General features: G+C 58.7%; 54 protein-coding genes (1 of these 54 only partly in view). 33 read left to right on the forward strand and 21 right to left on the reverse strand.

The window, feature by feature from the left end; translation table 11 throughout:
* Window positions 1-367: 367 nt before the first annotated feature.
* The 15 genes from HMPREF2681_RS06030 (at window position 368) to holA (ending at window position 18,346) form a co-directional block, all read left to right on the forward strand.
* A complete protein-coding gene (locus HMPREF2681_RS06030) occupies window positions 368-4,465 on the forward strand; it encodes a translation initiation factor IF-2 N-terminal domain-containing protein (RefSeq protein ID WP_070546415.1) in 4,098 nt (1,365 codons plus the stop codon).
* A gap of 383 nt (window positions 4,466-4,848) precedes the next feature.
* Complete coding sequence (rplU, locus tag HMPREF2681_RS06035; RefSeq protein ID WP_038628111.1) at window positions 4,849-5,157, forward strand: 50S ribosomal protein L21; 309 nt, start codon at window positions 4,849-4,851, stop codon at window positions 5,155-5,157.
* A gap of 40 nt (window positions 5,158-5,197) precedes the next feature.
* Window positions 5,198-5,455: a 50S ribosomal protein L27 gene (rpmA, locus tag HMPREF2681_RS06040; RefSeq protein ID WP_016422312.1), complete on the forward strand. Its 258-nt coding sequence runs from the start codon at window positions 5,198-5,200 to the stop codon at window positions 5,453-5,455.
* Between the two features lie 257 nt (window positions 5,456-5,712).
* Window positions 5,713-7,227, forward strand: coding sequence for a GTPase ObgE (gene obgE / locus HMPREF2681_RS06045; RefSeq protein WP_070546416.1), 1,515 nt, complete (start codon window positions 5,713-5,715; stop codon window positions 7,225-7,227).
* Between the two features lie 98 nt (window positions 7,228-7,325).
* The gene (gene proB / locus HMPREF2681_RS06050; protein WP_049171008.1) at window positions 7,326-8,672 is read left to right on the forward strand and encodes a glutamate 5-kinase; all 1,347 of its coding nucleotides are present in this window, start codon (window positions 7,326-7,328) and stop codon (window positions 8,670-8,672) included.
* 174 nt (window positions 8,673-8,846) lie between these two features.
* Window positions 8,847-9,560 (forward strand): class E sortase, encoded by a 714-nt coding sequence (locus HMPREF2681_RS06055; protein ID WP_016422315.1) that lies wholly within the window; start codon window positions 8,847-8,849, stop codon window positions 9,558-9,560.
* Entirely contained in the window at window positions 9,561-9,713 is a 153-nt protein-coding gene (locus HMPREF2681_RS11125; protein WP_049190848.1) for a hypothetical protein, read from the forward strand.
* Window positions 9,714-9,727: 14 nt separating this feature from the next.
* Window positions 9,728-11,071: a glutamate-5-semialdehyde dehydrogenase gene (locus HMPREF2681_RS06060; protein ID WP_224783791.1), complete on the forward strand. Its 1,344-nt coding sequence runs from the start codon at window positions 9,728-9,730 to the stop codon at window positions 11,069-11,071.
* A gap of 21 nt (window positions 11,072-11,092) precedes the next feature.
* Window positions 11,093-11,848: a nicotinate-nucleotide adenylyltransferase gene (gene nadD / locus HMPREF2681_RS06065; RefSeq protein ID WP_070546418.1), complete on the forward strand. Its 756-nt coding sequence runs from the start codon at window positions 11,093-11,095 to the stop codon at window positions 11,846-11,848.
* Window positions 11,849-11,935: 87 nt separating this feature from the next.
* Window positions 11,936-12,394, forward strand: a complete 459-nt coding sequence (gene rsfS / locus HMPREF2681_RS06070) for a ribosome silencing factor (RefSeq protein ID WP_005511538.1) — start codon at window positions 11,936-11,938, stop codon at window positions 12,392-12,394.
* Between the two features lie 2 nt (window positions 12,395-12,396).
* The gene (locus HMPREF2681_RS06075; RefSeq protein ID WP_069359622.1) at window positions 12,397-13,104 is read left to right on the forward strand and encodes a histidine phosphatase family protein; all 708 of its coding nucleotides are present in this window, start codon (window positions 12,397-12,399) and stop codon (window positions 13,102-13,104) included.
* Window positions 13,094-14,434: a DegV family protein gene (locus tag HMPREF2681_RS06080; protein WP_070546419.1), complete on the forward strand. Its 1,341-nt coding sequence runs from the start codon at window positions 13,094-13,096 to the stop codon at window positions 14,432-14,434. The genes HMPREF2681_RS06075 and HMPREF2681_RS06080 overlap by 11 nt, the downstream gene beginning before the upstream one ends.
* Before the next feature lie 126 nt (window positions 14,435-14,560).
* Window positions 14,561-15,331, forward strand: coding sequence for a ComEA family DNA-binding protein (locus HMPREF2681_RS06085; RefSeq protein WP_242451371.1), 771 nt, complete (start codon window positions 14,561-14,563; stop codon window positions 15,329-15,331).
* A complete protein-coding gene (locus HMPREF2681_RS06090; protein WP_070546423.1) occupies window positions 15,315-17,291 on the forward strand; it encodes a ComEC/Rec2 family competence protein in 1,977 nt (658 codons plus the stop codon). The genes HMPREF2681_RS06085 and HMPREF2681_RS06090 overlap by 17 nt, the downstream gene beginning before the upstream one ends.
* Window positions 17,288-18,346, forward strand: a complete 1,059-nt coding sequence (gene holA / locus HMPREF2681_RS06095) for a DNA polymerase III subunit delta (protein WP_005511539.1) — start codon at window positions 17,288-17,290, stop codon at window positions 18,344-18,346. The genes HMPREF2681_RS06090 and holA overlap by 4 nt, the downstream gene beginning before the upstream one ends.
* 257 nt (window positions 18,347-18,603) lie before the next feature.
* Here holA and rpsT read toward each other — a convergent pair whose 3' ends face one another.
* Together rpsT and HMPREF2681_RS06105 are read right to left on the reverse strand one after the other, a co-directional pair.
* Window positions 18,604-18,870: a 30S ribosomal protein S20 gene (gene rpsT, locus HMPREF2681_RS06100; RefSeq protein ID WP_016422323.1), complete on the reverse strand. Its 267-nt coding sequence runs from the start codon at window positions 18,868-18,870 to the stop codon at window positions 18,604-18,606.
* Between the two features lie 271 nt (window positions 18,871-19,141).
* Window positions 19,142-19,756 (reverse strand): type II toxin-antitoxin system PemK/MazF family toxin, encoded by a 615-nt coding sequence (locus HMPREF2681_RS06105; protein WP_070546425.1) that lies wholly within the window; start codon window positions 19,754-19,756, stop codon window positions 19,142-19,144.
* A 162-nt stretch (window positions 19,757-19,918) separates the two neighbouring features.
* Here HMPREF2681_RS06105 and lepA point away from each other — a divergent pair, with 162 nt between their 5' ends.
* The 4 genes from lepA (at window position 19,919) to HMPREF2681_RS06125 (ending at window position 25,120) form a co-directional block, all read left to right on the forward strand.
* Window positions 19,919-21,766: a translation elongation factor 4 gene (lepA, locus tag HMPREF2681_RS06110; RefSeq protein ID WP_070546426.1), complete on the forward strand. Its 1,848-nt coding sequence runs from the start codon at window positions 19,919-19,921 to the stop codon at window positions 21,764-21,766.
* A 12-nt stretch (window positions 21,767-21,778) separates the two neighbouring features.
* A complete protein-coding gene (locus HMPREF2681_RS06115; RefSeq protein ID WP_070546428.1) occupies window positions 21,779-22,795 on the forward strand; it encodes an ankyrin repeat domain-containing protein in 1,017 nt (338 codons plus the stop codon).
* A gap of 91 nt (window positions 22,796-22,886) precedes the next feature.
* Entirely contained in the window at window positions 22,887-24,470 is a 1,584-nt protein-coding gene (locus HMPREF2681_RS06120) for a cation:proton antiporter family protein (RefSeq protein ID WP_049189287.1), read from the forward strand.
* 77 nt (window positions 24,471-24,547) lie between these two features.
* Complete coding sequence (locus HMPREF2681_RS06125) at window positions 24,548-25,120, forward strand: histidine phosphatase family protein (RefSeq protein ID WP_049189288.1); 573 nt, start codon at window positions 24,548-24,550, stop codon at window positions 25,118-25,120.
* A gap of 279 nt (window positions 25,121-25,399) precedes the next feature.
* On the opposite strand, the gene HMPREF2681_RS06130 is transcribed toward HMPREF2681_RS06125, so the two are convergent.
* A complete protein-coding gene (locus HMPREF2681_RS06130) occupies window positions 25,400-26,485 on the reverse strand; it encodes a lipoate--protein ligase family protein (RefSeq protein ID WP_049172633.1) in 1,086 nt (361 codons plus the stop codon).
* A 32-nt stretch (window positions 26,486-26,517) separates the two neighbouring features.
* Between HMPREF2681_RS06130 and HMPREF2681_RS06135 the strand changes: the two genes are divergently transcribed.
* Entirely contained in the window at window positions 26,518-27,138 is a 621-nt protein-coding gene (locus HMPREF2681_RS06135; RefSeq protein ID WP_049172738.1) for a cation efflux transmembrane domain-containing protein, read from the forward strand.
* Window positions 27,139-27,196: 58 nt separating this feature from the next.
* On the opposite strand, the gene nagB is transcribed toward HMPREF2681_RS06135, so the two are convergent.
* The 5 genes from nagB to HMPREF2681_RS06160 form a co-directional block, all read right to left on the reverse strand.
* Window positions 27,197-27,982, reverse strand: a complete 786-nt coding sequence (gene nagB / locus HMPREF2681_RS06140; protein WP_049172635.1) for a glucosamine-6-phosphate deaminase — start codon at window positions 27,980-27,982, stop codon at window positions 27,197-27,199.
* A gap of 161 nt (window positions 27,983-28,143) precedes the next feature.
* Window positions 28,144-28,455, reverse strand: a complete 312-nt coding sequence (locus tag HMPREF2681_RS06145; RefSeq protein ID WP_049172637.1) for a hypothetical protein — start codon at window positions 28,453-28,455, stop codon at window positions 28,144-28,146.
* Window positions 28,456-28,536: 81 nt separating this feature from the next.
* Window positions 28,537-28,851 carry a cupin domain-containing protein gene (locus HMPREF2681_RS06150; protein WP_049193606.1) on the reverse strand — a complete coding sequence of 105 codons (315 nt, stop codon included), beginning with the start codon at window positions 28,849-28,851 and terminating at the stop codon, window positions 28,537-28,539.
* A 65-nt stretch (window positions 28,852-28,916) separates the two neighbouring features.
* Complete coding sequence (locus HMPREF2681_RS06155; protein ID WP_049172640.1) at window positions 28,917-29,705, reverse strand: MerR family transcriptional regulator; 789 nt, start codon at window positions 29,703-29,705, stop codon at window positions 28,917-28,919.
* 115 nt (window positions 29,706-29,820) lie between these two features.
* Window positions 29,821-31,560 carry an ABC-ATPase domain-containing protein gene (locus HMPREF2681_RS06160; RefSeq protein ID WP_070546430.1) on the reverse strand — a complete coding sequence of 580 codons (1,740 nt, stop codon included), beginning with the start codon at window positions 31,558-31,560 and terminating at the stop codon, window positions 29,821-29,823.
* Between the two features lie 141 nt (window positions 31,561-31,701).
* On the opposite strand from HMPREF2681_RS06160, the gene HMPREF2681_RS06165 reads away from it, so the two are divergent.
* Window positions 31,702-33,027 carry an MFS transporter gene (locus HMPREF2681_RS06165; RefSeq protein ID WP_222865698.1) on the forward strand — a complete coding sequence of 442 codons (1,326 nt, stop codon included), beginning with the start codon at window positions 31,702-31,704 and terminating at the stop codon, window positions 33,025-33,027.
* A gap of 29 nt (window positions 33,028-33,056) precedes the next feature.
* Here HMPREF2681_RS06165 and HMPREF2681_RS06170 read toward each other — a convergent pair whose 3' ends face one another.
* The 3 genes from HMPREF2681_RS06170 to HMPREF2681_RS06180 form a co-directional block, all read right to left on the reverse strand.
* A complete protein-coding gene (locus HMPREF2681_RS06170; RefSeq protein WP_016422337.1) occupies window positions 33,057-33,656 on the reverse strand; it encodes an LURP-one-related/scramblase family protein in 600 nt (199 codons plus the stop codon).
* Between the two features lie 29 nt (window positions 33,657-33,685).
* Window positions 33,686-34,720, reverse strand: coding sequence for an NADP-dependent oxidoreductase (locus HMPREF2681_RS06175; protein WP_016422338.1), 1,035 nt, complete (start codon window positions 34,718-34,720; stop codon window positions 33,686-33,688).
* A gap of 170 nt (window positions 34,721-34,890) precedes the next feature.
* Window positions 34,891-35,487 (reverse strand): HD domain-containing protein, encoded by a 597-nt coding sequence (locus HMPREF2681_RS06180; protein WP_070546432.1) that lies wholly within the window; start codon window positions 35,485-35,487, stop codon window positions 34,891-34,893.
* Window positions 35,488-35,544: 57 nt separating this feature from the next.
* Between HMPREF2681_RS06180 and HMPREF2681_RS06185 the strand changes: the two genes are divergently transcribed.
* From HMPREF2681_RS06185 to HMPREF2681_RS06195, 3 genes are all read left to right on the forward strand, one after another.
* The gene (locus tag HMPREF2681_RS06185; RefSeq protein ID WP_016422340.1) at window positions 35,545-36,639 is read left to right on the forward strand and encodes a trimeric intracellular cation channel family protein; all 1,095 of its coding nucleotides are present in this window, start codon (window positions 35,545-35,547) and stop codon (window positions 36,637-36,639) included.
* Between the two features lie 15 nt (window positions 36,640-36,654).
* On the forward strand, window positions 36,655-37,950 hold the full coding sequence (locus HMPREF2681_RS06190) for an alpha/beta fold hydrolase (protein ID WP_049193610.1): 1,296 nt from the start codon (window positions 36,655-36,657) through the stop codon (window positions 37,948-37,950).
* Window positions 37,951-38,054: 104 nt separating this feature from the next.
* A complete protein-coding gene (locus HMPREF2681_RS06195; RefSeq protein ID WP_070546433.1) occupies window positions 38,055-38,699 on the forward strand; it encodes a class I SAM-dependent methyltransferase in 645 nt (214 codons plus the stop codon).
* A gap of 7 nt (window positions 38,700-38,706) precedes the next feature.
* On the opposite strand, the gene HMPREF2681_RS06200 is transcribed toward HMPREF2681_RS06195, so the two are convergent.
* The 8 genes from HMPREF2681_RS06200 to arsC all read right to left on the reverse strand — a co-directional run bounded on the left by HMPREF2681_RS06200 (window position 38,707) and on the right by arsC (window position 47,879).
* The gene (locus tag HMPREF2681_RS06200) at window positions 38,707-40,533 is read right to left on the reverse strand and encodes an amino acid ABC transporter ATP-binding/permease protein (RefSeq protein WP_070429479.1); all 1,827 of its coding nucleotides are present in this window, start codon (window positions 40,531-40,533) and stop codon (window positions 38,707-38,709) included.
* Between the two features lies 1 nt (window position 40,534).
* Window positions 40,535-42,253, reverse strand: a complete 1,719-nt coding sequence (locus tag HMPREF2681_RS06205) for an ATP-binding cassette domain-containing protein (protein WP_246818337.1) — start codon at window positions 42,251-42,253, stop codon at window positions 40,535-40,537.
* 117 nt (window positions 42,254-42,370) lie between these two features.
* Complete coding sequence (locus HMPREF2681_RS06210; protein WP_070439421.1) at window positions 42,371-43,396, reverse strand: ABC transporter substrate-binding protein; 1,026 nt, start codon at window positions 43,394-43,396, stop codon at window positions 42,371-42,373.
* 125 nt (window positions 43,397-43,521) lie between these two features.
* Window positions 43,522-44,382 carry an ABC transporter ATP-binding protein gene (locus HMPREF2681_RS06215; RefSeq protein WP_016422346.1) on the reverse strand — a complete coding sequence of 287 codons (861 nt, stop codon included), beginning with the start codon at window positions 44,380-44,382 and terminating at the stop codon, window positions 43,522-43,524.
* A complete protein-coding gene (locus HMPREF2681_RS06220) occupies window positions 44,379-45,368 on the reverse strand; it encodes a FecCD family ABC transporter permease (protein WP_246815953.1) in 990 nt (329 codons plus the stop codon). Before HMPREF2681_RS06220 ends, HMPREF2681_RS06215 begins: the two co-directional genes overlap by 4 nt.
* 250 nt (window positions 45,369-45,618) lie before the next feature.
* The gene (locus HMPREF2681_RS06225) at window positions 45,619-45,786 is read right to left on the reverse strand and encodes an antitoxin (protein ID WP_016422348.1); all 168 of its coding nucleotides are present in this window, start codon (window positions 45,784-45,786) and stop codon (window positions 45,619-45,621) included.
* 153 nt (window positions 45,787-45,939) lie between these two features.
* Window positions 45,940-47,337, reverse strand: a complete 1,398-nt coding sequence (locus HMPREF2681_RS06230; RefSeq protein ID WP_016422349.1) for an MFS transporter — start codon at window positions 47,335-47,337, stop codon at window positions 45,940-45,942.
* Between the two features lie 197 nt (window positions 47,338-47,534).
* The gene (arsC, locus tag HMPREF2681_RS06235) at window positions 47,535-47,879 is read right to left on the reverse strand and encodes an arsenate reductase (glutaredoxin) (protein ID WP_016422350.1); all 345 of its coding nucleotides are present in this window, start codon (window positions 47,877-47,879) and stop codon (window positions 47,535-47,537) included.
* A gap of 274 nt (window positions 47,880-48,153) precedes the next feature.
* Between arsC and HMPREF2681_RS06240 the strand changes: the two genes are divergently transcribed.
* The 7 genes from HMPREF2681_RS06240 to HMPREF2681_RS06270 are packed head-to-tail and all read left to right on the forward strand — an operon-like array spanning window position 48,154 to window position 53,231.
* The gene (locus HMPREF2681_RS06240; RefSeq protein WP_016422351.1) at window positions 48,154-49,284 is read left to right on the forward strand and encodes a metal ABC transporter substrate-binding protein; all 1,131 of its coding nucleotides are present in this window, start codon (window positions 48,154-48,156) and stop codon (window positions 49,282-49,284) included.
* A gap of 23 nt (window positions 49,285-49,307) precedes the next feature.
* Entirely contained in the window at window positions 49,308-49,976 is a 669-nt protein-coding gene (locus tag HMPREF2681_RS06245) for a metal ABC transporter ATP-binding protein (RefSeq protein WP_042388536.1), read from the forward strand.
* Complete coding sequence (locus tag HMPREF2681_RS06250) at window positions 49,966-50,796, forward strand: metal ABC transporter permease (RefSeq protein ID WP_016422353.1); 831 nt, start codon at window positions 49,966-49,968, stop codon at window positions 50,794-50,796. The genes HMPREF2681_RS06245 and HMPREF2681_RS06250 overlap by 11 nt, the downstream gene beginning before the upstream one ends.
* Window positions 50,789-51,607, forward strand: a complete 819-nt coding sequence (locus HMPREF2681_RS06255) for a metal ABC transporter permease (RefSeq protein ID WP_016422354.1) — start codon at window positions 50,789-50,791, stop codon at window positions 51,605-51,607. The genes HMPREF2681_RS06250 and HMPREF2681_RS06255 overlap by 8 nt, the downstream gene beginning before the upstream one ends.
* Before the next feature lie 3 nt (window positions 51,608-51,610).
* Complete coding sequence (locus tag HMPREF2681_RS06260) at window positions 51,611-52,303, forward strand: metal-dependent transcriptional regulator (protein ID WP_049172669.1); 693 nt, start codon at window positions 51,611-51,613, stop codon at window positions 52,301-52,303.
* Window positions 52,270-52,713, forward strand: a complete 444-nt coding sequence (locus tag HMPREF2681_RS06265; protein ID WP_141746278.1) for a hypothetical protein — start codon at window positions 52,270-52,272, stop codon at window positions 52,711-52,713. Before HMPREF2681_RS06260 ends, HMPREF2681_RS06265 begins: the two co-directional genes overlap by 34 nt.
* Entirely contained in the window at window positions 52,710-53,231 is a 522-nt protein-coding gene (locus HMPREF2681_RS06270; RefSeq protein ID WP_049193626.1) for a hypothetical protein, read from the forward strand. The genes HMPREF2681_RS06265 and HMPREF2681_RS06270 overlap by 4 nt, the downstream gene beginning before the upstream one ends.
* A 13-nt stretch (window positions 53,232-53,244) precedes the next feature.
* Here HMPREF2681_RS06270 and HMPREF2681_RS06275 read toward each other — a convergent pair whose 3' ends face one another.
* Complete coding sequence (locus HMPREF2681_RS06275) at window positions 53,245-54,210, reverse strand: NADP-dependent oxidoreductase (protein ID WP_224784254.1); 966 nt, start codon at window positions 54,208-54,210, stop codon at window positions 53,245-53,247.
* A gap of 30 nt (window positions 54,211-54,240) precedes the next feature.
* Window positions 54,241-54,927 carry a GntR family transcriptional regulator gene (locus HMPREF2681_RS06280; RefSeq protein ID WP_049189356.1) on the reverse strand — a complete coding sequence of 229 codons (687 nt, stop codon included), beginning with the start codon at window positions 54,925-54,927 and terminating at the stop codon, window positions 54,241-54,243.
* Window positions 54,928-55,075: 148 nt separating this feature from the next.
* Here HMPREF2681_RS06280 and HMPREF2681_RS06285 point away from each other — a divergent pair, with 148 nt between their 5' ends.
* Both HMPREF2681_RS06285 and HMPREF2681_RS06290 read left to right on the forward strand, forming a co-directional pair.
* Window positions 55,076-56,287, forward strand: a complete 1,212-nt coding sequence (locus HMPREF2681_RS06285) for an NRAMP family divalent metal transporter (protein ID WP_049193630.1) — start codon at window positions 55,076-55,078, stop codon at window positions 56,285-56,287.
* Between the two features lie 93 nt (window positions 56,288-56,380).
* A protein-coding gene (locus HMPREF2681_RS06290; RefSeq protein WP_049193632.1) for a LamB/YcsF family protein crosses the window boundary here: on the forward strand, window positions 56,381-57,082 show its 5' portion. It continues 72 nt past the right edge of the window; 702 of the gene's 774 nt are visible here — the first part of the coding sequence; the start codon lies at window positions 56,381-56,383; the stop codon falls past the right edge of the window.

Here is a 57,082-nt window from a genome sequence, read left to right on the forward strand (position 1 = left end):
TCATAAACGCAGTCAGTAACTCGGATTGGCCCGCCGCCACCAATGTCGGTGCGCGCCACCTGCTCGATATGTGCGACAATGGACAGCAGCAGTAGTGCCCGGGAGTTCGCTCCGGCGGATGAAATATGCCGCATGTGATCGCTGAATCCCCGAGTCAGCCGGTAGGCCTGCCAATAAGACTTTCATAATTGTTCATCGTTTTCGGCCCTCTATCTGCGCATTTGGCGCAAATGAAGTGGCTGTCGCAACATCGTTGCTCCGCCTGGTTTCCAAGGCCACAACGGATGTAGGCGCACATGGAATGACAAAGAGTGTGCTTCCTGTTGTCGGGTTTTGCGTGGTGGGGTGTCAAGGAGAAACAAATACAGTGGCAAATTTCAGCCAGGATGTTGTCGCTAAGGCACGCGAATTTGATCGTGAGTCAGCGGCTCTGAAAACCCGAGTCCACCACCTGGCCAAGAGCTTGGGGTTGACCTCGAAGGAAACCATCGAAGCACTGGGGCACGCGGGGATCGTCGTAAAGTCCGCTGCGTCCACCATTAATCAAAATCAGCTCGACGCAGTGCTGAATTTCATCGGCGATCATCCAGAGGATGCCTCGCTTGACGACGGATCTGCTGCGACCAAGCCAACCGGCGAAAAGCCGGCCGCGAAGGAAAAACAGTCGGCAGGTAAGCCGAACGCGGCGGATGAGAAGTCGGACGAGCAAACCGCAGCTAAGTCCGAGAAGAAGCCAGCTGCGAAGAAGAGCAGCAAGAAGTCGGCTGCGAAGAAGGCCACAAAGAAGGCTGCGCCGAAGGCAGAAAAGAAGACCGACCAGAAGGCAGCCAAGAGCGAAGCGGAGTCGGACGCAGCGCCTGCCGAGGAAGTGACCGAGAAGAAGGACACCAAGAAGGCCTCGGCTAGAAAATCCTCGGCAAAGCAGAGCGCAGAGAAGCAGGCTGAAGAGAAGCAGAGCGCAGAGAAGAAGAGCACGACTAAGAAGCGGGCAACACGTAAGCGGGCTGTGAAGAAGACCGCTGGCGCTCCGGAAGAAACCGCAGCGAAGGACGAGCCGAAGGACTCGAACTCGGTCGTCGAGGAAGCTGTTGAGGCTGTCGTTCAGTCGTCGTCGAAGAAGGCGTCCGATAAGAAGGCTGCCGACAAAAAGGCTTCCGACACCGTAGCCGAGACCGCTGAGAAAACCTCCGCTGAGGAAGCTTCCGCCGAAGCACCTGCTGCAAAGAGCGCTGCAGTGACCACACGTCGTGGTCGCCGAGTTCGCCGTGCGGTCCGCACGACCAGCGCTCCAGCAGCAGAGGAAATTCAGGAAGCGCAAGAGCCGCAGAAAACGCAAGAGCCGCAGGATACGCAGGCAACTCAGGACGAAGCCCTGCAAGATATCGAGCCGCCGGCAGTTCCGGAGCCGCCGGTTGCGGAAGAGCAGACCGCGTTTGCGCCTATCTTCCTGGCTCCGCAGGCTGTTCCGGCCTCGGCCAAGGATTCGGCCACCGAGGATGCAGCTTCGGCTGACAGCGGTGCCTCCAACCAGGGCACCGATGACAACGCGGGGGAGGGGCAGGACGGCTCGTCGTCAAGCGAAACGGAGCGTCAGCCGCGCCCGCGTCGTCGCCGTCGTGGACGTGGGCGTCGTAATGATGACGCGCAACAAGCGGAGAAGACCACCGAAAACACAGAGCGCGAGGAAGAGGAAACCCGCGAAGAGGTCGAGGAGCCGCAGGCGATTAAGGGATCGACTCGCCTGGAGGCGCAGCGACGTCGCCGTATCGAGCGTCGTGAGGAATCGCGCAAGCGCCACGTAATCTCGGAGGCGGAATTCCTGGCTCGTCGTGAGTCGGTGGAGCGCACGATGGTGGTGCGTGAGCGCAAGCGCCATGACCACGCGGGCATTGTCACTGAGGTGGGTGTGCTGGAAGATGACCTGCTGGTCGAGCACTTCGTTACCTCTGACACGCAGACCACGCAGATCGGCAATATCTACCTCGGTCGCGTGCAGAACGTCCTGCCCAGCATGGAAGCGGCGTTCATCGATATCGGAACCGACCGCAACGGTGTCATTTACGTAGGTGACCTGAACTGGAAGCTGCTGGGCACGAAGTCGCGTTCGCGCAAGATTGAACATGCGCTGAAGGCCGGCGACCAGATTCTCGTCCAGGTGTCCAAGGACCCGATTGGTCACAAGGGTGCGCGTCTGACCACCCACATTTCGATGGCTGGTCGATTCCTGGTGTACGTGCCGGGCGGCCGTAGCGCGGGTATTTCCCGCAAGCTGCCGGAGCCGGAGCGCAAGCGCCTGAAGTCGATTCTGAGCGAGGTTACGCCGGAGGGCTCGGGCACGATTATCCGTACCGCCGCCGAGGGTGTATCCAAGGAGGCCATCGAGGCCGACATTAAGCGCTTGGAGACGCAGTGGCAGGAGATCTGGGAAGCCTCCGAGGCGGCGAAGGCGAAGCGTGGAGCAAAGCCGATTGCGCTGTACGAAGAGCCAGACATGCTGGTCAAGGTCGTCCGCGACGTCTTCAACGAGGACTTCTCGCGTCTCGTGGTGGAGGGCGATCGCCCGTGGAACACAGTGACGGACTACATCGGCGACCTGGCGCCGGAGCTGGAGCCGCGACTGCAGCGCTACTTCGCCAAGGAGCACGGCGGCGCCGATGTCTTCGAGCACTTCCGCATCGATGAGCAGCTGGCCAAGGCACTCGACCGCAAGGTCTGGCTGCCTTCGGGCGGCACGCTGGTCATCGACCGCACCGAGGCCATGACGGTCATCGACGTCAACACTGGTAAGTTCACCGGCGCTGGCGGAAACCTGGAAGAGACGGTCACTCGCAACAACCTGGAGGCCGCTGAGGAAATCGTCCGCCAGATGCGTCTGCGCGATCTGGGCGGCATGATCGTTGTCGACTTCATCGACATGGTGCTGCCGGAAAACCAAGATTTGGTGCTGCGCCGTCTGAAGGAGGCGCTCGGCCGCGACCGCTCGCGTCACGAGGTCTCCGAGGTCACCTCGCTCGGCCTCGTCCAGATGACGCGCAAGCGTCTGGGCACAGGCCTGCTGGAGACCTTCTCCACGCCGTGTAGCTGCTGCAATGGCCGCGGTCTGATTATCCACATCGATCCGGTTGAGCAGGACAATCAGGGCCGTGGCCACAAGAATGGCCGTCGCAACGACGAGCAGGGTAAGTCCAAGCGCCGCAACAAGTCGCGCTCGGAGCACAATCCGGCCAACCACCCGGCCGCGCTGGCCATGCACCGCGATCAGGGCGACCAGGCAGGCTCTTCCAAGGCAACGCGTGACGACGACACGGAGACCAACCAGCGCGATAAGGACGCAGCCGACAAGCGTGTCGCAGCTGCTGTCGAAGCTGTCATTGTCTCTTCTGAGAACGATGAGCCGAAGCCGCCGCGTCGTCGCCGGGTTCGTAAGAGCCAGGGCCGAAACGATGAGCAGCGACAGAACGACCGTGGCCGTCAGGAGCGCCGCGAGCGTACTGAGCAATCGGAGAACTCCGATGACCTGGCTGCTCTGGCTGCCGCAGCTGTTGCGGAAGCCCGTGAGAAGGACCCAGAGGAGCCGTCGGATGACCGTTACATGCCGCAGGAGGGGCAGCGCCGCCGCCGTCGGGCTACGCGTCGCAGGGTAGCGGAGCATGTTGCCGTTGATTCGGCTGCACGCGACGCCGATGACCGCGACGAAGAATATGGTGATCGTCGCAAGCGTTCGGAGCGCCCGACCCGTGCTGAGCGTGCCGAGCGCACCGATAACGGTGGCTCCGGTGGAGGCCGTGGTGAGGCTGAACGCTCCAGCAGCGCTAGCGCTCGACGTCGCCGTCGTCGCGCTGTGCGTCGTACTGCTGTGGATGAAACCACTGCGCCTCAGGCTGAGTCTCAGGCAGCTTCCACCACAGACGTGAGGGAGCCAGCCAAGGATGGCAAGAGCGGCAACGCTAACAAGACCGGTAAGGCTGTGGCCGAGGAGTCCCAGACCTATGAGGAGGCGAAGGAGGCGTTCGAGCGTTCTCCACGCCGTCGTCGTCCGACGCGCGGTAACTCTCGCTCGGATCGCGCACCGCGCCGCGAGGACTTCGAGTCCACTAAGCCAAAGGCGGACGCTGAAGGCAGCAAGGGCGGAGATCGTGCGAAAGACAACCGCGATGACAGCAACCGCAGCACCAACCGCAGCGCCAACCGCAGTGGCGGTGGACGCCGCTCGGGCAAGTCACGGGTTGAGGTCGTAGCGGTCCAGGGCACGGGAGCTCGCCGTAATCGCCGTCGGGCGGTGCGCAGGGTCTCGTCGCAAAGCGATGCCGGAGCGACTGCGCCGAAGCAGCGACAGGGCGCTTCAAACCGCGCTACTAAGCCAGAGCAGAAGCAGGCTAATCGCGGTGCTGCGGCGCCGGAGACGAAACCGGCCAATCGTCGTCGCCGCGTGCGTCGTGCGGTGCGCCGAAGTGGCCAGAACTAGGTATTGGAAACCTGGAGTAAGACCAGATAGAAGGCTGTTTTCCGTTCCCTAAAGCAGGGGGTGGAAAGTGGCTTCGGAAACTGCCCGGGAAGACCGTGAAAACCAATGGGGGACAGGGTCTTACTCGGGCAGTTTGTAATTTAGGGGGATTTTTCGCTACTCTTGACCAGTCGCTGATTAGTAGGCGTATCTGGTCATGCCCACTGGTGCTTGAGGCGCTGGTGGTAAGGAAACGGCCAGAGCGGGGAAATCTACTCGGATTTGGCTTTCGGGTATGTCCCTGAAGTGTTCTGCACACGCAACTAATCGCAATTCCATTGTCCAGTCAAGGAATTACAAAGATTCCTTGAGTCGAGTTTCTCAGATAAAGGGGTAGCCCTCCTATGTACGCGATCGTCAAGACCGGCGGCAAGCAGTACAAGGTTGCCGAAGGTGACCTCGTCAAGGTCGAGAAGATCGAGGGTGAGCCGGGTTCGTCCGTGGCTCTCACCCCGGTTCTGCTCGTCGATGGCGCAGATGTCATTGCGGATGCCGACAAGCTTGCCAACGTTACCGTTAACGCAGAGATCGTCGAGGCCGTCAAGGGCCCGAAGATCCGCGGCATGCACTACAAGAACAAGACTGGCTACAAGCGCCGCTACGGCCACCGTCAGCCGCTCACTGTTCTGAAGATCACCGGCGTCTCCAAGTAAACCGCCGAAATTCCAATTAGCTTTTCCCTAGGAGAAAATCATGGCTACTAAGAAGGGTGCATCCAGCACCAGCAACGGCCGCGACTCCGAAGCTAAGCGCCTCGGCGTGAAGCGCTTCGGCGGCCAGCAGGTTAAGGCAGGCGAGATTCTCGTTCGTCAGCGCGGTACCTCGTTCCACCCGGGTGAGAACGTTGGCCGTGGCGGCGACGACACTCTCTTCGCTCTGAAGGCAGGCGCAGTCGAGTTCGGTACCCGCCGCAACCGCCGCATTGTCAGCATCGTTGAGAACAACTCCTAAGAACAACCTTCGGTTGTCCGCATAGGATTACTGCAACGTTGAATTTGAGGCAGGTTTAACTGCCTTGCAGAAGAGCCGATTCCTTTCCCACTGCGAAAGGTAATCGGCTCTTTTGTTGTTTATGTCCTGTTTCGCGCCGTTAGGTTGCGAGGCAGCGTTTTGTTACCGCCTAGACTTCTGCCCGTCGGCTCGCTTAAATTAGGGCATTACTCCAGGCACTAGAAGATGGCTCTCCGCTCGGAAGTGTGTGTGATTTTATGTCTCGTTTTGTAGATCGTGTCGTGCTGCATTTGCAGGCCGGCGACGGCGGTCACGGCTGTAACTCGGTGCTGCGTGAAAAGTTCAAGCCACTGGGTGGCCCCGACGGCGGTAACGGTGGCCACGGTGGCGACATTGTGCTTGTGGTAGACCCCCAGATCCATACTCTGATGGACTTTCACTTCCACCCCCATATCAAGGCTGCCAACGGTAAGCCGGGCGCTGGCGATCACCGCAACGGCGCTCGTGGTGAGGATCTGGTTCTCGGAGTGCCGGAGGGCACGGTTGTGATCACCGAGGATGGGGAAGTGCTGGCGGACATGACCGGTAAGGGCGCCCGCTTCATTGCCGCTGAGGGCGGTTACGGTGGCCTGGGCAACGCAGCGCTGGCAAACAAGAACCGCCGTGCGCCGGGATTTGCTCTCCTCGGTGAGCCGGGCGAGGCCAAGGATCTTGTCTTGGAGCTCAAGTCCATGGCCGACGTTGGACTGGTGGGCTTCCCGTCGGCCGGAAAGTCGTCGCTGGTCAGCACCTTGAGCGCTGCTAAGCCGAAGATTGGTGACTACCCGTTTACCACGCTGCAGCCGAACCTGGGTGTAGTCAACGTTGGCTACGAGTCCTTCACCATCGCAGATGTGCCGGGTCTTATCCCGGGGGCTTCTGAAGGCCGTGGTCTTGGGTTGGATTTCCTGCGTCACATTGAGCGCTGCGCTGTGCTCGTGCATGTGGTTGACGCTGCTGCTCTGGAGGGCGACCGCGATCCGGTCTCTGACATCAAGGCGTTGGAGACGGAACTCGCCAACTACCAGTCGGTGCTGAAGGCCGACGTGGGGCTTGGGGATCTCGCAGAGCGTCCGCGCGTCATCGTGCTGAACAAGATTGACCTGCCCGATGCTCGCGAGATGATTGACATGCAGCGCGAGGAGCTGGAGAAGTTCGGCTGGCCGATTTATGAGATCTCTACGGTGACGCACGAGGGGCTCAAGGAGCTGACCTACGGTCTGAAGGATCAGATTGCCGCCTATCGCAAGGCCCATCCGTTGCCAACAGAGCAGGAGCCCCGTGCGGTCATCCGTCCGGAAGGTGTGCGTGGCAAGAAGCGCGAAGGCGCGGACTTCACCATCGAGCGCGATCCGAATACCCCAGATGGGTTCATTGTGCGTGGCCGTAAGCCGGAGCGCTGGATTAACCAGACGGACTTCGAAAACGACGAGGCAGTCGGCTACTTGGCTGACCGCCTGGCCAAGCTTGGTGTCGAAGATGCCCTGGCAAAGGCTGGGGCAACGGTTGGCTGCCCGGTGACGATTTCCTATCTCACCTTCGAGTGGTACCCGCAGCAGGTCGCGGGCACCGATGACTTCGTGCCGAGTGGCCGTGGTACCGACGATCGTCTCTACGTCAACGAGCGCACTAGCGCTGAGCAGCGTAAGCGTGCATCGCAGGCCCGCCGTGGTCTGATTGACGAGTACGATTTCGGAGATGGCGAAGAGGCTATTCGCGACCGGTACTCATAGTCGCGGGCGCCAGCGTCGTCGGCAAGCGAAGACTTCAAACTTGCATTTTGCCATTAATTGTTTAAACAATTATATAGTCAGAATTACATTAGACCGTCATGTTTTCCATTAGTGAAATGAGTGAGTCAGTTATCCCTTCCGACACCGTTGCCAACGATGTTGACGTCACTGGAGCAGATGCATTAGATGCCCCGGTAGCTACCCCGAAGTCTGAATCGGACGCGCCGATTTCCCGTGAGGAGGTCGACGAGCTGCTTCACAACAATCCTGAGTCCACCGTCGCTGAGATTGAAAAGGCGACTGAGAATTTATCTCCGGGAACCAAAGGCGGTTTCGATTCCGAGACTCGTGAGGCAATTCGGACCGCGAAGCGTGTCGTGGTGAAGATTGGTTCTTCCTCGTTGACCGGATCTGACGGTCGTACCGATCCCGAACGCATCGACTTCATTGCCGATGCCCTGGAAAAGCGTATGGGCTTTAGCGATGTCATTGTCGTGTCCTCCGGCGCGGTGGCATCCGGAATGGGGCCGCTGGGGCTGACTTCGCGTCCCACTGATTTGGCGACCAAGCAGGCGGCTGCAGCGGTGGGGCAGGTGCGCCTGGCACAGGAGTGGGGACGCTCCTTCCTGCGCTATGGCCGCACTTCTGCGCAGGTGCTTTTGACCTCGGACGATGCAGGTGTGCGTTCGCGTGCCCGCAACGCTCAGCGCACTATCGACCGCCTGCGCCAGCTGGGTGCAGTGCCAATTGTCAACGAAAATGACACGGTCGCGACCTCGGAGTTCCGCTTCGGCGACAACGACCGCCTGGCCGCCCTGGTCAGTCACCTGGCGTACTGCGATGCACTGATTCTGCTTTCCGACGTCGACGGCCTCTACGACCGCAACCCGGCCGATCCAGGTGCGACCTTTGTGCCAGAGGTGCGCAGCGGTAACGACCTACGTGGTGTTATCGCCGGTGACGGTGGGGCACTGGGCACCGGTGGAATGGCCTCGAAGGTGTCTGCCGCACGCCTGGCTTCGCGTGCTGGGGTGCCGGTGCTGCTGACTTCTGCGTCCAACATTGAGCGAGCACTTGACCAGGCAGACGTGGGAACCGCTTTCGCCGCGAAGGACAACCGCCTGAGCGCCTGGAAGTTCTGGATGCTCTACGCAGCGGATAGCTCGGGCCTGCTTCGCCTGGATGCCGGCGCGGTCGACGCTGTGACCCGCATGCGCAAGTCGCTGCTCCCGGTCGGTATCACCTCGGTTGACGGTGAGTTCTCCGCTGGTGACATCGTCGACCTGATTGGCCCGAGCGGTGAGGTCATCGGACGCGGCGAGGTCAACTATGACTCTGAAGAACTGCTGGGCATGATCGGCTACCACACCGAGGAATTGCCGAATGACATGCAGAAGCCTGTCGTCCATGCCGACTACCTGTCGGATTTCGCCTCCCGCGCTTAGGAGAGCGTTGCGCTGAGAGCTGCAGCGCTTAAAGACGCGCACCTGGGCGCGCCCGGACAGAGGTGCCTCGGCAAAGACCGGCTGAGTGGGGACTAGCTGAGTGCGGACTGGCTGGGGGAGGAGTGCCTGAGCGCGGACTGCCTGGATGAGGAACTTTCGGGCATAATCCTAAGTGTGTTATCGAAAATTATTGGCGTCATCGGCGAGTTGCTCTTGACCGCTGGAGTGATGGTGGCGCTCTTCGCCTTTTATCTGCTGTACTGGTCTGGTCTTGAAACCGGGAAAGCTCAGCAGCAGGCTCGTGATGAGCTGCAGCAGGCATGGTCCGCACCGGCATCGGCCTCAGCTCAGGCGCCAGAAGGCACGGAGCCAGCTGTTGAGGGCTCTTGGGTGCCTGGCTCTGCGGTGGCGATGATTTCCGCTCCAAAGGCCGGTTTTAGCGATTTGGTCGTATTCGAAGGTGTCTCTCAGGAAGTTTTGCGCGGTGGCCCCGGCCATTATCCGAGCACAGCCCTTCCGGGGCAGGTGGGCAACAGTTCTTATGCCGCCCATCGTGACGGCCACGGAGCTCCCTTTGACAACATTGACCGCCTGCAGACGTGCGATGACATCACTGTAGAGACGCGTGATGCTATTTACCGCTACAAGGTATTACCGGTCGACGGTATGGCTGGCGCAGGGGAAAGCTTCGACTGCGTGCCAGAAGGAACTAACGTCCCCGAGATTCCCGGCCAGCACATTGTCACTCCAGACCGCGCCGATGTCCTCAATCCGGTCGGTAACGCGACTCTACTTACGCTGACTACCTGCCATCCGCAGTGGGACAACACTCATCGGCTCATTATTCACGCGGTTCTCGCCGGTGTTGAGACCAAGGAGGTCAACTAGATGTACGCAGCTTTTTGGCGATCCCTGCCGGGTCCGTGGTGGGTGAAAGCGACCATCACCATCGTGATTGCCGTCATCGTGTTCCTGCTGTTGATGAATTACATCTTTCCTTGGGTTGCTGAGCTAATTCCCTCAAATGATGTCTCACTCTAGTTATGCTGGTAGGCATGACTGCTCAAACGAACGAAACTGCTAACACCAATCAACAGGGCATTGCCGAGGATTCGGCTCTTAGTCCGGAGCGTGCTGCTGAGCGCGCCGAGGTTTTAGATAAGGCACAGCGTGCCAAGGCTGTCGCGGGAGAGCTGGCTCGCTTTACGTCGGCACGCAAGAACGAGCTCCTGCTGGCCGCAGCAGATGCGCTGGTCGCCCGTACTGAAGAGATTCTGGTAGCCAACGCCAAGGACATCGAGGCCGGTAAGGCCCGTGGTTTTAGTGACTCCCTGCTGGATCGCCTGCGTCTTGACGCCGATCGTGTTGAGGGTATTGCCGGTGGGCTGCGCCAGGTTGCGGCCCTGCCGGATCCGGTAGGCGAGGTGCTGCGGGGCAGCACTCTTCCCAACGGCATTAAGCTTTCCCAGGTCAGCGTTCCGCTGGGCGTGATGGGCATGGTCTACGAGGCTCGCCCGAACGTTACTGTCGATGCCTTTGGTCTGGCGCTGAAGTCGGGCAACGTGGCCTTGCTGCGTGGCTCCAAGTCCGCCGTCCACTCCAACACGCAGCTGGTCGCGGTTTTGCGTGAGGTGCTGGCCAACCACGATGCACCGGAGGACCTTGTTCAGCTGCTGCCGTGTGAGACCCACGATTCCGTGCAAGATCTCATAACTGCCCGCGGCCTGGTTGACGTAGTGATTCCGCGCGGCGGTGCCGGTCTGATTGAGGCCGTCGTGACGAAGGCAACGGTGCCGACCATTGAGACCGGTACCGGTAACTGCCACATCTACATCGATGCTTCCGCCGATATCGACGAAGCGATTGCGCTGATGATTAACGGCAAGACCCGCCGTCCGAGCGTCTGTAACGCCACTGAAACGGTTCTCATTGACTCGGCGCTGTCCGCGCAGGATCAGGTCCGCATTTTGGACGCGCTTGCCGACGCGGGCGTTGCGGTCCACGGCGATGTCGATAATCTGGCGGCCTCTGGGTGGACTGGTGAGGTCATTCCGGCGACGGCGGAAGACTGGTCGGATGAGTACCTCTCGCTAGACATTGCCGCACGCATTGTCGACGGTGTGGTGGCCGCGACGGATCACATCACTGAGTACTCCTCGGGACATACAGAAGCTATCTCTGCACGTGACTGGGGCGTGTGCCAGGAGTTCGTCGACCGTGTCGATGCGGCCGCCGTAAGCGTCAATGCCTCGACTGCGTTCACCGATGGTGAGCAGTACGGTTTCGGCGCAGAGATTGGTATTTCCACTCAGAAGCTGCACGCCCGTGGGCCCATGGGGCTGCCGGAGCTGACCAGCAGCAAGTGGGTTCTGGCTGGTCGTGGACAGACTCGTCCGTAGTGCCCAGGTAAAGTGCCAGTCATGATTAAGCGCAAGAAAAGTGTGCGGTCGCGAGTACACGCCGCGTTGACAGCGAAGTCGGCGGACGCGCCCCGGCAGCGCATTGGCGTAATGGGTGGCACTTTTGATCCCATCCACAATGGTCACCTGGTTGCCGCCAGCGAGGTGGCAGACCGTTTCGACCTTGACTTTGTGCTTTTCGTGCCCACGGGTGAACCGTGGCAAAAGCGCGGCCGGAAGGTCTCTCACAGCGAAGACCGCTACCTGATGACGGTCATTGCCACCGCGTCGAACCCACAGTTTTCGGTCTCGCGGGTTGATATTGACCGGCCGGGTGCGACCTATACCGTCGATACGCTGCGGGATTTGAAGGTCATCTATCCCAATGCGGATCTGTTCTTCATTACCGGTGCCGATGCGCTGCAGAAGATTATGACGTGGCGGGACTGGGAGGAGATGTTCGACGCAGCAACGTTCGTCGGCGTCACTCGCCCAGGAGTTCACCTGCGTGCAGAGGACCTGGAAGGAATCGACGCTTCACGGTTGCACCTCATCGAGATTCCCGCCATGGCTATTTCTTCTACCGATTGTCGAAAGCGTGCGGAGGCAGGACGCCCTGTTTGGTACTTGGTGCCGGATGGCGTGGTGCAGTACATCGCTAAGCGGGGTCTGTACCAGTCTGCTGAGGGCACGGTTGGTTCTGTGGGCCCCGCATCGGTGAACTCGACCTCCGAGGATGCGGCATCGGTGGATGCGAAGTCCGATACCGCGGACTGAAAGTTAGCAAAATCCCGCTGAGACGGTAAGTTACAAGTACAAACGCTGTTTTTCACGACTTTTAATCACAAGGAGCTGAAGTCTTTCGTGACTGCACAACCACGCGCCATTGAGCTGGCGACCGCCGCGGCGAAGGCCGCCGATAGCAAAAAGGGTGAGGACGTCGTTGTTCTCGATGTCTCTGGCCCGGTGGTGATTACGGACGCATTCGTCCTGGTCAGTGCTGACAATGAGCGTCTGGTTGCCGCAATCGTCGACGAAATTGAGGACGATCTGCGTGACCTCGGCGCAAAGCCGGTTCGCCGCGAAGGTGTCCGTGAGGGACGTTGGGCGCTGCTGGATTACGGCGACATTGTCGTGCATGTCTTCCGCAGTGAAGAACGCGACTTCTACGGCCTGGATCGACTGTGGCGCGATTGCCCGCGCATCGAGGTCGAGGGCATCGAGCAGCCGAGCAACGAGGACGGCGAAGATTCCGCCCGCAATGCTCGTTCTATCGACGAGATTCCGCTGGCTGCCGAAAACCCGGACACGGACGAGTTTTAATTGTGGCGGGCTCACGCGAGGCACATGTTGCCGCTCGACGTCGCCTGATTATGCTGCGGCACGGGCAGACCTCGTATAACGCTACCGGCCGCATTCAGGGACAGCTGGACACGCAGCTTTCCGACGTTGGTCGCGAGCAAGCCCGTACTGCGGCGCAGTACCTGGCGGAGGCTGAACCGCGAATCACAAAAATCGTGTCCTCTGACCTGACCCGGGCAGCCGACACCGCCCGCGCGCTAGCCGAGGCCACCGGTGCAGAGTTGAGTTTTGATAAGCGCCTGCGTGAGACCAACCTCGGTGAATGGCAAGAGCGTACCTACGACGAGATTGACTCCGCGTTTCCCGGTATGCGTGACCACTGGCGCCATAATCTCAACTGGGCACCCAAGGGTGGCGAGACCCGCTTTGAGGTCTCCAACCGAATGCTGGCGGTCATTGCTGAGCTAGCGGCCAACCCCGATTGGGAGTCGGATACCTTTGTGCTCGTGTCCCACGGTGGTGCCATTGCTGCCGCTACCGCAGCCCTGCTGCAGATGCCGCGCGACTACTTCAGCACGTTCAACGGCCTGGGCAACACTGCGTGGGTCGAAATGGAGCAGCGCACGCGCGTCAATGGTGAGACCTCCTGGTACCTGAATGCTTTTAACGCGAAGGTCCGCGAGCGGGAGTCGCAGGTTTCTGATTCTTCAGGAGGCCGCCATGCCCGGTGACGGTCGCGTTCGCATTGTTGTTGATGACACCGCGTGCTTGATGCCCGAGGTTGCCCGCAAGCTCGACATCACCGTGGTTCCCATCGGCCATGACATCAATGAAGACGCCGTCACCACGTCGGCAGTCAGTCCACTGAAGCTGTGCGCCGCATATGCGCGTGCGCTGGAACGCTCCAACAAGGATGGTTCTGACGCTGGCGTTGTCGCCCTGCATCTTGGCAAGGGAATGTCCGCTACCTGGTCTAACGCTGTCACCGCTGCTGGTGCGCTGGACCGTGTGACCGTCATCGATACCGACACCGTCGGAGCTGGAGTCGGTGCCGCTGCCATCGCGGCGGCCAAGGCTGCGAGGGCCGGGGCCAGTCGTGATGAGGTTGCCGATGTAGCGCGTGATGTGCTGCAGCGCTATCGACTCTGGTTGTTTGTACCAAAGCTTGATTCGCTACGTCGTGGCGGTCGCATCTCCGCGGGCCAAGCGATGCTTTCTACGGCTCTCGCTATCAAGCCCATCGTCGGCATCAAAGATGGCTCACTAGCGCTGGTCGCCAAGTGTCGGACAGAGGCGAAGGTCAAGCAGCGCATGGTGGATTTTGCCACGAAGATGGTGCGGTCCGCGTCATCGGCGAACCGTCCGCCTGCGGTATTGCTGCATCATTCCGATGCGCTTGACGACGTTCACGAGCTCCAGGCCATGCTTGCCGAAGAGCTACCCGACGATACCCGGTTTAGAATCCTGGATTTGCCGGAGTCTCTTACCGCTCATGTCGGGCAGGGAGCCTATGCAGTTGGCATGGTCTCCGGTGGCTCGATTGATTCGAATGCCATGGATTTTGAAACAGAGATGGGCGTGACAGCGCTGCTCCACAGTGTGGAGGAGAGTGACGCGCCTGCTGTTGATGCTGTGGCTGCAGACGCGGTAGACGACGATTCCGGGAACATAGACAATTCCGGTGACTCTGCTGACACGGACGGTTCGGCTGAAAACGCTGGCACCACAGACCCAGGTGAGCCGATCACCGATCAGGCTGCGGTGAAGGTAGTTGAGAATCCGGCTGCCAGTCGCAACCGCAATAAACGAATCCATCGCACAGTAGTGACTAATGAACAGGGAATTCCGCTTTTCACCACGGCGGTTTCTAAATTGCCAACGTGGAGTGAGAATCGCCAAGCAGCTCTGGATAAAGCTGAGCGTCTGGCGAAGGCTATCTCTGATTTGGCGCTGCGCGATAAGTCCGATCCCGAGGGAGCTGTATTTGGCACCGATGGGGAGAAATCGCGGGAGTCGTCGTCAAGCGACAAGCGTGATGATGACGGCGACGAGAAGAAGTAGCGGCTGAACTGCGAAGATGATCTGGCCTGTGGATAACCTCCACAGGTCATTTTTTATCCACAGATGACGCCTTGATGAGTGCTTTCGTCAAGGTGGGGTGTGGTGCGGGGCGCTAGGGTGCGCATCGTGACGAATTTGCGGAATCGGCTGGCGGACTATCTGGAACCGATTGATCAAGACAAGCGCATGGCGGTGGACTTTTCCACGCGCCGGGCGGTGGTGACGCCGCGGGTGGCGATGGCTGCGTGCCTTGTGATTGCGGTGTTGGCTGTTGGAGCAATCGCTGCGGTGGTGTGGCCGTCGACGCCGCAGGTGGAGATGCCTGCGGTGCAGGACGCGGCTGTCGCGGGGACGACACCGGAGACGACCGAAACCCCAGCGGAGGCGCCTGGCGGTCCGGGGCAGGAGACTAACGCTCAGGCACAGGTGGGGCCGTTGATTGTGTCGGTGGTGGGGTTGGTTGTGAATCCTGGCGTGGTGGAGGTGCCAGTGGGTGCGCGGGTGGTGGAGGCAATTGAGCGTGCGGGTGGGCTTTTGCCGGAGGCTAATCCTGCCAGCGTGAACCTGGCGGCACCGTTGGTAGATGGTCAACAGATTGTGGTCGGGACAGAGGCGCTGCCAGCAGGGACGGCGGAGGGCGGTTCCGATGTTTCTGGCGGTTCTGGCGCCGGTGCTGCAGGCGGGGCTGACCCGGGTGGCTCTGACGGAAAGATCAACATCAACACCGCCACTGCTACGCAGCTGGAGGAATTGCCCGGAATTGGACCCGCAACAGCGACCAAAATCATTGACTTTCGTGAAAAGAACGGGCCTTTTGCGAGTATCGACGCACTTGAGGAGGTACCGGGAATCGGCCCGGCGAAGGTAGAGGCTCTGCGCGATGCCACCACCGTCTGACCTGCGCGCTCGTGCTGGGCTCGATGTGCGGCTAGTGCCAGCAGCGGTGTTGGCGTGGGCGACTGCGGTGGCGGTGATCATGCGCCCAGAATGGGCGATAGTTGTGGTACCGAGCTCAATCGCGACTGCGGTGGCGTTGCCGTGGGCGTGGCAGCGTTGGTCGTGGCGATGGGGCAGAGGTGCGGTGACCTCCGGCTGGCGAGCAATCGCCACTATCGTGGTGCCAGCTGTGGCGGTGGCCAGCGTTGCGGTGGCCACGCGAATCCGCATAGCGCAAGCCCGAGCCCATGAGCTCTATGAGGACATTGGTGGGATGGCGAAAGTGCAATTGCGCCTCGTCACCGAGCCGAAAGCAACCGAGTTTGGGGCCAGTGCGAAGGCCCGCATCGAAGGTCTTCCGGGGCAGGTGACGGCTTTCGGCGACGAGTCACTGTTGGCTATCACGAGAGACACCGTAATTGAATCCACAGCCGGTATACGTGTGGCCAGCAAGCCCTGCATTAGTGGTATCCAGCTGAATCTGCGCGGTGATGTTGAGGTCATCGCGCCACCACAGGGGCTGGCAGCTGACGTGAGGCAGCAGCTCTTTGACTCGGCGCAGAATCTCCCCGTTGGTCCCGACCGCCTGATTCCCGCCATGGCCATCGGCGATGAGCGCGGCTTTAGCCTCACCGATGGCGATGTGATGACTGCTTCTGGGCTTTCACATCTATCAGCGGTCTCTGGAGCGAACGTTGCGCTTGTTGTCGGGGCTGTTGTAGCCGTGTTTTCGTGGGCTGGACCGCGGGTGCGCGTCGCAGTCGCCGCGCTTGCCCTGTATGGCTTTGTGGCAATTGTGGGTACAGAACCGTCAGTGCTACGCGCGGTGGTCACCGGCTGCATTGGGCTGTTGGCGATTCTTGTAGGACGAGCTGGCCAGGCCATCGCGGCGCTGTCGGCTGGCATTATTGGGTTGATTCTCCTGGCTCCAGACCTATCGGTATCAGTGGGCTTCGCCCTCTCGGTCGCAGCCACCGCCGGGTTAGTCCTTCTTGCCGAGCCCCTTGCCAGACGCCTGTCCGCCACCACCGTTATGGGTACCTGGCCCGCCCCAGTAGTCCGCGCCGTCGCCGTATCGATTGCCGCACACGTGGTCACCATGCCCGTGTTGGCGCTCCTTATCGGCGAAATTAGTCACGTCTCACTGCTCGCCAATCTCCTCGCCGCGCCCGCCGTCGCACCGGTTACTATCGCTGGTTCGCTCGCTGCCGTTGCCGCCGCACTGCATCTCAATTGGCTGGTCAGTGCGCTGCTCTGGTGCGCCGCGCCGTGCGCATGGTGGATTCATCAGGTCGCACGCCTCGCTGCGGGAATCGTCGCGCCCGCCACTGGGACGGTCACGTTGGTCATCTCCTGCACGCTCACGTTCGCATGCTTGACGGCGCTCTGGGCGTGGCCCCGTCTTGCGCTCCGCGCTGGTTGCTTCGCAGTGGTACTTGCCGTCTGTAGTTACGCGGTTATTTGGGTGTTCGGGCTGGACATTGCGCGTGCCCCACAGGGGTGGAAGGTTGCGGCCTGTGCGGAGAAGAACCAGGTTGTTCTCATTCACGCGGAGGCTGTCGGAGAACCCGCCAACCATGTGGCATCGGTTGGTTACCCTGCACCGACCTCGCTCAGCCGGCAGTGCCGAATTGCACTCGGACTCACCGAGGAAGAGGCGGGGTACGTCCAGGTGCTCGATGACACCACCAATAACCCCACGACAGAAACCGTGGCGGTGGAGTCCCCGTCGTACATCGCTGAATCCGTGAGCGGCCAACCGTCCCAATCAGGCCGCTCACCCCAGTGGTTTATCGCTCGCGAGTGTGGTCCGCGCGTGCGAGAAACCGTAATGACACCCGAGCAGATTCCTGTGGTGTGCCCGCAGCGAGATGGGCCGCAAGCCCTGTATTCCAATGGTGAAGTCTGGCGAGGAAGGTGAAATCCGGGCTGTCCCGTAGGCTAGAAACAACAGTCGCAGGAATTAACGCGGAAAAGAGGTCGGGATTGAGCGCCGTCGCACCCGTGAATTTGATTGTGGGCAAAGAGGAGCTGCTGAAAGACCGCGCCCGCCTCGCCATTGTCGCTGCCGTCCGCGCGCAGGCAGCAACGGAGTCCGATCCGGGTGGACGCTCGGTGCCTGTGACCACCATCCGCGCAGGGGACATGACCACTGTCGATGCCGTGGAGCTCTTCAGCCCTTCGTTGTTTGGAGATGACCGGATCGTGGTTGTCACCGACTGCCAAGACGCCGGCAAAGAGCCTGCCAAGCTGTTGATGGATTCGGTTAAGGATCCCGCGCCGGGCATCACGTTGATTCTCCTTCACAGCGGTGAGGGGCGTCAGAAAAAGATGGTCGCTGACCTGCGCAAGTTGGGGGTCCGCTTTTTCGAAGCTCAACCGCTCAAGCGAAACGACTTGCCCGGTTTTGTTGGCGAAGAGTTCGCCTCACACGGGGTTAAGGTGCGTCGCGACGTCATCGATACCGTCCTGGATGCGGTCGGTTCAGACCTCCGCGAGCTGGCCACCGCCATTTCCCAGCTGTGTGCGGATACCGCGGGCAAGGTCACCTCGGAAGCAGTGCGCACCTACTACGGTGCTTCGGCGGAGGTTTCGGGCTTTGAGATTGCCGAGCTCGCACTGCGCGGCCGGGGTGGGGAAGCGTTGGCCAAGATGCGCCGTGCCTTGCAGCTGGGCATGGCACCGGCACTGCTGTCGGCTGCAATCACGGGAATGGTTGGTGATGTAGCTCGGCTCCACGGTGCACGTGGTGTCAATGCGCGTAGAGATGCCCACCGCTATGGCATGCCGCCGTGGAAGTTGGAGAAAACTCAGCGGTTGGCATCTGCCTGGTCAACCCCGGCGGTTGCTCGCGCTGTGGTTGTCGCGGCACAGCTGGATGCAGACACCAAGGGAGCCTCATCGACGCCGGAACTATCGCTGGAACAGTCGGTGCTTCGTATCGCGGAGCTGGCCCATTCGTCCCATCGGCGTTAAAATTTACGGGCTGCAAATGTGAAACTGTGTGAGTTTATGACACTTTCAAGCCATTTTTCAGGCCATTTTTGTCATAAACGTAGTCAGTAACTCGCATCGCCCCACCGCCGCCAGCCATAAACGCAGCCACTAACTCGCGTTGGGGTTAAATAATAAAAACCGCCTCCCGCCACATCCGAAATGAAATCGGAAAATAGCAGGAAGCGGTTAATTTCACGGCACAAGCGCCACAAGAACGGCACAGCGCCAAAAGGGAATTAGCCCTCCAGCTTGTTGAAAGCCTTAGCCATACCGGACTTCTTGTTAGCCGCAGTGTTGCGGTGGAAGACGCCCTTGGTGACAGCCTTGTCCAGCTTGCGGGAAGCAACGCGCAGCTGAGCCTCAGCAGCAGCCTTGTCGCCAGCCTCAACAGCAGCCTGGAACTTGCGGATCTCGGTGCGGACTGCAGAGCGGATAGCCTGGTTACGCAGGCGAGCCTTCTCGTTGGTCTTGTTGCGCTTGATCTGGGACTTGATGTTTGCCATCGTGAATACCTCTTGTATCCGTAGTAGTTGGAATTGCTACCGCCCGCCACCAAGAAAAGTCCTGATCACAGTACAAATTTTGGCTCGAATCCCTGCCGTTCAAACTAATTAACCAGCGGGATAAAACCATGCACTGCGCTTATACGGCGATGAAAACGCGAACCCAAGGTCCTGCCCGCGCTCGCCGCAAAGGAACGCAACGGTAAACAACTTGCAGAATCTTAGCAAACAGCGCTGCCTAATACCAGCCGCTGCCTAATTCCAGCTGCGGCTAATTCCAGCCGTAGTCCCCGCGCAGTCGGGCGGCGATGAGCTCAAAGCGCCTGCGGGGCATCATCGCACCTGCGCGGCGAATCCCGGATTCCGGAATGAGCAAGATACGGTCCATCCGCACCCACGACGGCTTGGGGTCTTCATTCCAGAACCCACTGCCGATAAAGAGCCACTCCGGTTGCTCGCTGTGCTCGGTGCGAGTGGAAATCAGCATGCCCAGAAGGTACTGGTCATGGCGGCCAACCACGACAACTGCGCGCTCCCGCAAGGCGGCGTCTTCGCCTTCGAGTTGCAATGGAATCCACACCACTTCGCCGGGGTCGGCTTGACCATCCATGTCGGGGCTGTACACGATCGTGCGGGCCAGTTCCGCGGTTGGACGCGCGATGGTCACCGGGTCTCGCAGGCGAAGTAGGGCCTCCTTGGACTCGTCGGAAAGCGAGGTGTCCTGAGCGAGCCCAAGTTGCGTGTTGAGCTTAAACAGCGCCTCATCGAGGGTGTCGGGGCCGCGGAACCACTCGGTACCGGCGAAAAGACGCGCGCTGATGCGATTGCGCAGGCGGCGTGGCCAGCTTTCGCGTTCATTTTGATCGGTGGACGAAGTGGAGCTCATGGAATCTAAGTCTAGAGGTTTAGTGCGGAGGGAATCGATAGGTAAGATTGTGCGTGATTGTATTTAAGCCCGGCTGGTCGGTTTTCGAGGCCGGCGCATATGGGTCGGCCAACGCCGCGCCCCAATGCCCATAACGTCTTTATTTTTCGGAGTAGACCCAACGTGACCAAGAATTTTGCGGAGCAGACTTTTACGGACCCCTCACGGATTCGAAATTTCTGCATTATTGCGCACATTGACCACGGTAAGTCCACCCTGGCGGACCGAATTCTGCAGCTCTCGGGTGTTGTGGAGGCGCGCGACATGCGCGATCAGTACCTCGACAATATGGATATTGAGCGCGAACGCGGCATCACTATTAAGGCTCAGAACGTGCGCCTGCCGTGGGTTCCGAGCACAGGTCAGCACGCGGGGGAAGAGATTGTCCTGCACCTGATTGATACGCCTGGTCACGTCGACTTCACCTACGAGGTCTCGCGCGCGCTAGAGGCGTGTGAAGGCGCGATTCTGCTTGTCGACGCCGCGCAGGGCATCGAAGCGCAGACGCTGGCCAATCTGTACTTGGCCATGGAAAATGACCTGGAGATTATCCCGGTTCTGAACAAGATTGACCTGCCGGCCGCGGATCCGGATAAGTACGCGGAGGAAATCGCGCACATCATCGGCTGTGAGCCGGAGGATGTCATGCGTGTTTCGGGTAAGACCGGTGAGGGCGTTGAGGAGATGCTCGACCGAGTCTGTGAGCTCGTCCCGGCACCGGTCGGCGACCCGGAGGCACCTGCCCGTGCGCTGATCTTTGACTCCGTCTACGACACCTACCGCGGTGTGGTCACCTACATCCGTGTTGTTGATGGTCAGCTCAAGCCGCGTGAGGTCATTCAGATGATGTCCACCGGCACCAAGCACGAGCTGCTGGAAATCGGCATTGTTTCGCCGCAGCCGAAGAAGTGTAAGGGCCTTGGCGTCGGCGAGGTCGGTTATCTCATCACTGGTGTGAAGGATGTCCGTCAGTCCAAGGTCGGTGACACCGTCACGCTGAACGCCACACCGGCTGAGGAGCCTCTGGAAGGTTACGAAGAGCCCAAGCCGATGGTCTACTCCGGTCTGTTCCCAATCTCTCAGCAGGACTATCCCGACCTGCGTGATGCGTTGGAAAAGCTCCAGCTTAACGACGCTTCGTTGACATTCGAACCGGAGACTTCGGTTGCCCTCGGGTTTGGTTTCCGCGGTGGCTTCTTGGGCTTGCTGCACATGGAGATTACCCGTGCCCGCCTCGAGCGCGAGTTCGACCTGGATTTGATTTCGACGGCTCCGAACGTTGTCTACCGCGTTGTCATTGAGGACGGCACCGAGGTCACTGTTCACAATCCGAGTGACTGGCCGGAGGGCAAGCTCCGCGAAATTTACGAGCCGATGGTCAAGTGCACCATCGTTGTGCCGAGTGAATTCGTTGGCCCCACCATGGAGCTGTGTCAGCAGAAGCGCGGCGAGATGGGCGGTATGGACTACCTGTCGGAAGACCGCGTGGAGCTGCGCTACAAGATGCCACTGGGCGAGATCATCTTCGACTTCTTCGACATGCTGAAGTCCCGTACCAGGGGTTATGCCTCGCTGAACTACGAAGATGCCGGCGAGCAGCTTGCGGATCTGGTCAAGGTGGATATCCTCCTGCAGGGCGAAGCAGTCGATGCTTTCTCCGCTATCGTCCACCGCGACAATGCGCAGTGGTACGGCAACAAGATGACCAAGAAGCTGCGCGAGCTGATTCCTCGCCAGCAGTTCGAGGTCCCGGTTCAGGCCGCAATCGGTTCGAAGATTATTGCCCGCGAGAACATTCGTGCACTGCGCAAGGACGTCCTTGCTAAGTGTTACGGCGGTGACATCTCCCGTAAGCGCAAGCTGCTGGAGAAGCAGAAGGCCGGTAAGAAGCGTATGAAGAACATCGGTTCGGTTTCGGTGCCGCAGGAGGCATTCGTGGCTGCGCTGTCCACCGACGAGGGCGGTAAGTAAAGGGGAAACTGCATGCCACGGAAGCGGAAGAAACTGGTCGAGAACTTCGAAGAGCTGCTCGAAGCCGGTGACATGGATGCACTGAAGGCCGTCTATGACACTTGCGCTCTCGACGCAGTCTTTGGCTACAGCAAGGACACTGCACTGGCGCTCCGTGGCACCCCGCCAGAGCTCATGCGCTGGCTAATCGACCAGGGGATCGACGTCAACACTGAGAACCACTTCGGTAAGACCGCGCTGGCAGAGCATGCAAGCCGGGGCGATACCGACAAGATGAAAATCCTGCTCGAATGCGGTGCCGACATCGAAGCCGGTAAGTATCCTCCGCTTTTCATGGCAGCGAAGAGCCATCAGCCCAAGGCGATTGCGTTGCTGTTGGAAAATGGTGCTGACCTTCACCGCGAGAACCGCCTCGGTCACGGCCGGACAGCGTTCAAAGAGGCGGTTGCTGCTGCCGATACCGATTCCCTCAGTCGAGTCCTAGACAGCATCGAGGTGCTTCTGGACGCTGGTTCGGAAATCGACGACGAAGTGCGCGAAGAGTTCACCAAGTTCGGTCGCCGCTACAACCGCATGTCAGAGAAGCAACGCGACAAGTACCAGCCAGTTATGGATCGCCTCTACGAGCGCATCGGTGCGGAACGTCCGGACGTGATTACACCTCACGATGGCCACAGCGACATCATTGTCCCCGCAGGCAAGTCGACCAACGGTCAGTTCCGATACCTCTGGAACTACCTGGTGCCGGGTGGTGGCGCAGCCGCGACTGTGCAGGGCGAGGTTATTCGCATCGTGGGCCGGCTCGGGTACGAGGCCCTGGAGATGGGCTACGTCAACTGGGACGAAGACTTTGTCGCGATGACCGACTTTTGGCTGGAGACGGTTGGGGCTGCCGAGGATGCAATGGCCGTCGTAAAGCAGCGCAAAGCTGGTGAGGCGGACATTGATGCGTTGACGGCAGCGGCGGTCGCGTGGGTGGCAGAGCACCCGCAGCCGATTGCATTGGGCGAGGTTCCGTACCGACGCTAGCTCCCAAGACGCTAGCCCCAGTCGGGTGGCAAAGAACGGTTAATGGCCAACCTCTGCATTTATCAGTTGTGTCAGACGTTATCTTTGATGGGTGGAATCCGTATACCTAACAGCAATACTGTTTTCGATTATCGGCGGGCTCGGTGCTTCGTTGCTTCGGCTGCCGCCGCTGATTGGTTTCCTTGGGGCCGGTTTTGCCGTTCATGCAATGGGACTTGAGGAAATCCCGTTTATTGATTCGCTGGCCGAGCTCGGTGTTACCACCTTGCTCTTCACAATCGGTCTGAAGCTGAATCCCAAGGATATCGTGGCGCCGCGAGTGGTCTTTTCAGGGTTGGGTCACGCATTTTTAAACACGGTGGTTTTTGCCGTGCTGTTTGGTATCGCCAGTTTCTTGCCGCTGCGTGAACTCACGGGGCTGTCGGTGACTGCGTTGATTTACATCGGCATCGCGACTTCCTTCTCGTCGACGGTGTTTGTGATGAGCCACTTGGAGGAGCAGAACCGCGGTGCTTCGGCCATCGGACGCATCGCGATTGGTGTGCTCATTCTGCAGGACATCATTGCGGTCGGTGTGCTGGTGGCATCGTCGGGTAAGACCCCGGAGCTGTGGGCGCTGGCTCTACCACTGTTGTTCTTCATCCGTCCGCTGGCGGCGCGGCTTCCCAACCGCATGTTCCGCACTGAGCTGCTGGTTCTCACCGGCATTGGTATTGCTGTGGCCGCTTACTCGGCTTTCGAGCTGGCAGGGCTGTCCGGCTCGCTGGGGTCCTTGGTTGCCGGTATTCTGCTGTCCTCGCACCCGATTTCTGACCGTCTGTCGGAAGCTCTGATTAGTATCCGTGAGCTGCTGCTGGTCGCGTTCTTTATCGAAATTGGCCTCGGTGGTCTGCCAAGTGCTGGCGGCTACGTTATCGCCGCGATTATGGTCCTGTTCCTGGTGTTCAAGGTCACTATCTTCATCGGGATTCTCAAGCGCACCGGACTGTCCCTGCGCACTAGTGCGTTGGCGGGTCTGACGTTGAGTAACTACTCGGAGTTCGGCCTCATTGTCATGGCTGCGGCGACGCAACAGGACATTCTGCCCGATGAGTGGACCTCGATTATGGCAGTCGCCGTGGCGGGTAGCTTCATTGCCAGCTCGCTGATGGTCCCGCATGAGGACAAGCTGGTCAGCTTCCTGCAGAAGTTCGTCCCAGAAACCCCAGAGGACCGCCTGGTCCCAGAAGAGGCAACGGTCATTATTGATAACGCTGATGCCCTCATCATGGGTATGGGGCGCGTCGGCGTCGGTGTCTACGGCAGGTTGGTTAATGAGTACGGCATGAACGTCTTTGGCGTTGACTTCGATGAGGATCGCATCGAAGAGCTGCGTGAGCAGGGCTACCAGGTTATCCCGGGTGATGTGACAGACCCAGAGCTGTGGCACCACATCGAGTTGGAGAAGAAACCAGCGCTGTACGTGTTGGCGCTGTCTGAGCACGCTGAGACCTACGCGATGATTCAGAACATCCGTAAGCAGGACACCGAAGCCGTGGTTGCTACCACCACTAAGGTGCAGAGGTTTAAGGATCAGCTTCTCAACGTTGGTGCCGACATGGCCGTCTACCTTTATGACGGTGCTGGCGAGGAGCTTGCCGACCGCGCAGTGGAAACACTTCAGCAGCGTTCGTAGTCGGATCCGTGACCCCGTGATGGGCTAGCAGGGCTGCCGCGGCTAACCGCACTTTCAGATAAGCCTAAGCTGGAACTATGACTGATTTATATCTCGTGCGGCACGGCGAAACTGAGTGGTCGCGCACTGGGCAGCACACATCGGTAACTGATCTTCCTCTGACTGACAACGGTAGGGAAGAAGCCAAGGCCCTCAACGGCTGGCTGGATCCGAAGGACTTTGGGCTAGTGCTGGCATCACCCCGCCAGCGTGCCCAAGAGACCGCTCGATTGGCAGGATTCCACGACTTCGAAGTCGAAGAGGATCTCGCGGAATGGTTCTACGGCGACTACGAGGGGATTACCTCGAAGGAAGTGCAGAAGACTGTTCCCGACTGGCAGATTTGGACTCACGGTGTGCCCAATGGCGAAACCGCGGAGGAAGTCCGTGAGCGCGTTGAGCGCGTGGTCAAAAGGGTTCGTGAATCGGGTGAAGACAAGGCGATTTTGTTCGCACACGGTCACTCGCTGCGTGCGCTCACTACGGCCTGGTTGGAACTGCCCATTGAACTTGGCCAGTCCTTCCCATTGAATACTGCGTCCCTGTCAGTGCTTGGTCGCTACCATGACCGGCCTGCGGTTCTGCGCTGGAACCTCTCGCGGGGGCTGTAGCGGCGTTGTGGCCGGTGCCTCAGTGAATTCGCCGACACCGTTCAAGCTCTGTAGTGGGCGCCCGTGAATCACAATTCCGGTGCCTTCGATATCGGGGAGACCACCACGGCGGTGTTGTTACGGCGCGCGCCGAACCCTTCACCAGGTTTTGGTGCATATTCGCAGGATAGGACCCAATTGCACGCTCGCCGCTCACGTCGACTCTCCTTTGTTTACTTGTCTCCTTTAGTTAACTCCTTTTCCCGACCAGCTGTCGTATACAAGTAAGCAGTGCGACGTTTAGGGGACTCGGTGAGTCCAGCCCTCCGTGCCGTATTTGGTGTCAATAAGATGCTGCGCCGCAGCGAAGTCCTCGTCGGAAAGCGATGCCTCGGTGGCGCCGTAGCGGTTGATGAATGTCTGCTTCATCGTGTCAATGACTTCCGCGCGGCTGGCACCGGTCTGGCGACGGAGCGGATCGACGCGCTTCTTCGCGCTGCGCAGGCCCTTATCGGCAATCTTGGCCTTGCCAATGCGCAGGACTTCCATCATTTTGTCGGCATCGATGTCATAACTCATGGTGACGTGGTGGAGCACTGTCGAACCACGGCGCTTCTGTGCGGCACCACCAATCTTGCCGCCATCGGAGGTGATGTCATTGATGGGGACGTACCACGCATTGACGCCGAGCTGTGCGAGTGCGGCGATGACCCAGCGGTCGAGGAACTCATAGGATTCGACGTAGCTGAGGCCGGCGACCAGCTTCTCCGGAACATAGATCGAGTAGGTGACGCAGTTGCCACCCTCCATGAACATCGCGCCACCGCCGGAGAGACGACGCACCACTTGCACATCGTGCTTCTCTACGCCCTCGGGTTCGAGTTCATTGACATAGGACTGGTAGGAACCGATGACGGTGGCACGATCATCCCAATCCCAGAAGCGCAGAGTTGGTCCGCGCTGTCCGGAATTGACTTGGTCAAGGAGGAGTTCGTCGAGCGCAACATTCATCACCGTCGGCAGGACTCCCGGCTGCAAAACCTCCCACTCCAAATCAGTGAAGTCGACAGCCTGTGTCAGTGCACGTCGAACGACCTGCGCAATGATGTGGGTATCAAAACCGTGCAGTCGCACCTCGCGACCAGACTGCTCCTCAAAATCCTTCAGCGCCGCATCGAGGCGAGCCTGTAGGCGTTCCGTATTGTCCCCGGCAGGCGCACCGAGGAGAGCGTCATTAATAATGTCGTAGGCTTCATCGGGTTCGAGGAAAAAATCGCCCGAAATGCTTATCGACGAAATAGTGTCACCGGTGGTCTCGCAGTCGGCAACAACCAATTTGCCGCCGGGAACCTTCATTTCTGAGTGGAATTTCTGCGGGTGCGTCATAGGATTCGATGGTACTCGCGCCGGGCGTTACGATGTCCTCCGTGTTTACCTCATCAACTTTGGATCACCGCGCCCGCAAAATTGTTGCGTGGGTAGCAGGCCTGAATCTTCTCGGATTCTTCATTGAATTAATTGTTGCCTCAATTATTGGTTCCGCAGCGCTGTTCGCCGACGCTGCAGACTTTCTTGAAGACTTTCTGATCAACCTGCTGGTTCTCACCGCATTGGGGTGGTCGCTGGCGAGCCGTCGTAAAGCGAGCTTCGGCCTTGCCGGGCTGATTCTGATTCCGGCGATTGCGGCGTTCGGCACCGCCATTTGGAAGATGATTAGCGGTGAGCCGCCAGAGCCACTAACGCTGTCGGTGACGGCAATTATCGCGATGGTCATCAACCTGGTCTGTGCGATTTTGCTGATGAACCTGCGCAAGGCCGACAGTGCGCTCATGCGCGGCGCGTGGTTGGCGGCGCGTAACGACGTCCTGGCGAACCTGCTCATTCTCGCCGCCGGAGTGGTCACCATTTTCTGGTTCAGCGCATGGCCGGACATCGTCGTGGGACTTGTCATCGGCGTCATTAATCTCACGGCAGCGAAGGAAGTTTACGAGCAGGCGCGTGCCGAAGACCCCGAGCTGGAGATGGATGATGACGACTAGCGCTGACTAGTCCGGGGGTGGGAGCGAAGGTTGGGAAGGGGCCGGGGAGGGCCGGGGCCTACTTCCACATATCCTTCTGCCACTGCGGCTTATGGGCGTAGGTGAACTCGTAGTATTCCTTGTTCTTCAGCTCACTGGCTGCGGCCTGGTCAATGACAACCGTGGCCCGTGGGTGCAGCTGCAATACGGACGCAGGCATCGACGCGCTCAGTGGGCCCTCGATGGATGCGGCAATAGCGTGCGCCTTTGCGGTGCCGGTGGCCAGCAGCAGGAGGTGCCCCGCACGTGAAATGGTGCCAAGCCCCTGGGTGACCACGTGGTACGGCACATCGTCCGCGGAGTCGAAGAAGCGGGCGTTATCCAGCACGGTCTGCGGGTGCAGCGTCTTAATGCGAGTCAGAGAGCCAAAAGAGCTGGCGGGCTCGTTAAAACCAACATGCCCATTGGTGCCGATGCCCAGCAACTGAATGTCAATGCCGCCGGCCTCGATAATCTTTCGCTCGTAATCCTCGCAGGCCGCGCCGATATCGTCCGCGAGGCCATCGGGAATATGGACCCTCGCCGGGTCAACATCCACGTGATCGGAAAACTCATTGTGAATCACGTGGTAGTAGCTCTGCTCATGCTCGATGGGCAGTCCCACGTATTCGTCGAGTGCGAAGAAACTGCAGTCCTTAAAAGTGACTTCACCAGCCCGATGGCGACGAATCAGTTCCCGATACGTCGCAAGCGGAGTCGATCCTGTCGCTACACCGAGGTTTCCACCTTTGTTGGCGTAGTGAGCGAGGTAGTCCGAAGCGATGCTCGCGACTTCGGCCTCAGAATCGACGATGATGATTTCCATGGTGGAACACTCCTGAAAACGAGGGCTCGTGGCAGAAATTGCAAAAGGTGCGAGACAGAGTACCAGTGACTCCACAACGCTAAGCGCTATAGCCCTATTCAGATGAGGTTAATCTGCCACGGGGTGAGACCTGTAATTGAGCCCTGTTTTTCCTGCGTAGGCTACTTCACCCAGAAGTTGCCGTCTTCATCCTTGTAGATGATGTCGCCAGCGTGAGCGACCTGGGTGTCGTTAACCTGAAGCTCAACCAAATCCAGCGTTTCGACGATTGGTTCAATGTAGACGCCACCGTTAAACCAAACCTTGAAAGCATCTGCTGAAGTCGAAGAACCGGAGAAACGGTGTTCTTCATACTTGTGCACTGGTGCAAAGGGGCAACCAATAGCCTGTGCGACAGCTGGAGAGGCAGCAACAGCGCCCAGCACAGTAGCGGCACCGATGGCGACAGCGGCGATAGAGCGAGAGAATTTCATGGTTAATTCCTTCCCGAGTCGGGGATATGACGGAGTTATGGAGATGCCGAAGTGTGCACTGTCAGCTGCTGTTGCTGTGGGCTAGACTGAGCCTTCTTTTTCAATGACAAGCATGCGCGCCTCGCCCTGCGGGTGCGCGACATGTTCGTCGCCGGCTTCTGCGAAACAGATAGTGCCAGGCGTTAATGTGCGTACGCATTCCTCTCCCGCATCGCGGTAGTGCATATCGACGGCTCCGTCGACAACCACAAAGACCTCTTCGCCATCATTGATGTGCCACTTGTATGGCTGATCGCTCCAGTGGAGCCGAACGCTTGTGGCTCCAGTCATAGTGACCACATCCAGTGCGCCCCACGGGCGATCAGCGGTGAAGTCTGCGGCTTCGATGAATTTCATGAGGCAATTCTATGCCGATTCAGTCCCGGATGGGAAGGCCGGGCTGAACGGCTGCTTCCCTGTATTTACCGCCACTCGGCAGTTGCCGGGTCAATGCCTTCCTTACGGGCCTGAGCTTCAATCAGCTCCAGCAGGTAGCCAGCATTGCCGCGGTAGTACCGATCAAACCGGGAATCAGCGACGTACATGCGAGCCAACAGAATCTGCTTTTCTCGACCAGCCTCGTAGAAGCGAGTAATAGAGGCCAAGTGACGGTCAACTAGCTCGGCCGCCTCAGCGGAACCGGGCTCGACGTGGCGCTCGGCGGCGTCGGCAAGCGCATCGGCAAAATCCTTAGCCTCTGCTTCAAGCTCGGCCCAGTCGCTGTCCTTCATCTTTTCCTGAGCCTGCTGAGACTGCTCCCACTCAGTGGTGTCGCCCCAGCGCTCCTCAGCTTCGGCTTCTAGATTCTGCCAGTCGCGGCCCAAGAGCTCCGCTTTCGTCTTTGCTTTCATGGTATTTCCTTCCTCAATCAGTTTGTCCAAGGACTGCACCATGTGGTGCAGGTCAGCGATCTTCTCGGTGAGAACAGTTCGCTGTGCGAGTAAACGATCTTTCCGACTTCTCGGGGAGGAATCGCCGTGGATGAACTCCTCGATAGTCTTCAACGGCACACCGGCGGCGCGGTAGACCAGAATCTCCAGCGCGGTGTCGATGTCCTCATCGGTGTAGAGGCGGTAATCGGACCACGTGCGATACTGCGGGCTGAGTAGTCCGATGGCATCCCAATGCCTCAGCGTGCGTGTGGTAACGCCCAGGAGCTCGGCTGCCTCGCCGATGGTGTACTCGTTGTCGTTGTTGCTCACGGGAATCATCTTTCTGTTTGACGCCGCGTCAAGGTCAAGACCTGACGCCGAAATCCGTCGAGGAAGTTAGCTGGGGCAGCCGCAGGGGAGGGAGCGGGGCCGGGGTCCGCCAATCTTCGAGGCTCTACCGCAAGAGCCGAAGCCGATTGATTGCCGCTGCGACCTCCTGGACGCGAGGCTCGGCCAGATGACCAGAGTTGGTGAACTCAGCTGTCACATCGAAGAGTGAATGACAAAAGTTGTCGTACTCGCGCTGGATTAGGTCGGTGAGGTCAGTACGCCCATCGAGCTGCTTTACGACGGCGCCCAGAATCCGGGCAATTGCTTCTGTTTGGGAGGAGTCCATCAATTGGCTGACAGCGCGCAAATCAAGATTGTCCTTGCCCACCTGAATCAGCTCTAGACCACGAGCACGCGGTGGCTTAGGTGGTTTCGCACCGCCACCGCGCCCACCGCGACCGCCGCCGCGGCCGCCATGCCCACCACGGCCACCACCGGCGGGGAAGTCAGCCTGCAGAAAACGCTCACCGATCTGCGCAAAAGCAGGCGAAGGCTCGGCCGGAGTAGCCGATTCGCGGAGCTCACGGGCGCGCTTGGTGACGTCGTAAGGCGTGTACGCATCCATAGCAATCACGGTGTCCGCGACATCGATGAACGCACCAGAACCACCAGCGACGATGACCGTGGAGATCCCGTGGTCCTCCCAGAGCTCGCGGACCCGTGCGACCAGTGGAGTAATCGGCTCCCGGTCATCGGGGATGAGTCGGCGCATGCGCTCATCACGAATCATGAAGTTAGTTGCGGAGGTGTCCTCATCGATGAGCAACACGCGCGCACCGGAACCCAGCGCCTCCATCAGACCCGCAGCTTGGGAGGTCGACCCCGACGCGTTCGCCGTGGAAAACCGGGTCGTGTCATCACCGGAGGGAAGACCGTTGATAAACGGCGAGATATCCACACCAGTGATGGCCCGGCCGTCCTCGGCACGCAGCGCAACCGCAGTCTCGTCAGCGACCACAAACTCGCGGCCGTCGCCAGCGACATGGTCATACACGCCAGTGACCAGGGAGGACAGTAGCGTGGACTTGCCGTGGTAGCCACCGCCGACAATCAACGTCACGCCCCGCGGAATGCCCATGCCGTGCACCATTTTACCCGACGGCAACTGAAAACTGTGCTGCAACGATTCCGGCGAGGTAAACGCAGTCGCGCCGGGCTTCGGCAGCTGGCTATTGCCCGCCTGACGGGGCAACACCGACCCGTCTGTCACAAACCCAATCAGGTCCGCGTCCGCTACCGCACGGCGCAAAAAGAGCTGGTCATACTCCAATTCCGCGGCTGCCTCGAGCGCATCGATGGGTGCGTTTACAATGGCGTCGTCAAGCGCGTCCAACAAATCCTCACAGATCAAGCGCGCCGCCTCACGCCCGAGAATGCGCCGGCCGCGGGCGGGCAGCTGGATTTCCAGGCAGATCTGGAGGGCATCATCATGCTTATCGACGTCGTGCGCATCCCCACGGAGCTCAGCGACAGCTGTTCGGCGCAAGACCTGCTGCCCCGGAGAATCGATAAACAGCCCGCGGCCATACTTCTTAAAAGCTCGCACGAGGCTGCGGTTCAACAAATCGAGCTCTGCCGTGCTGAACCTGCCGGGTTGTGAGCGGGAGGCTCCGCGATAGTCCAGCACTGACAGCGGAATGTGGACGCGTGCCCGTGATGCTGGAGCGTAAGGGTCGGATTGGACCTTGTCGACAAACAGCGTCGCGTCCAGATCCGGCAGGTCGTGGGAGCCACGAAGAGATTTGTATGCGCCGTAGCTCTTGCCATCGAGGTTGGAGAGACGTCGATAAAGGTCAGCGGGCATATTTCTACTTTCGTTGAGAAGTTGGGTGCTCTTCCCGCGAGTGTAGCGGCAGATGAGACAGCGCGATTCGCTCCTGGAACGGCCTGGGGCAAATGACCGTGTGCGGTAGCGCCGTTGCTGCAGGAAGGTAGCGTGAGAGGCATGACTGATAGCTCGGAAGCTGACAAACCCACGGACGCAGGGAACAACCCAGAGTCGGTGCAAAAACACGCCCGCGCGAATGCCAAGCGCTACGTCTGGGCGAACGGACTACAGAATATCGGCGACCAGATTGTTGCGGCCAAGACGCTGCTGCCATGGCTGCTGCATTCGGCTGGCGCGCCGGGCTTCTTCATCGCCATGCTTGTGCCGGTGCGCGAGTCCGGTTCGATGCTTCCGCAGGCCGCCCTCACACCTTGGGTGAAATCTCGCCCGCGCCGCACAACCGTCTGGATCGCTGGTGCTTTGGGGCAAGCCATCGCAGCAGCGCTGATTGGTCTGGCTGCGTTGTTCCTAGAAGGCACCGCGCTCGGCGTCGCTGTCATCGTCGCGCTTGCAGGCTTTGCGACGGCCCGAGCCCTGTGCTCGATGGCCTCAAAGGATGTCCAGGGCCGCACGATTCCGAAGGGGCAGCGCGGGCAGATTAGTGGCCGAGCTGCGATGTTGGGCGGTGTCGCCGCAATTATTGTTGGTGCAGTGTTGTGGATTATCCGCGACAACGTCACCAAACCAATCGTGGCGGGGCTCATCTTTGTTGCGGCACTGTCGTGGGTAGCAGCAGTTTTGATTTTCCGTGGGATTGTTGAGCCCACCAACGAGGGGGACAAGGAAGAACCGAATAAAACCTGGTGGCAGGACACCTGGCGGCTCTTTAAAGAGGATAAGAACTTCCGCGACTTTGTGATCGTCCGTAGTTTGTTGCTGGTCACAGCATTATCCACGTCGTTCATCGTAACCCTAAGTGCACAGGTGGGAGCTGATCTGGAAGCCTCTGACGGTAGCGGCGGGGGAGTAAGCGCCAATGTCGGTATCTTCATGCTCGCCGCAGGCTTCGCCTCTTTGGTTGGTGGAAAAGTCGCCGGAATCTGGTCGGATAAATCCTCGAAGAAGGTGTTGACCTACTCTTCGCTGGTCGGTTCTATTGTTCTCTTTTTGTTGGTCGCAAGTGCTCACTGGCTTTCCGCCGGTGCGAACGCTTGGATTTTCCCGCTCGGCTTCTTCGCGATGTCCGTCGTCCACGCCGGTGTTCGCGTGGCTCGTTCGACCTATGTTGTGGACATGGCAGAAGGCGACAAGCGCACCGAGTATGTCGGAGCAGCCAACACCATCATGGGCGTTGTCCTGCTCATCGTCGGTGCGCTTTCGGGTGTTATCGCCAGCTTCGGCCCTGCGGCAGCTTTAATCTTCCTGGCACTAATGGGACTGGTTGGTGTCGCTATGTCCAGCAGGCTGAAGGAAGTCTCGGCGCCGCACAAGGTGACGCCTTAGCAGGGCAGTTCTTTAACAAGGCGGAAGCACTAGCTCACACTAACCGCTACAGCCTCATCGTTCTTGCGCCTGACAATGTCAATAACCAGCGCAGTACCGATCACCGCAGCCCGCGTTTCCTCGTTCAAGTTCGGCTCCAAATGCAGAGCGTACGTGTCCTTGCCGGTAATAGCGCCTTTGAGACCACGGTACTTCCGGTCAATCTTCGCAATCGGGCGTCCCTTGCTGGTCAGTGCGTAATTTTTACCGCGGAAGCCGCCGTCAACATCGACGTCGGAAAGCCCTTTGACGGACAAAGTTAGCCGTGATTTTAGGCTGAATCGTTTGGTCTTGGCTGTGGCGATCTTAGCGCCGTTGGGTGTGAGAACCTTGTATGTGTCGCCGAAAACGTTCGCGGGGTCGGTGATGGTGAGGAGCTTGTCGCCCTCTTTGCCATCCTCGTCCACATCGAAGATGTCGTACTTGACACCGATGCCCAACATGCGGCGACCCAGTGATCCCGCTTGGGCAATTTGGGCAATCTGGGTGCCGTTGTCATCGAAAATGGAGTATTCACTGCGCATAACGTTGCGTGTTTCTTGAATCAGCAGTGTGTCGGTCGTAAGCAGTCGAGGTTTCTGTGTGTTCACGAATTAGCTCCAAACTCGATGACAGTTATTTAGAACTCTACGACCATCTTGCCGGTATTGCCTCCGCTAAACAGTTCGAGGAATGCAGCTGGCATGTTCTCGATACCGTGGCGAGTGGTGACATCGTAGGCGACCTTACCGCTGACGACCAGCGGAGCCATTCGCTCCTGGAATTCACCTGCCAGGTGCAGGTACTTGCCCAAGACGAAGCCGCGCAGCGTAATGCACTTGCCAATCGCCAGAGCCAAGTTACGTGGTCCGGTCGGCGCTCCAGTGTTGTTGTACTGGGAGATTGCGCCACACATAGCAACGCGGCCAAAGGTGCGCATCGCGCCGATGGCTGCCTCGAGATGGTCGCCACCGACGTTGTCGAAGTAGAAGTCGATGCCCTCCGGCGCTGCCTGTGCCAGCTGTTCTGCAACCGGGCCGTCGTTGTAGTTGAAGGCGGCATCAAAGCCGAGTTCGAGTAGGCGCTCAACCTTTTCGTCCGAGCCGGCGGAACCAATGACACGGGATGCGCCCATCTGCTTGGCAAACTGACCAGCAGCCGAGCCGACCGCACCAGCAGCGCCAGAGATAAAGACGACGTCGCCTTCCTTCATCTCTCCGACAGCAGTCAGGCCAACGTAAGCAGTAAGGCCAGTAAGACCAAGGATGCCCAGGTAGGCAGCAGCCGGTGCAACGTTCAGGTCAACCGGTGTTGCCTCGGAATCGGCAATAACAGCATTGGTCTGCCAGCCATAAGAGTGGCGGACAGCGTCGCCAACCTGGAACTTATCCGACTTGGACGCAAGGACAGTGCCCACAGCGCCGCCAGTCATTGGCTGGTCAAGCTGAAAAGGAGGAACGTACGACTTGGTGTCGTTCATACGGCCACGCATGTAGGGATCGACGGTAGCGACCGAGTTGGCTACCAAAATGTCGCCGTCGTTAAGCTCTGGCAAATCGACGGTCTCGAGGCGGAAATTCTCGTCAGTCGGCAGGCCGGTCGGTCGGGAAGCTAGAACCCACTGCTGAGTGGTGGTGGGCAGTTCGGTTGTGGACGATGCATCAGTGGAAGTCACTGTTTTTCTCCTGTTGCGTATTCCTGGATCTATTGTCAGATTGTTGTTGCGTGGCCTCTATATCGTGATAGATATCCGAGCCACGTAGGCTGCCACTGTACCGTTGCCGGAGTGGTTCAGGCTATGCCTAGACATGTTTTTATAACTTAAAGCGATTGGAAAAACGCAGGTTATGCCGCTTGTACCCAGGAATCGAGGCGCTCAATTAGAACGTCCAAATCGTCCAGCAGAGGCATGCCGGGCAGTCGTTCGGCGATCACGTTGCGGACGCTTGTGTACCACCACAGTTGCTGGCTCGGAGTTGAACGAAAGCGTTCCCACAGAGCGTGGCCATCGCGGTCTAAATCCTCCAGAGTCTGGCTGAGATTGTGGAACTTATCCGCAGCGGCCACGATGACAGATTCCTCGCTGCCATGAGAAAGCTGCTCCAGGTAGGCATCGGCACGCTCCTGCCACGAGGGCAGGGAAGAGTCTTTGGTGACGCCCTCGACGATCTCAACCACGCGAGGCCCGAACTCATCTTCCATCTCGGCACGTGAGTAGTTTTCCGGCACGTCTTCCAAAATGTCGTGGAAGAGGGCTGCCAACAGCACGTCTTCGTCGTTAGTCACGCTCGCCGCAATCAACATCACCGACATCGGATGGCTGATATAGGGAACGCCCGAGCCCTTTCGGTAGTGCCCATCGTGCGCGCGAGAGGCGATAGCGATGCCGCGCATGAGCCTGTCGCTAGGGCGTGCCGAAGCAAAGGTGTCAGCGTTTTGCATGGGTATCCCGACCTTTCGTTGATGCTTGAAAAATAGCAGCGTCTAAGCTTGAACATCATGAACGTCGCAGAAGTAGATCCGCTCATCGAGTCGATGTACCGGTGGTCCGATGTCAGTGGTGTCCTGCTCATGGGCATCATCGGTGGCACCATCGCCCGGCAACGAGGCTACGACATCATCGGGTTCTTCTTTATTGCGCTGTTCTCCGCACTGGGGGGCGGCATGATTCGCGATGTTCTGATTAACCAGGGCACCGTCGCCGCAATGAGCCAGCCGGAGTACCTAATCCTGGCGTTTACTGGTGCGCTCATTGCGCGATTTTTCTATTTCAAAGGAAAGACCTGGGAATACGTTCAGGTCCACGGTGACGCTGTGGTCTCGGGACTCTGGGCAGCTACGGGAACGGTCAAAGGCGTCACGTATGGTCTGCCCATTCTGCCGTGCATCATGATGGGCGTTTTCACCGCCACTGGTGGTTCCATGATCCGCGACATTGTGACCGGGCGAGTACCCGCTGTTTTCGGCGGCAACCAGCCCACGGTCATCCCGGCCGTGGCTTGCGCGGTCATTGTCATCGGAGGCCACCATTTGGGATTTATGGCCGTGTCCATGGTCATTGGTCCTATCGTCAGCATCCTGCTTTCGCTGCTGGGGTACTGGGGTAATTGGCGAGTGTCGGCACACTCGGAGTGGGCGCCACTGAACGACACCGCGGCGCAGATTGCGGTCCTCGCACGTCGAGCAGAGGGCAAGAGCCGCGAGGTTGGTCGACGTTTCGAGCCCGCACGCCTCCGCAGCTGGCGTCACCGACAGATGGAAAAAGCGCTGCAGCGTCGCATTCAGGCTGAGGTTGATAGGGGAGTGTCGCGTTCCGACGCCGAGGCCAACGCGGAGGAATTCCTGGAGGAGTTCAATGCGGACTTCCCAGCGGATCTGCACATGCCGACGGCGCAGCAGGAGACAGTGCAGGATGACAGCGACGAATCCGATTTCGGTGTGGACCTATCCGGTGATTCCTATGATGACTACGGAGAAGATACGGCACTGCGGCAGCGGGAATACCGGGAGATGTTGGATCAAATTCTTGCGGACGATGAGGCGACCGATTTACTCGTCGCAAAGCTGATGAAGAAATACGAGCAGCGGGATTAGAGGAGCGGCAGAGACATGGCATCGACGAGTACTGCAAGCAGGCATTTTGGGTACATTATTAAGGAACACACCGTTGAGGTGCCCTGGGATCCTTTTACCGAAGCTGCGAATGCCGCGACATTTGAGCTTTTCGCCAGGGAAATCTATGCGCCAGGAAATGAGGATGCGCCGGCAATTGTCTATTTGCAGGGCGGCCCGGGATTTCCGGCACCGCGTCCGGTAGGTGCCAGCGGAGTAATCGGTGAGGCGCTGAAGGAATTCCGCGTCATCCTGCTGGATCAGCGCGGCACTGGGCGCTCGCATCGAATTGATGCGGCCAATATTGCAGATGTTCCGGCCGAGCGGCTTGCCCAATTGCGTCAGGAATACATCGTCGAAGACGCGGAAGCATTGCGAAAGCATTTGGGCATTGCCAAATGGTCACTGTATGGCCAGTCCTTTGGCGGGTTTTGTATTACTTCGTATCTCAGCCGCTATCCGGAATCCGTGGAGCACGCTTATCTCACAGGCGGTTTACCTGTTCTGGACCGTGGTGCTGACGACCTTTATCGCACGACGTATGCGAAGCTGCGCACCCGTCACGAGCGTTTTTATCGCGAGTATCCGTGGGCCGAAAACCGAATTCGAGAAATCTGCGCGCACCTCGAGCAATCTGCAGAAACTCTCCCCACCGGTGAGCGACTGAGTTCTCGCCGATTCCGCACCATCGGAATTGAATTAGGCCGCGGAGATGGATTCCACAATCTGGCGTATTTGTTGGAAGAGCCATTCCACATTCGCAATGGCGAAAAGCAATTGCGCACCGATTTTCTGGCCGATGTAGGGACCCGCGTGAGTTTCGCCGACGGTCCGCTATACGCCGCGATTCATGAATCCATTTATGGTGGCGTCGGGAACCAGCCCACAACTAATTGGGCAGCTCACCGTATTCGCGAGGAAATCCCAGGTTTTGAAGAAAAAGCCAATCCTGCAGGAGACGAGCCGTTTTATCTCACCGGTGAGCACGTTTTCCCCTGGCAATTCGACGAGGACCCCGCGCTCGTTCCTTTCAAGGAAAAGGCGGAAGCATTTGCGCAGCACACCTGGGAAAGCTCGCCGTATGATTCCGCACGCTTGCTTGCCGACGCCCCGACCTCGGCAGCCGCGGTTTACCTCGACGATATTTTCGTGCCGTTCGAGTACTCCATGGAGACAGCCAACTGCTACCGGGACCTGCGGCCACATGTGACCAATGCATTCCAGCATGACGGCATTCGCCACGATGGTGCGGCAATCTTTGCCCGGCTCCGCGAGCTCGTCGAGGATCACTAGGATGCCAGTTTGCCGGTGGAGATTCTCTCCCCGTAGAACTTCAAACCTCCGCAGAACCTCATGTAGTCCAGCATTGCCTCTCGGTGCCGTCTATCCTGGTGAGCATGTCGACAGCAGAGTTCTGGGATGGGAAATTCACCGCAGATCGCGAGGCCGCAAGTGACGGTTCGCGCTCTTTCTTTGGCGGCGAACCGAATCCGACAATCGCGCAGCATGTTGAGGTAATCTGGAAAGGTTTCTCCGACCCCTCACGTGCGCTCGACCTAGGCTGTGGCCGTGGCCGTCACACGGTGTGGTTAGCCATTCAGGGCTGGGATGTCACCGGCATGGATTTCTCCAGCGTCGGGCTCGAACATACTGGAGCCGCGTTGGCAGCTGAAGGGCTCTCTGCGAACCTGGTCCAGCAAGACTTAACAGACTGGCAGCCGGAAGCAGGAAGCTTTGAGCTGGTAGTCGCCGCATTTATTCACCTGCCGCGCAGGGACAGGGAGAACCTCTGGCGAGCCGTCGCTGAGGCTCTCACTCCGGGTGGCTACTTTGTCTCAGTCTCACACCATCCGGACAACGAAGTCCACGGCCCGGGAGACCCCGAGCTGCTCTACAGCGCGGATGAGGTCACTGATTTCTTTGCGCACGAGCCGCAGAGTCTCGAAGCGGTGGTGGCGCAGCGTGACGTCGTCAAGCAAATCGATGGCAAGAACGTTGTCGACACCGTGGTGGTGCTGCGGAAGACCTGCGCGGAGAGCTAGAAGGAGCCTAGACCTCGGCGCGCGCAAGTCGAGCAAATGCGCCGTCTGCGTTGAGGAGGTTGTCATACGTGCCGCGTTCGATGAGCTGGCCGTTTTCGATGACAAGGATGTCATCGGCCTCGGCCAGTGTCTGAAGTCGGTGCGCAATAAAGATGCAGGTCGCTCCACATGCGCGGGCATTGTCTACGATACGAGCCTGCGTCAGTGGATCCTGGTGGCTGGTGGCTTCGTCGAAAATAACAATCTTTCCGGCGAGGTGTGCAGCGAGGTCATTGGGCTTAGTGCCGTCGGCTAGTACCGCGCGTAAGTAGGTGCGGGCCAGCGCCAGACGTTGACGCTGACCACCGCTGAGCCGCTGCGCGCGGCGGCCAATGGGCCTGTCCAGCGGCATCTCAGCAGGGTTGATGGCGGCGAGTTCGAGCGCCCAGTGCATCAGTGATTCGGGAACCTCGCAGCCATCAGGCGCGCCGAGACATAGATTCTCAGCGATGGTGGCCTCCATGAGAAAGGGATTCTGATCTGCGACAACAACCGTTCGGCAGACATTGGTTGAGCCGAGGTCACGGGCATTGTGGCCATTGATGATGACCTCGCCGACATCCGGATCGACATGCCGCTGGATTAGCCGGGAGAGTGTGGACTTGCCCGAACCAGTTGGGCCGACCACACCGATGAACTGGCCTGAGGCAATGCGCAGATTGATCTTGGTCAGTGCAGGGTTATCGGCGCCAGGGTAGCGGTAGCTGACATCGCTCAGTTCGAGGGCAGGGACTGAGTCGCCGGAGTTGGCCCTCGCGGTCTGCGCGTGGTGCAGGTCCAGCGACTCCGGCTGCTTCGGCTCTTCCACAGTCGGCGGCTGCGCGGCCAGCTCCCTGATCCGAGTGACTGCATTGAGTCCCGCTGGCAGAGAAGATGCCAGGCGCTCGATCGAATCCATTGATGAAGCAGTTCCCGCCACCAGGGACGTCGTCACCAAAACAGCAGGGAGCATACGGTAGTCGGCTGAAAGCGCCGGGATACCAGCACAAAAGACGGCAATGCTGCCACCCCAAATCCGAAGTCCGGTCGCGCCAGAGCGCAGTCCAGCCCGCTTGCCGCCTGCACGCATTTTCTGAGCAAGCTGTTCATCGAGCTCACGCAATCCCCGCAGCCGCTGCTCGGCTGCGCCGTAGATGAGGATTTCCTCCCGAAGGCGCAGCGTATCGGCAATGTACTGCGCAATGTCCGTGCGTGTGGAGTTCGTTGCGGAAGCCTCCGTCGTCGCCTTCTTAGAGCCTGCGAGCGCAATCACAAAGCCAACCGCGAAGGTCAGCGTCAGAGCAATCGCAGGCAGGGCTCCGGCAGTCGATGCCGCTGTCACGACCGCCATCAGCGGAATCAGTACGGCCGTCACCGCGGGCGCAATTGTGTGCGCGAAGAAGACTTCCACTCGGTCAACATCACGAATCGCAATTGTGTGAATCCTGGCAGTACCCAGCCCATCGGTTACCGCGGGCGCCTGCGGGATAAGACGCTCGACGATCCACAGCCGCAGCTCGCCGAGCAGCCGAAACGCAGCCAGATGCCCGAGGTACTGCTCGACATACCGCAGAATCGCTTTCAACAGCGCCAGCCCTGCAACCACGCCAATGACCGCCCACGTCCACTGCATGCTCAAGCTTTGCGACGAGTCGGTTGCGTCCCACTTCGACAGCGCAATTGTGGCAATTGCCCAGGCGGGCACAGCCAGCATCAATGCACCCAGAATGTGCCCAGCCACGCGTGCGAGGATAGATGCACTGAGCGCTCCGCGAGCCTGTGCGGAAAAGCGCAGCAACCAGATGATGTTGTTCATGTCAGCTCTCCTCGGTCAGCGCTCGTGCGTAATACTCATTGCTTGTGCTCAGTTGGTCGGGTTTGCCCGCAGCCACGATCCGGCCTTCGGCGACGACAATGACCAGATCAACGTCCGATAGCGCTTCCATGCGGTGAGCGACCATGATGCTCGTTCGTCCTTCAGCAAGGCGGGTCAAGGACTCCTTGATGAGACCTTCCGTCCGACGATCGATGTCCGCTGTCGGCTCGTCGAGAAGCACAATCGGAGCGGCGCCGAGCAGACCACGCGCAATGGCCAGGCGGCGTCGTTGCCCGCCTGAGAGCCAATTGCCCTGATCGCCGACCTCCGAATCGAGACCACCAGGGCGCTGCTCGATTTCAGCGAGTAAGTGCACGTCGCGAAGTGCTTTTCGCATATCGACGGCCGTTGCGTCCGGGCATGCGATGCGAAGATTGTCCGCGACGGTGGTGCCGAAAATGGCTGGCTGCTGGGAGATGAGCAGCGAGTTGGCGAGCAACTCCGGGGTCGAAAGCGCGTCGCCGTCAAGGCAGACTTCCCCGGAATGCGGCTGTAGGCCTGCGAGTACACGCAGGAGTGTGCTCTTTCCGGAACCGCTGGGGCCAACGATGCCGACTCTGCTGCCGGCTGGAATTGTCAGGTTGATATCGGAGAGAATGCGCTTTTCGCCGATGTCAACGCTCACATCGCGGAGGGAAATCTCCGGTGCGTGCGGTGCGGAGGCTTTGGCGGAATGCGCTGTTCCGGTTGTGAACGCTTTAGCGGCAGGCTCACCGAATACCTCCACTATTCCGTTTCGATGCGTGCGCCCGCCGAGTCCGATGTAGAAAGTGCGGCCGACGCGATTGACGGGCTCGTAGAGCAGAACGGATAGGAAAACACCTGCGAGGGCCGTGCCCACGCTGATTGCATCTGCCTGCAAACGCAGCAAGACAAGACCGATTGCGGTCGTCGACATTGCAATACCAAAAACCGCGTCGTTGACAATAATCATCAGCTGATTGCGGGCGAGTAGGGCGGTGAGCTCAGACATCGCAGTGCGAGTTTGGCTGGCAAAACGTGCCATGACTCGATCAATTGCTCCAAGAACTTTGAATGTTCCCAGCCCTTCGAGCATCTCCAAGTAGGCATGCGTGGCCTTCGCTTGCTTTCGGCGATACGTCGCATTGGATTTCCGCAGAATCTTTCCCGCACCAATAATGATCAGCGGCGTGGAAATGAAAAATAGTGCCAGCCACAAGGCGGTTTTCGTATCCACCCACAAAGCCCAGACCGCCAAAATGATCAGTGGAGCACTAAACGAGGCCAACGTGGGAGCGAGAAATGTCGCTCGGTAGTTCGCGGTCTGTTCGACGCTTGTGGTCGCGGCATCGAAGAGTAGGCCTTCGCCAGTGTTGGACGCGCTTCGGTGTGAGTGACCGGATTTCCCGCCACCGTGCCCTCTTCCATGCGCGTGCTTCGGGGCTTGTTCAGGAGCGGAAAACTCCGGCTTCAGCACACTGCCAACCACATGTGAGCGCCACAGCTTTTCCTGCTCGCCAGCAAGCCGTGGTGGCAATGCCTCGGTGACATAAGCACAGAGGCTTCCCAGAATGACCGCCACAATTGCAGCGGACAGGGATTCATGAAGTCCCCACTGCCCAAACCAGTTGCCGCCACTGGTGTCTGCGACACCGCCGTACAAACTGCTTAGAGCATCGAGCGTGTATCCAAGAGACACGGCGCTGAGAGCGAAGAAAAAGCTGCGCCCCCAGCTGGATAACAAAACCCAGTGCATTCGGCGGGGTGGGGAAGTCAGTGCTTCATGAATCCACATAGCGACGTGAAAACCTATTTTCTATTTAGCCAGTGCGTCAGCGATCTCACGCAGTCCATCGGGCATGTGCATTCCGGCGGTGCCAGAGGTCGTCTTCGCATCAATTAGTTGCACTCGATCATTCTTGACCGCAGCGACGTCGGCAAGCGCCGGGTTATCCAGCAACTCCTGGAATGGAGCCTTGCCCTGGCCGTGGAAATCCTGAATCAGAATGACATCCGGATTCAGCTGCACAATTGTCTCCGGATCAGCGGGAACGGCACCCGGACGCTTGCCCTTTGGCGAGATCGGCTCGCCACCGGCCAGCTCAACGAGATTCGTCGTCGCCGACTGCATGCCCATAATCATCTTCTGACCACCGCGGGCAAACAGGACCAGCGTCTTTGGCTTAGTTGTGGAATCAATTTCCGAGAGAATCTCTTCGGTTTCCGATTCAATCTTGGCAACCATTTCAGCCGCCTTATCTTCGGCTCCGAGCAACTTGCCGAGTTTGGTCACCGACTCTGCCAGCGCCTTCGGCGAGGCGAAATCACTGCTGGCAAACGCCGCGGTCGGAACATCGCTGGCACCCAGCAGCTCACTTGCCGACTGCTCCTGATCATGGCGGCTGGTCATCAACACCATGTCCGGCTCATAGGACAGAATCTGCTCCGGATCCGGCTTCGTGGAGTTGGCAATCGCGTTAGGCACCTGACGCGCCAGCTCAACCTGATTACCCGAGCTCTCATCGAGCGCATTCTTCGTCACGGCTACGACACGCTCTGGCCCAACCAGTTCCAACGCCAGATCCGCAACCTCGGTCGACAGTGCAACGATGCGCTTCGGCTGACTCTGCACCGTAACGTCGTGGTCACCGACGGTCACAGTACGCGGCCACTGCGCCTGCTGGTTTGTCGAAGTTTCGCTTGACGACGACTGCTGCGCCGTCTCCTCCGAGGAAGAACAAGCGACCACCGCAGCGAGGGGGAGTGCTGCAATCAACGGCAGAGTGACGGCCTTTTTAGAGTTTCGCTTCAAGGCAGAGATAGGAGAAGTTGGTGAAAACACGAAAGTACTTCCTTGAGTGTTGAGTTTTGATTGTTGGGGAGTTTTCGGTTGCGTTGGTGCTAGCTGGAATCAGACAGTGTGAGTCAGACAGTCTGAATCAGATAGTCTGAAACAGCCAGCCGCAATCAGTCAGCCGGGCGAGCCCGAGCCAACGCCGTCACTCGCACCGAACCGGTATGTGGATCGGTATCGACAGCGCTGGAGATGCGATAAATCGCATCTATTCGGGGAGGCGTCAGCACTTCTTCGGCGGAACCAGTGACTTCCAATCCGCCGTTGTGAATCACACTGAGCCGGTGGCAGCTGCGGGCCGCGAGGTTGAGGTCATGAAGGACGACTCCGATACCGTGGCCCTCGTCGGCAAGCTCGCCGAGGAGCTCGAGGATTTCCAGCTGAAACCCGATGTCCAAGGCCGCAGTGGGTTCGTCGAAAAGCATGACCTTGGCCTGTTGTGCCAATAGCTTTGCGATGAACACCAATTGCCGCTGCCCGCCGGACAGAGCCGTGATGGGACGGTCGGCGAGTGCGGTGACACCAACGCGGTCGAGGGCATAGGCGACGATGTCGTGGTCCGTGGAGTTCAGTGAACTGCGGAAACGGTCACGCCGACGGTGGTGCGCGTACCTGCCGAGTGCCACGACAGTTCGAACGTCAATAGCGGCATCGGCCGGTGTGTGCTGCGGCAGGTACGCCAACCGGGTGGCGCGTTCGTGGGCACGAAGCTTCGTCAGCGGCGCACCGAGGAGCTCAACCTGCCCCGAACTCGGTGTCACAATGCCCGCCATAGCACGGAGCAAGGAGGATTTTCCGGTGCCATTGGAACCGATGATGCCGTGGACCTCGCCAGGTCGAATAGCGAGGTTCACGCCACTTACGACGGTCCGATTGCGGTAACCGACACTGAGGTCGGTAGCCCGCAGCAGCGCGGTGCTATCGGCGTCTGGCTTAGTGACGTGGTCGCTGAGGTTTTGTGTCTGCTGACTCATGACTGGCGGCCACCTTGCCGAAGAATCAACGCGAGTAGCGCCGGTGCGCCAAGGAACGCGGTGACTGTGCCAGTTTGCAGAGCAACTGGGGAAAAGAGACTGCGGGCGACGAGGTCGGCGAGAATGAGAAACACTGCGCCGAGGCACATAGAAATGGGCAGCAGGCTGCGGTGATCGGGGCCGATGGCAAGGCGAATCAGGTGCGGGACGACCAATCCGACAAAGGAAATAACGCCAGTGACAGCGACGCCCGCTGCCGTGACTAACGCAGTCAGGGCGAGCAGCAGTTGCCGGATCCACACTGTGCGCATACCAGTGGCAGCGGCCTGTTCTTCGCCGAGGAGGAACAGGTTGAGTTCGGGAATGAGCATCATCAAGATAACCGTGCCGACGGTAATGGGGCCGACTGCCAGTGCAATGTCCTGCCAATTCGAAGCAGTTAAATCGCCGTTGAGCCAGAACATGGCCTGTTGAGCGTCATCGCTGTGTGGCGCGTTCGCGATGGTGGCGGAGATGACTGCGCCGAGGAACGCGTTGAGTGCAATACCGACGAGCAACAGGGTTGCTCCACTGCCGCCATTGAGACCGGCGACGATTTGGACAAATATGACAGCCAGCAACGCGCCTATGAATGCGCCAGCCGAAAGAACCCACGGTGCTTTCGCGGCCACGCCAGTGACGATGAGAATGACGGCTACCACTGCTGCACCGGAGGAGACACCGGTAACACCGGGTTCGGCCAGCGGATTGCGAAAAACTGCCTGCATGGTTGCACCTGCGACAGCGAGCGAGGCACCGACCAGTCCAGCAAGGAGGACACGGGGCAGCCGGATGCTCCAGACAAGTGATTGCGTGGCAGGGGATATCTCTGGCAGAAGGTGGTTGAGAGCCGGGAGGTCGTCGGAAAGCGTCTTGATGAGCGGGGTGAGCAGCGCGACGATGCCGTTGCTGAAACCTGTTCCCGCGGGGCCTATGGAGATCGCCAAGAGGATTGTGGCGGGGACGGCCAGGAAAAGTAGAAAGCCGAAGAGCCGGGCTCGAAGTTTTTGTTTTCGAGTGCGCGGAAGAGAAGCTCTATCGACAATAGTTTTCACTTGGTTAATGATGGACAATTTGAAAATAATTGTCAATAAAGGCGTGTCGGTGGGGCTGTGGGGTCCCCTAAGAACAGCAAAACCCCGCACCAGCTCCCTTGTGAAAACAGGGTGCTAATGCGGGGTGAAGAAGCTCTGTAGCTTACTTCTTGTCGCCCAGGCGCTCGTCTGCCATGTCGCGAACCTTCTTGATCTGGTCGGCCTTGTCCTCGCCGAGCTTGTCCTTGCCCAGCTGCTCAGCCTTGTCCAGAACCTTGTCGGTGTTCTCTTCGTTGCTCAGTGCTTCCTTGGCCTTGTCCATAAGTCCCATGGTGAAGACTCCTTCCATTTTTAATGTCTATTCGCGTTTTTTCGTTTGCGGCATAGAGTGTACCGATGAATTGGCGACGTTGCGACCGTTTTGGACTCACGGAGCGAATCCGGGATTCGACTGGCAACACCGTGACTGACGGCTATTGAGTGGCTATTGAGCTGTCTTGGTGCGGGCTTCATCTGCCTTGTGCATGACTTCGCGCTCGTACTTGCCGACGAAGATCATGAGGACAAACGCAATAGCGACAACTCCAATGAGGGTTGCGAATGTGACATTCCAGCCTGCGAAGTCGATCAAGAGACCGACACCAGTGGAGGCGAGTGTTGCGCCGAGAAGGTATCCGAACAATCCAGTGAAACCAGCTGCGGTTCCCGCAACATACTTAGGCGAGAGGTCGATGGCCTGCAGTCCGATGAGCATGATTGGGCCGTAAATGAGTGCGCCGATCAGGGAGATGAGCACATAGAACATCCACAATGGTGCCGTAGCGGGTAGCTGCCAGTATGCGAAAATGGTGATGCCGGTGCCGATCAGGAAGAGCATGCCGGCGCCTGAGCGCCAACCCTTGAAGACCTTGTCGGAGACCCATCCGCACAGCAGGGTGCCCACAATTGCTGCGCCCTCGTAGAGCATGAATCCGATGATTCCGCCCGTGACGTTGGTCTTGTGCAATTCGTTTGTCAGGTAAATCGGAATCCAGTTGAGAACGCCGTAACGAAGTGCGTAGACGAACACATTGGCCAGCGCCAACATGACGATAACCGGATTGGTAAGAACATGGTTCTTGACGATTGCGAACCAGGGTTCTTGTGCCTCGTCATTAGTTCCTTCGACCTTGTCTGGGTCGTTACGGTATTCCTCTACCGGAGGCAGTCCCATGGATTGCGGGTTGTCTCGAATCAGCAGGAATGCGATGGCAGCAATCACGAGCGCGACAATCGCCGGTAGCCAGAATGCGGGAGTCCAGTCGGCATCGGAAGTGGCGAACGAATGCAAGCCCCAGGCTGCCAGAGCACCGCCGACGGCGGCGCCAACATTGTGGGCAGTGTTCCAGATCGACATCAAAGTGCCACGCTCGGATGTCGAGAACCAGTGGACGACAACTCGTCCAGAGGGAGGCCAGCCCATGCCTTGGAACCAACCGTTGATGAACATGACTGTCGCGAATACTGCAACAGAAGCGCTGATGGCCGGGACGAACGCAACAAAGAGGTTTACGACCGCGGACAGTGCTAGGCCAAGTGGGAGGAAGTACCTGGCATTGGCTCTGTCGGAGAGCATGGCCATGAAAAACTTGGATAGGCCGTAGGAGAACAGCACGGCATTGGCTACGATGCCGATTCCGGCTGCGCCAAGTAGGTCGTGCTTTTCCAGTACGGCGGACACCAGGGGGATGTTATTTCTGATGAGGTAGAAGCCCGCGTAGCCGATGAAGATGCCCATGAAGACGTTGAATCGCCAGGTCCGGTAGGTCGGGGCAATCTTTTCCTCGGGGAGGGGAGCTGCTGGGCCGGGTGCGCTGAGCCAGCCGAGCCTCTGACTGCTCATAATGACAGTCCTTTCGCTGAAGGCCGCCGTTTCCTCTAATGCAACCCGGGTGGGGAGCTAGGGCAGCGGGCGGAGAGCTTTATCGTTTCAGCGATGAGTTTACAGTGGTGTCAATCCTTGTTAACGGGTTGTTAACCTCTCGGTCTTGGAGGCCTTTGAGAGGGGTTGGCGTAAAAGCAATTAATGCTTGTCGCCACCTAAAGAATGTCGTTAATAGCCTCGGTGGGACGCGCTATCCTTACCCCCTTGTCAGTGACAACAAACGGGCGCTCAATCAGGCGTGGGTGCGCGACCATTGCGTCCAGGAGTTCATCGTCACTGGAATCCCTGGAAAGCCCTAGTTCCTTGAACTCCGCTTCCTTCGTACGCACAGCATCGATGACATTCAGGCTGGCCGCCTTAATTAGTGAGCGCAGCTCGGCCTTAGTTGGGGGAGTGTCCAGGTATTTGATGATTTCCGGTTCGATTCCGGCTTCGCGCAGTACGGCGAGAGCCTGGCGGGACTTTGAGCAGCGGGGGTTGTGATAAATCTTCGCTTCCATGCCTCCATCATGGCTGATGTTGTGGTGTGAAGGTTAGCGCTGTGGTGAAACCGCCTGCGGTTAGATCCTGTTCACTGTTTATCTTTAAAAATGTAACGCCAAAAACACTTAAGTTCAATAGGTTGAAAATAGTTGTCGTTAGGTTTACTCTCACACGTGATAGATGAACGGCGAAGTGCGCCCCAACCGCCCCTAAGGTGACCAGATTTACTGAAGCGGCCGGTCAGCGTAGCCGTCGCAAAGCAATAACAAATAATCAAGAGCGGACACCAACATGACAATTTCCGGAAAACTTTCGCGATCAGCTAAGTCCATGTGTGCGGGCCTTTCGATCTTGCTAGCGGGCGCCGGCCTTGCAGCGTGTGGCGATGGCAGTGAGGGAGCCAGCGGCGAGAACCCAATCAACGTCGTGGCTTCCACGACGCAGATTTGTGATTACGTGAAGCAACTGGACATCGATGCAGTTGATTTGACCTGCCTGTTGGCGCCGAATGCAACAGCACATGAGCTGGAAATGACCCACGAGCAGCTGACCAAGACTGGTAACGCCGATCTCTTGTTCGTCAACGGCGTTGACCTGGAGCACTTCCTGGATCAGGCGATTGAGTCCTCGGGCTTTTCCGGAACGATGGCAGTAACCAGTGGCGTTCTCACTGCAGGTGACGTAGATGCCATGAAGGCAGCCAAGGACACGGACAAAACAAAGCCACTGCCACCAGAGAAGGCGAAGAATGGTAACTACACCATCGACCGAGGGGTGGAAAAGATTGATGTCGCCCCATGGCCATTCCCGCCGGAAGAACCCGGTGAGGAGGCGGAATTCCGCTTCGATCCGCATGTATGGACCTCACCGAAGAACGCCAAGATCCAGGTTGCCAATATCGGCTATGCCCTGGAACAGGTCGCTGAGGAACGTGGCGACAATGAGCTGAAGTCCACCATCGCCGACCACGTTGCGGCCTACCAGGAGAAGCTGAATCAGCTGGATGAGTGGGCAAATAAGTCCATCGCCACCGTGTCGGACCCTGTGCTGTTTACCAGCCACGATGCCTTTGGATACTTCTCCCACGAGTTCAATATCAACTTCATCGGCGCAGCGCTGTCTGATTTCAACGAGCAGCAGGATGCCACGGCCGCGCATATCGCCGAGGCGGCAAAGACCGTGAAGGACTCGGGTGCAACCGCGCTGTTTGCGGAGAACTCGAACAACTCGAAATCAATTGAGGCGATCGCCAAGGCCGCAGGTGTCAAGGCCATCGTTGGTGAGGACGCACTCTACGGCGACTCCCTTGGTCCGGCTGGCAGTGCCGGCGAGACCTACATCGGTTCCATCATCCACAACGTCACTCAGGTTGTGACGGCATGGGACGGAACTGTCGCGCCGCTGCCAGAGGGCATCAAGTGAGCCGTAACCGCTTAGCTAACCCCATGTCTGCTGACCCCATAGTCACGCTCCGCGATGCCTCATTCGGCTACACGGCGGTACCCATCGTCAATCACATCACCGCCAATGTCGCGCCGGGTACCGGGCTTGCACTCATCGGCGCCAATGGCTCTGGAAAAACGACTGTGCTGCGCGGAATCCTAGGTGGGACTCGTCTTCTCGCTGGTGAGATGCACAACAACGCGAAGATTGTGTCCTACGTCCCGCAGTCGGCAGACCTCGATCGCACTTTTCCGGTCACGGCGTTCGATGTCGTCGCCATGGGGGTGCTGCACGAACTGCGCCCCTTCCAACCGCTTGGACACCGCAAAGAACGCATCCACGCAGCGCTAGCCAAAGTCGGGCTTGCCGACCGCACCAGTGAACGTTTCGGCAACCTCTCCGGTGGTCAGCAGCAACGCGTTCTGTTGGCGCGTGCCATCGTCGCACGTCCGCAACTCGTGCTTCTCGACGAGCCGTTCAACGGCCTCGACACTGAAAATCGGGCGATGCTGCTGAATCTCCTCAACGAACTGAAGGAAAATGGCACGGCAATTATCGCGGCCACCCATGATCTTGTTCTTGCTGAGGAGACCTGCGAAAACACATTAATTGTGGCGGAGCAGCCGGCTTTTGGTGCGACCTCGAAGTTGGTGCCAGCCTATGTGGACTGAGCTTGCGAATGAGCTTGGGGTAGCGCCTTTCATGTTCAGGCCACTAGTGCTGCTGATTGCCCTCGGGGCGGTCTCTGGCCTGGTCGGTGTCATCGTGAACCTGCGTGGCCTCGAGTTCAATGCCGAGGCCATGGTGCATTCGATTTTTCCCGGAATTGTGGCCGGTGCCGTATTCGGCGGCATCGACATGATTATCCCGGTGGCTGCAGCATTTGCGGTGGTAGTGGCAGTAGCACTGACCTTGGTATCGCGCTCGCACATGTCGGAAGCCGGAGTGGCAGTTGTACTGACCAGCTTCTTTTCCATCGGTGTGATTCTCTCGCTGAAGAAAGGTGACCAGTCAGGACAGCTGGAAGCGCTCATGTTCGGGCGACTGCTGGAAGTCACTGACTCCCGTCTCACCAGCGCCCTGATTGTCTGTGCCATCGCCTTGGTTCTTATCGCAGTGACCTGGCGCCGGCAGGTGTTTGTTGCCTTTGATCGCTTCGGTGCCAAAGCCGCAGGCGTCAATGTGTGGGGCATCGACCTCACCATTAACGCGGCGATTGCTGCGGTCGTGGTGTCGTCGGCAAGCGCTGTGGGCGTGCTTCTGGTAGTCGGATATCTGGTCGTGCCGGGAGCGGCGGCGAGACTGCTGACTCGCCGAGTTCATGTGATGGTGCCGATTGCGATTGCAGTGGGCTGCCTCAGCGGAATCGTTGGTTTGGCACTGGTGCCTTTGGGGCCGGTGTCGCCTCAGGCAGTCGTCGCGCTGACCTCGGTGGGACTGTATTTCATGGCACTGGGGCTGCGCGTCGTGCTGGGAGGAGACCGTGTCTAGCATCCTGATTTTGCCCATTATCGAACTGATACTGGTAGGAGCCCTGGCTGGAGTAGTTGGGGTGCTCGCGGTGCTGGGAAAACAAGTGTTCTTCGCAGAAGCGATTACACATGCGACTTTTCCCGGCGCGGTTGTGGGCGTTGTTATTGCGGCAGCGCTCGGCCTGAGCCACTCGTGGATTTCGGTGTTCCTCTTTATCGGAGCATTTCTGATGTGTATTCCGATTGGGGCACTGTTCGGTCTGTCAAAGGTGGGAACGACGTCCTCGGCGGCAGGAATTGTGCTGACATTTGGGTTCGCACTGGGCTACTTCCTGAACAAGTGGTTCGCCCCGTTGCCGGTGAAGGTAGAAAGCTTCCTGGTCGGCAGCGTACTTAACGTGAACAAGATTGATATTGTGCTGTCCGGTGGCCTCTTGCTGCTGGTGGCGTTGGTGCTGGTGGCTCGGTGGCGCCAGCTGATTTACTTCACATTCGATCCGGAGTCTTTCGGGGTCGCGCATTCGAGGAGAAGAGCACAGTTGGTCATCAGCGGGCTGATTGTGTTGACTCTGGTGGCGCTGATTCCGGCTGTCGGCACGATTTTATCCATCGCGCTGTTGGCTGCCCCGGCAGCTGCGCTGGTTGGGGTAGTGAACGATACCCGTTTGCTATTCGTGTTAGCACCATTGATGGGTATCGCGATTGGCCTGGTGGGGCTATTCATTGCGGTGGCGGCGAACTTGTCAGTTGGTGGCTGTATTGGCGTGTGCGCCGGTTGTTTCTATGTCCCCCTCAAGATTGCGGCAACACGCAATAACGCTAGAGTTTAAAGAATGCACGTGGAGGATTTACCAGCAAAGACCCAGGACTACCTCAAGGTCATTTGGGATTTGCACGAGCGCACCGGTGAAAAAGTGGCACTAGGCGACGTCGCTGAGCGGATGGGTGAAAAGAAGCCCACCGCCAGCGAAGCTGTGAAGAAGCTAGCTGCACGTGGACTTGTCAACCACGAGCCGTACCGGGGCATTAGCCTGTCGGACCGTGGGCGGGATATTGCGCTGATCATGGTGCGTCGCCACCGGCTTATTGAAAGCTTCTTGGTCTCGACTCTGGGATACACCTGGGATGAGGTTCACGAGGAAGCTGAAAAGCTTGAGCATGCGGTCTCGGATGATTTCATTAGTCGCATTGATGCAATGCTGGGATTCCCTGAGCGCGATCCGCATGGCGATCCAATTCCCAGCGCCAGCGGTACCATCGCCAGCGCAGTGCGCACTGACCTGACGGATATCGAAGCTGGCGCGATGGTGGTAGTCGATCGTATTAACGACTCCGATCCTGAATTGCTGCGCTATTTGGCTACATCAGGGGTAGGCCCGGGGACCGTGCTCCGAGCCGAAGCCGCACCATATGCAGGTATGCATGTCTTCGCCATCATCGATGAGGTGGGCGATAACGAGCCAAAGAAAATTCATGTGGCAGACTCGGCACTATGGGCAATCAAGGCGACTCCAACAACCAACTGACGAGAGCCGCAGCGCGCTCTTACTATAAGGTGTCGCGGAATCTCACTGGGCCGACGAAAGTGCCACCCGCACCGTCAGTGTCGTTCGACAGCGTGAAGAGTGCTCGTCGGCAGGCATATGCCAGTGTCGAGAGTGTTGATGTGCCGTTGAATGCCATCGCTATCTCACGCGCCGAGCAGCAGGAACACATGGTTGACCTCGAACGTCGATTGAATGCCTCGACCAAAGACATGCGTGCCCTGGTTGACTACGAAGAGCAGCGCATTGCGGTTACTAGCACTGTCAAAGAGGCAATCGTCTATACGCTGCTGGCAATACTCCTTCTGGCAGCAGCCATTGGACTTGGCTACGCCAGCCACCTGGGGGCCGATGCGATTTTGAATGCTGCGGCGGAGGTGACGCCGCGATGAGTAAACGCTCAGGCTCCGACAACGGGTGCGCGACGGTCATTGTCGTATTTTTCTTCTTCGGCCTGATTGTTCAGCTCTTCGGTGTCACGCTGTGGATTCTGCAATATGCATTGCCAGTTGCGGGCTTGGTGCTTGCGATTCTCATTGCATACCAGGCGTGGGTCGGTGTGCGCCGCAGCGCTGAGGCGCACGAGCTCGCCGAGCGTAATCACGCTGAGCTGCAACAGATTGCCATGGACACCGAGTACCAGCTCACCGCAATCCTCTCTGCCTGGGACAACGTGAACACCACAATGGGTGTCGGCACCATCTACAAAGATGTATTTGCCTCCGGTGAGGCTACGCCGGAGCTCATCGAGCTACGCGGTGAGCTCTCTCGTGCTCGGAAGCTAAACAACCGACTGCGCGAGCAGCGTGAAACTATGACCAACCGGGAGCTGGTGGAAGCCATCTCTGATGCCGACGCGCTGTGGTGCTCGCTGACGAAGACGTATCAGAACGCTCGTCGCGAGCTGTAGTAACGCACCTGGTTTACTCGACGGTCATCACAATCTTGCCGTCAGCGTGCCCGTCTTCCAATACTCGGTGGACCTCCGCGACCTCGGTGAGATTCTTAGTCAGTCCGATAGGAAGTGAAATCTCACCGGCAACCACGCGGTCGGCCAGGTCGGCGTAAATAGTCGTGTCATTCGAAATAGCCGGAATGTGCGCCTCAATGCCACGTTCCTTCGCCGGTGCCAGATCGGCCAGTGAAGGTAGCGCCACGATCCGACCATCCGATGGCAACACATCCAGCGAGGGCAGGAAGGTGTCGAAGTACACGCCATCGAGCACAACATCTACGCCCTCGGGGAACCGTCGACGCACAACCTCGAATACATCTTCCGCTGTGTAATCAAGATGCTGCGCGCCAAAGCCCACTAGTTTTTCATGATGGCGTGACGACGCACTGGCCAACACAGTTGCGCCACGGGCAACTGCCAGCTGCGTCATCAGCTGGCCAACGCCGCCGCCGGCACCATGAATGAGTACGGTGTCACCGCTTTTTACCTTCGCTAGCTGATCGACAGCCACGGTCGCCGTGATTCCCACTAGGGCAAGGCCCGCAGCGGTTACGTCGTCAAGCGAATCGGGTGTTCGAACCACACCGTCGGCGGGGAAGACGTTGTGCGTTGCGTAGGTGCCGCGGAAGTCATCGAAGCCGCGCATGCCGAAGACTCGGTCGCCGGGGTGGAAGTTGTCCACACCTTCGCCGACGGCAACGACTTCGCCAGCGGCTTCGCGTCCGAGGACGGCGGGAGGGGTGAACTTTGCGCACAGACCGGAAGAGCCATCGCGCATCTTGTAATCCAGCGGATTCGCGCCGATGGCTGTGGTTTTGACCAGGATTTCGCCGGGACCGGGCTGAGCATGATCGATAAGTGTCCTGGTGAAAATGTCAGCGGGGCCGAACTCCGGAATGGTCATTGCGTATGCGTTGCCTGAATTTGCTGCCATGTCCATCACTTTAGTCCTAGCAGCTAATTATCAACGGTCGGCAAGCGGGAGGGCAGCGGTGACGGCACTGAACGACTCATTGAGGTAGGCGCTGAGGAGGTCGGCGGCGTGGTTTGGGGTGTCCTCGATGAGAACTTTGGCGATACTGATGTGGCGATCGGCGTATCGGGCATGGAGTTCGATGCTTTGGGGGTAGGAGAGGAAGCAAAGACGGAGTTGGGCCTGAATTGATTCGGCGGTGGCTAACAGGTCGGGGGACCCGGAAGCTCTGACGATGGCGAGGTGAAAGGCATTATTCCGTTCGGGAAGGTTCAATGATGACTGTGAACCACAAATAGAAAGAATCTCTTCGCCGAGGAGCTTTGCCTGGCTCTTGCTTAGCGATCGCAGTGTTCCGCATTCGACGACATGGCGAAAGGCATACAGTTCGCGGATGCGTTGTTTGTCGAAGGAAGCGATAAACACGCCGTGATGAGGGATGTGAGTAAGTAGCCCCTCAGATTCCAGCTTGCGGTAGACCTGTCGGATGGTGTTGCGACTGACCTGCAGTCGCGCAGCAAGTTGGGTTTCACGGAGCTGCTCGCCACTGTAGTGCTTTCCGGCGAGAATCTCTCGGCGCAGGACAGTTGCGGTGACATCCGCTACTGAAACGTCTTGTTGTTTTTCCCCAGAGGACGTGTGGGGCTGATCGTCGAGGATGCTTCCGGGGGTAGTCATGTAATACAGACTACTAAAGCACTTTTGTGTGGCGGCCATCACCAATTAACATACGAGACATTGTTCAACAATCTCTGTGCAGGCGATCTTCAACGTGGGAATCCTTCAACGTGGGAATCGTCAGACTTGTAGGGAAAGGCCTTACGCTATGGACGCTTCAACATCTGCCCATAAGGCGCGGCGAACGGCACTCCTCGGCGCCGTATTCCTGATGGCGACCAGTGCTATCGGGCCGGGCTTCCTCACCCAGACCGCAACCTTTACGGCCAAGCTTGGCGCGGCTTTCGCCTTTGCCATTGTGATCTCGGTGCTTCTTGATATCGCGATTCAGCTCAACGTGTGGCGAGTGATTGCTGTCTCTGGACGCCGCGCGCAGGAGCTCGGCAACGCCGTGCTTCCGGGGCTGGGCTGGTTAATGTCAATTCTCATTGTCATCGGTGGTGTGGTCTTCAATATTGGCAACGTCGGCGGTGCTGGACTTGGTGCGAACGCGATGTTGGGCGTGGACGCAAAGATTGGCGGCATTGTTACTGCAATCCTCGCCATTGGCTTCTTCCTCTCCCGTCGGGCGGGTATGGCGCTGGACAAGGCACTCGTTGTGCTCGGTGTCGTGATGATTCTGGTCACTGGAATTGTGGCGTTCAGTTCTAACCCGCCAGTAGGGGAAGCACTGAAGAACACGGTCATGCCCGACACGATTGACTTGTTGGCAATCATCACGCTCGTCGGTGGCACTGTTGGCGGGTACATTACTTACGCTGGCGCTCACCGCATGCTTGATGCTGGCGCCGGCGGTGTAGAGAACCTCGCACAGACCACTCGCTCATCTGTTACGAGCATCATCGTCACAGCCATCATGCGTTTCCTCCTTTTCCTAGCTGTCTTGGGAGTGGTTGCGGGTGGCGTGGTCCTCAATACGGATGGAAACCCCGCTGCAGAGGCATTCCAAGCTGCGGCAGGAGATTGGGGTATGCGCTTCTTTGGCGTTGTCCTGTGGGCTGCGGGAATCTCGTCGATTGTGGGTGCCAGCTACACCTCAGCAACATTTCTGACTCGTTCCTCGGGTGCTGGAGCCAAGACTCAAAACACGATCACCATTGTCCTAATTGCAATCTCCACGCTGCTCTTCGGTGTCATCGGTACGGCTCCAGCGACGCTGTTGGTTTTCGCCGGAGCCTTCAATGGTTTGGTTCTTCCAATTGGCGTTACTGTGCTGATTTACATCGCGCTGTTCCGTGCGGATCTCATGAATGGTTACAAGTACCCGAAGTGGTTGGCGGCTATCGGAATCTTGGGTGTCGCAGTCGCCTGGTTCTTGGCGTGGCGCTCATTCGGCGGTGTGTTTGAAATGCTCGGCTAATCCCCCCCCCGGTTTCTCGCACAGCTCAGATGAGAACCAACATAACAACGGTACAAAGACCAGCATTATTACTTGGAAGGAGCGGTGACGTTTATGGGCGCCACTATCGATCTCAACTCTGACCTTGGGGAAGCGTTCGGCTCGTGGAAGATGGGTGATGATATCGCTCTGCTGAACATTGCGACCAGTGCCAATATTGCCTGCGGGTATCACGCGGGTGACGCTAGCGTCATGATGGAGACCTGTGAGGCAGCTGCCGTGCGCGGAATTCGCATCGGCGCGCACGTCGCCTACCGCGATCTCGCCGGATTCGGACGACGACGCATGGATTACTCACATCGAGAATTGCGAGCCGAAACCGTCTACCAGATTGGTGCACTTTCGGCATGTGCACGGGCGGTGGGTACCGAAGTTTCCTACGTCAAGCCCCACGGTGCCCTCTACAACCGCATCGCAGTGGATGAAAATCAGGCCGCTGCAGTGGTGGAGGCGCTCCTGCTCGCTCGCTCCACCTGCGGAGATGAGCTTGCCATTATGGCGCAGCCGGGGTCGGTCATCGAACGGCTCAGCCTCGACGCGGACCTCCCTGTGATTAGGGAAGCTTTTGCAGATCGCGCTTACAACTCCGATGGAACTCTGGTGTCCCGAGTACTCGAGGGGTCGGTCATTGTAGAACCCGATGCCGTCGTCAAACGCGTCATTGCAATGGCTAGCGGGGAACCAATCGTCGCCTACGACGGTTCACCGTTGACCGTGCAGGCTGACTCTATTTGTTTGCACGGAGACACCCCTGGT

This window comes from Corynebacterium sp. HMSC064H12, from assembly GCF_001809925.1.
In the GTDB taxonomy this organism is placed as follows: Bacteria; Actinomycetota; Actinomycetes; order Mycobacteriales; family Mycobacteriaceae; genus Corynebacterium; species Corynebacterium jeikeium_D.

Coding starts and splice junctions, on each gene's coding strand:
- rplU (WP_038628111.1), top strand. CDS start 4,849: ATGTACGCGATCGTCAAGACCGGCGGCAAGCAGTACAAGGTTGCCGAA.
- rpmA (WP_016422312.1), top strand. CDS start 5,198: ATGGCTACTAAGAAGGGTGCATCCAGCACCAGCAACGGCCGCGACTCC.
- obgE (WP_070546416.1), top strand. CDS start 5,713: ATGTCTCGTTTTGTAGATCGTGTCGTGCTGCATTTGCAGGCCGGCGAC.
- proB (WP_049171008.1), top strand. CDS start 7,326: ATGTTTTCCATTAGTGAAATGAGTGAGTCAGTTATCCCTTCCGACACC.
- HMPREF2681_RS11125 (WP_049190848.1), top strand. CDS start 9,561: ATGTACGCAGCTTTTTGGCGATCCCTGCCGGGTCCGTGGTGGGTGAAA.
- HMPREF2681_RS06060 (WP_224783791.1), top strand. CDS start 9,728: ATGACTGCTCAAACGAACGAAACTGCTAACACCAATCAACAGGGCATT.
- nadD (WP_070546418.1), top strand. CDS start 11,093: ATGATTAAGCGCAAGAAAAGTGTGCGGTCGCGAGTACACGCCGCGTTG.
- HMPREF2681_RS06080 (WP_070546419.1), top strand. CDS start 13,094: ATGCCCGGTGACGGTCGCGTTCGCATTGTTGTTGATGACACCGCGTGC.
- HMPREF2681_RS06090 (WP_070546423.1), top strand. CDS start 15,315: ATGCCACCACCGTCTGACCTGCGCGCTCGTGCTGGGCTCGATGTGCGG.
- rpsT (WP_016422323.1), bottom strand. CDS start 18,870: ATGGCAAACATCAAGTCCCAGATCAAGCGCAACAAGACCAACGAGAAG.
- HMPREF2681_RS06105 (WP_070546425.1), bottom strand. CDS start 19,756: ATGAGCTCCACTTCGTCCACCGATCAAAATGAACGCGAAAGCTGGCCA.
- HMPREF2681_RS06115 (WP_070546428.1), top strand. CDS start 21,779: ATGCCACGGAAGCGGAAGAAACTGGTCGAGAACTTCGAAGAGCTGCTC.
- HMPREF2681_RS06125 (WP_049189288.1), top strand. CDS start 24,548: ATGACTGATTTATATCTCGTGCGGCACGGCGAAACTGAGTGGTCGCGC.
- HMPREF2681_RS06130 (WP_049172633.1), bottom strand. CDS start 26,485: ATGACGCACCCGCAGAAATTCCACTCAGAAATGAAGGTTCCCGGCGGC.
- HMPREF2681_RS06135 (WP_049172738.1), top strand. CDS start 26,518: ATGTCCTCCGTGTTTACCTCATCAACTTTGGATCACCGCGCCCGCAAA.
- nagB (WP_049172635.1), bottom strand. CDS start 27,982: ATGGAAATCATCATCGTCGATTCTGAGGCCGAAGTCGCGAGCATCGCT.
- HMPREF2681_RS06145 (WP_049172637.1), bottom strand. CDS start 28,455: ATGAAATTCTCTCGCTCTATCGCCGCTGTCGCCATCGGTGCCGCTACT.
- HMPREF2681_RS06150 (WP_049193606.1), bottom strand. CDS start 28,851: ATGAAATTCATCGAAGCCGCAGACTTCACCGCTGATCGCCCGTGGGGC.
- HMPREF2681_RS06155 (WP_049172640.1), bottom strand. CDS start 29,705: ATGATTCCCGTGAGCAACAACGACAACGAGTACACCATCGGCGAGGCA.
- HMPREF2681_RS06160 (WP_070546430.1), bottom strand. CDS start 31,560: ATGCCCGCTGACCTTTATCGACGTCTCTCCAACCTCGATGGCAAGAGC.
- HMPREF2681_RS06165 (WP_222865698.1), top strand. CDS start 31,702: ATGACTGATAGCTCGGAAGCTGACAAACCCACGGACGCAGGGAACAAC.
- HMPREF2681_RS06180 (WP_070546432.1), bottom strand. CDS start 35,487: ATGCAAAACGCTGACACCTTTGCTTCGGCACGCCCTAGCGACAGGCTC.
- HMPREF2681_RS06185 (WP_016422340.1), top strand. CDS start 35,545: ATGAACGTCGCAGAAGTAGATCCGCTCATCGAGTCGATGTACCGGTGG.
- HMPREF2681_RS06190 (WP_049193610.1), top strand. CDS start 36,655: ATGGCATCGACGAGTACTGCAAGCAGGCATTTTGGGTACATTATTAAG.
- HMPREF2681_RS06195 (WP_070546433.1), top strand. CDS start 38,055: ATGTCGACAGCAGAGTTCTGGGATGGGAAATTCACCGCAGATCGCGAG.
- HMPREF2681_RS06200 (WP_070429479.1), bottom strand. CDS start 40,533: ATGAACAACATCATCTGGTTGCTGCGCTTTTCCGCACAGGCTCGCGGA.
- HMPREF2681_RS06215 (WP_016422346.1), bottom strand. CDS start 44,382: ATGAGTCAGCAGACACAAAACCTCAGCGACCACGTCACTAAGCCAGAC.
- HMPREF2681_RS06225 (WP_016422348.1), bottom strand. CDS start 45,786: ATGGGACTTATGGACAAGGCCAAGGAAGCACTGAGCAACGAAGAGAAC.
- HMPREF2681_RS06230 (WP_016422349.1), bottom strand. CDS start 47,337: ATGAGCAGTCAGAGGCTCGGCTGGCTCAGCGCACCCGGCCCAGCAGCT.
- arsC (WP_016422350.1), bottom strand. CDS start 47,879: ATGGAAGCGAAGATTTATCACAACCCCCGCTGCTCAAAGTCCCGCCAG.
- HMPREF2681_RS06240 (WP_016422351.1), top strand. CDS start 48,154: ATGACAATTTCCGGAAAACTTTCGCGATCAGCTAAGTCCATGTGTGCG.
- HMPREF2681_RS06245 (WP_042388536.1), top strand. CDS start 49,308: ATGTCTGCTGACCCCATAGTCACGCTCCGCGATGCCTCATTCGGCTAC.
- HMPREF2681_RS06250 (WP_016422353.1), top strand. CDS start 49,966: ATGTGGACTGAGCTTGCGAATGAGCTTGGGGTAGCGCCTTTCATGTTC.
- HMPREF2681_RS06260 (WP_049172669.1), top strand. CDS start 51,611: ATGCACGTGGAGGATTTACCAGCAAAGACCCAGGACTACCTCAAGGTC.
- HMPREF2681_RS06265 (WP_141746278.1), top strand. CDS start 52,270: ATGGGCAATCAAGGCGACTCCAACAACCAACTGACGAGAGCCGCAGCG.
- HMPREF2681_RS06270 (WP_049193626.1), top strand. CDS start 52,710: ATGAGTAAACGCTCAGGCTCCGACAACGGGTGCGCGACGGTCATTGTC.
- HMPREF2681_RS06275 (WP_224784254.1), bottom strand. CDS start 54,210: ATGGCAGCAAATTCAGGCAACGCATACGCAATGACCATTCCGGAGTTC.
- HMPREF2681_RS06280 (WP_049189356.1), bottom strand. CDS start 54,927: ATGACTACCCCCGGAAGCATCCTCGACGATCAGCCCCACACGTCCTCT.
- HMPREF2681_RS06285 (WP_049193630.1), top strand. CDS start 55,076: ATGGACGCTTCAACATCTGCCCATAAGGCGCGGCGAACGGCACTCCTC.